Annotated in this window: 54 protein-coding genes and 1 pseudogene; 16 read left to right on the top strand and 39 right to left on the bottom strand. The window is 47.9% G+C overall.

Features of this window, described 5'->3' with window-relative positions; genetic code table 11:
- The first annotated feature begins 14 nt into the window (after positions 1 to 14).
- Positions 15 to 473, top strand: coding sequence for a LysR family transcriptional regulator substrate-binding protein (locus tag AC50X8_RS06385; protein WP_494879100.1), 459 nt, complete (start codon positions 15 to 17; stop codon positions 471 to 473).
- On the opposite strand, the gene nikE is transcribed toward AC50X8_RS06385, so the two are convergent.
- Genes nikE through nikA form a run of 4 tightly spaced genes read right to left on the bottom strand, consistent with a single transcriptional unit; the run spans position 430 to position 5,318 of the window.
- A complete protein-coding gene (gene nikE, locus AC50X8_RS06380) occupies positions 430 to 2,040 on the bottom strand; it encodes a nickel ABC transporter ATP-binding protein NikE (RefSeq protein WP_494879099.1) in 1,611 nt (536 codons plus the stop codon). The two genes, AC50X8_RS06385 and nikE, sit on opposite strands and share 44 nt — an antisense overlap.
- 13 nt (positions 2,041 to 2,053) lie before the next feature.
- Entirely contained in the window at positions 2,054 to 2,857 is an 804-nt protein-coding gene (nikC, locus tag AC50X8_RS06375) for a nickel transporter permease (RefSeq protein ID WP_494859830.1), read from the bottom strand.
- Complete coding sequence (nikB, locus tag AC50X8_RS06370; protein ID WP_494879098.1) at positions 2,854 to 3,792, bottom strand: nickel ABC transporter permease; 939 nt, start codon at positions 3,790 to 3,792, stop codon at positions 2,854 to 2,856. Before nikB ends, nikC begins: the two co-directional genes overlap by 4 nt.
- On the bottom strand, positions 3,789 to 5,318 hold the full coding sequence (gene nikA / locus AC50X8_RS06365) for a nickel ABC transporter substrate-binding protein (protein WP_494879313.1): 1,530 nt from the start codon (positions 5,316 to 5,318) through the stop codon (positions 3,789 to 3,791). The genes nikB and nikA overlap by 4 nt, the downstream gene beginning before the upstream one ends.
- Positions 5,319 to 5,537: 219 nt before the next feature.
- Here nikA and AC50X8_RS06360 point away from each other — a divergent pair, with 219 nt between their 5' ends.
- Entirely contained in the window at positions 5,538 to 5,999 is a 462-nt protein-coding gene (locus AC50X8_RS06360; RefSeq protein WP_494859826.1) for a 2-thiouracil desulfurase family protein, read from the top strand.
- A gap of 109 nt (positions 6,000 to 6,108) precedes the next feature.
- The gene (gene msrA / locus AC50X8_RS06355; protein WP_494879097.1) at positions 6,109 to 6,624 is read left to right on the top strand and encodes a peptide-methionine (S)-S-oxide reductase MsrA; all 516 of its coding nucleotides are present in this window, start codon (positions 6,109 to 6,111) and stop codon (positions 6,622 to 6,624) included.
- 119 nt (positions 6,625 to 6,743) lie between these two features.
- Here msrA and AC50X8_RS06350 read toward each other — a convergent pair whose 3' ends face one another.
- From AC50X8_RS06350 to AC50X8_RS06310, 9 genes are all read right to left on the bottom strand, one after another.
- Positions 6,744 to 7,235 (bottom strand): hypothetical protein, encoded by a 492-nt coding sequence (locus AC50X8_RS06350; RefSeq protein ID WP_494879096.1) that lies wholly within the window; start codon positions 7,233 to 7,235, stop codon positions 6,744 to 6,746.
- 72 nt (positions 7,236 to 7,307) lie between these two features.
- Complete coding sequence (locus tag AC50X8_RS06345; RefSeq protein ID WP_494879095.1) at positions 7,308 to 8,120, bottom strand: AAA family ATPase; 813 nt, start codon at positions 8,118 to 8,120, stop codon at positions 7,308 to 7,310.
- An 83-nt stretch (positions 8,121 to 8,203) separates the two neighbouring features.
- On the bottom strand, positions 8,204 to 8,536 hold the full coding sequence (locus AC50X8_RS06340) for a DUF3024 domain-containing protein (RefSeq protein WP_494879094.1): 333 nt from the start codon (positions 8,534 to 8,536) through the stop codon (positions 8,204 to 8,206).
- 54 nt (positions 8,537 to 8,590) lie between these two features.
- Positions 8,591 to 8,860, bottom strand: coding sequence for a 30S ribosomal protein S14 (rpsN, locus tag AC50X8_RS06335; protein ID WP_494859818.1), 270 nt, complete (start codon positions 8,858 to 8,860; stop codon positions 8,591 to 8,593).
- 85 nt (positions 8,861 to 8,945) lie between these two features.
- Positions 8,946 to 10,172, bottom strand: a complete 1,227-nt coding sequence (locus tag AC50X8_RS06330; protein WP_494859817.1) for a M20 metallopeptidase family protein — start codon at positions 10,170 to 10,172, stop codon at positions 8,946 to 8,948.
- A 156-nt stretch (positions 10,173 to 10,328) separates the two neighbouring features.
- The gene (locus AC50X8_RS06325; RefSeq protein ID WP_494879093.1) at positions 10,329 to 11,564 is read right to left on the bottom strand and encodes a beta-ketoacyl-[acyl-carrier-protein] synthase family protein; all 1,236 of its coding nucleotides are present in this window, start codon (positions 11,562 to 11,564) and stop codon (positions 10,329 to 10,331) included.
- Positions 11,557 to 12,174, bottom strand: a complete 618-nt coding sequence (locus AC50X8_RS06320; RefSeq protein WP_494879092.1) for an SRPBCC family protein — start codon at positions 12,172 to 12,174, stop codon at positions 11,557 to 11,559. Before AC50X8_RS06320 ends, AC50X8_RS06325 begins: the two co-directional genes overlap by 8 nt.
- 49 nt (positions 12,175 to 12,223) lie before the next feature.
- On the bottom strand, positions 12,224 to 13,543 hold the full coding sequence (locus AC50X8_RS06315; RefSeq protein WP_494879091.1) for an FAD-dependent monooxygenase: 1,320 nt from the start codon (positions 13,541 to 13,543) through the stop codon (positions 12,224 to 12,226).
- Positions 13,536 to 14,393 carry a methyltransferase domain-containing protein gene (locus AC50X8_RS06310; RefSeq protein WP_494879090.1) on the bottom strand — a complete coding sequence of 286 codons (858 nt, stop codon included), beginning with the start codon at positions 14,391 to 14,393 and terminating at the stop codon, positions 13,536 to 13,538. The genes AC50X8_RS06315 and AC50X8_RS06310 overlap by 8 nt, the downstream gene beginning before the upstream one ends.
- Positions 14,394 to 14,565: 172 nt before the next feature.
- On the opposite strand from AC50X8_RS06310, the gene AC50X8_RS06305 reads away from it, so the two are divergent.
- Entirely contained in the window at positions 14,566 to 16,482 is a 1,917-nt protein-coding gene (locus AC50X8_RS06305) for a glycosyl hydrolase family 18 protein (RefSeq protein ID WP_494879089.1), read from the top strand.
- Positions 16,483 to 16,777: 295 nt separating this feature from the next.
- Here AC50X8_RS06305 and AC50X8_RS06300 read toward each other — a convergent pair whose 3' ends face one another.
- The 3 genes from AC50X8_RS06300 to AC50X8_RS06290 form a co-directional block, all read right to left on the bottom strand.
- Positions 16,778 to 18,427, bottom strand: a complete 1,650-nt coding sequence (locus AC50X8_RS06300) for a GTP-binding protein (protein WP_494859807.1) — start codon at positions 18,425 to 18,427, stop codon at positions 16,778 to 16,780.
- A 1-nt stretch (position 18,428) separates the two neighbouring features.
- Positions 18,429 to 19,352, bottom strand: a complete 924-nt coding sequence (gene cysD, locus AC50X8_RS06295) for a sulfate adenylyltransferase subunit CysD (protein WP_268795390.1) — start codon at positions 19,350 to 19,352, stop codon at positions 18,429 to 18,431.
- 269 nt (positions 19,353 to 19,621) lie between these two features.
- Positions 19,622 to 20,764, bottom strand: a complete 1,143-nt coding sequence (locus tag AC50X8_RS06290) for a winged helix DNA-binding domain-containing protein (protein WP_056028192.1) — start codon at positions 20,762 to 20,764, stop codon at positions 19,622 to 19,624.
- 199 nt (positions 20,765 to 20,963) lie between these two features.
- Here AC50X8_RS06290 and AC50X8_RS06285 point away from each other — a divergent pair, with 199 nt between their 5' ends.
- On the top strand, positions 20,964 to 21,752 hold the full coding sequence (locus AC50X8_RS06285) for a M15 family metallopeptidase (RefSeq protein WP_494879088.1): 789 nt from the start codon (positions 20,964 to 20,966) through the stop codon (positions 21,750 to 21,752).
- Between the two features lie 62 nt (positions 21,753 to 21,814).
- Here AC50X8_RS06285 and AC50X8_RS06280 read toward each other — a convergent pair whose 3' ends face one another.
- Positions 21,815 to 22,129: an ArsR/SmtB family transcription factor gene (locus tag AC50X8_RS06280; RefSeq protein WP_056032582.1), complete on the bottom strand. Its 315-nt coding sequence runs from the start codon at positions 22,127 to 22,129 to the stop codon at positions 21,815 to 21,817.
- A 228-nt stretch (positions 22,130 to 22,357) separates the two neighbouring features.
- Here AC50X8_RS06280 and AC50X8_RS06275 point away from each other — a divergent pair, with 228 nt between their 5' ends.
- On the top strand, positions 22,358 to 22,729 hold the full coding sequence (locus AC50X8_RS06275; RefSeq protein ID WP_494879087.1) for a hypothetical protein: 372 nt from the start codon (positions 22,358 to 22,360) through the stop codon (positions 22,727 to 22,729).
- 103 nt (positions 22,730 to 22,832) lie between these two features.
- Here the strand turns inward: AC50X8_RS06275 and murI are convergent, their stop codons facing one another.
- Both murI and AC50X8_RS06265 read right to left on the bottom strand, forming a co-directional pair.
- The gene (murI, locus tag AC50X8_RS06270; protein WP_056028214.1) at positions 22,833 to 23,633 is read right to left on the bottom strand and encodes a glutamate racemase; all 801 of its coding nucleotides are present in this window, start codon (positions 23,631 to 23,633) and stop codon (positions 22,833 to 22,835) included.
- A gap of 195 nt (positions 23,634 to 23,828) precedes the next feature.
- A complete protein-coding gene (locus AC50X8_RS06265) occupies positions 23,829 to 25,424 on the bottom strand; it encodes a M4 family metallopeptidase (RefSeq protein ID WP_056028217.1) in 1,596 nt (531 codons plus the stop codon).
- Positions 25,425 to 25,907: 483 nt separating this feature from the next.
- Here AC50X8_RS06265 and AC50X8_RS06260 point away from each other — a divergent pair, with 483 nt between their 5' ends.
- Positions 25,908 to 26,441: an Asp23/Gls24 family envelope stress response protein gene (locus tag AC50X8_RS06260; protein WP_056028220.1), complete on the top strand. Its 534-nt coding sequence runs from the start codon at positions 25,908 to 25,910 to the stop codon at positions 26,439 to 26,441.
- A gap of 260 nt (positions 26,442 to 26,701) precedes the next feature.
- On the opposite strand, the gene AC50X8_RS06255 is transcribed toward AC50X8_RS06260, so the two are convergent.
- Together AC50X8_RS06255 and AC50X8_RS06250 are read right to left on the bottom strand one after the other, a co-directional pair.
- Positions 26,702 to 28,219, bottom strand: a complete 1,518-nt coding sequence (locus AC50X8_RS06255; protein WP_494879086.1) for a DHA2 family efflux MFS transporter permease subunit — start codon at positions 28,217 to 28,219, stop codon at positions 26,702 to 26,704.
- Positions 28,220 to 28,234: 15 nt separating this feature from the next.
- Positions 28,235 to 28,756 carry a PadR family transcriptional regulator gene (locus AC50X8_RS06250; protein WP_081418542.1) on the bottom strand — a complete coding sequence of 174 codons (522 nt, stop codon included), beginning with the start codon at positions 28,754 to 28,756 and terminating at the stop codon, positions 28,235 to 28,237.
- A gap of 282 nt (positions 28,757 to 29,038) precedes the next feature.
- On the opposite strand from AC50X8_RS06250, the gene AC50X8_RS06245 reads away from it, so the two are divergent.
- From AC50X8_RS06245 to AC50X8_RS06225, 5 genes are all read left to right on the top strand, one after another.
- Entirely contained in the window at positions 29,039 to 29,983 is a 945-nt protein-coding gene (locus tag AC50X8_RS06245; RefSeq protein ID WP_494879085.1) for a serine hydrolase domain-containing protein, read from the top strand.
- Between the two features lie 118 nt (positions 29,984 to 30,101).
- Positions 30,102 to 31,655: a spore germination protein gene (locus AC50X8_RS06240; RefSeq protein ID WP_235532996.1), complete on the top strand. Its 1,554-nt coding sequence runs from the start codon at positions 30,102 to 30,104 to the stop codon at positions 31,653 to 31,655.
- A gap of 32 nt (positions 31,656 to 31,687) precedes the next feature.
- Positions 31,688 to 32,842: a Ger(x)C family spore germination protein gene (locus tag AC50X8_RS06235; protein ID WP_494879084.1), complete on the top strand. Its 1,155-nt coding sequence runs from the start codon at positions 31,688 to 31,690 to the stop codon at positions 32,840 to 32,842.
- A gap of 13 nt (positions 32,843 to 32,855) precedes the next feature.
- The gene (locus tag AC50X8_RS06230) at positions 32,856 to 33,110 is read left to right on the top strand and encodes a hypothetical protein (protein ID WP_155972681.1); all 255 of its coding nucleotides are present in this window, start codon (positions 32,856 to 32,858) and stop codon (positions 33,108 to 33,110) included.
- Between the two features lie 28 nt (positions 33,111 to 33,138).
- Positions 33,139 to 34,233 (top strand): GerAB/ArcD/ProY family transporter, encoded by a 1,095-nt coding sequence (locus tag AC50X8_RS06225; RefSeq protein WP_494859792.1) that lies wholly within the window; start codon positions 33,139 to 33,141, stop codon positions 34,231 to 34,233.
- On the opposite strand, the gene AC50X8_RS06220 is transcribed toward AC50X8_RS06225, so the two are convergent.
- From AC50X8_RS06220 to AC50X8_RS06210, 3 genes and pseudogenes are all read right to left on the bottom strand, one after another.
- Positions 34,223 to 35,359 carry an SGNH/GDSL hydrolase family protein gene (locus AC50X8_RS06220; protein ID WP_494879312.1) on the bottom strand — a complete coding sequence of 379 codons (1,137 nt, stop codon included), beginning with the start codon at positions 35,357 to 35,359 and terminating at the stop codon, positions 34,223 to 34,225. The two genes, AC50X8_RS06225 and AC50X8_RS06220, sit on opposite strands and share 11 nt — an antisense overlap.
- A gap of 81 nt (positions 35,360 to 35,440) precedes the next feature.
- Positions 35,441 to 35,794, bottom strand: a pseudogene (locus AC50X8_RS06215) (GNAT family N-acetyltransferase); the annotation flags it as partial.
- A 103-nt stretch (positions 35,795 to 35,897) separates the two neighbouring features.
- On the bottom strand, positions 35,898 to 36,506 hold the full coding sequence (locus tag AC50X8_RS06210; RefSeq protein WP_494879083.1) for a DUF2087 domain-containing protein: 609 nt from the start codon (positions 36,504 to 36,506) through the stop codon (positions 35,898 to 35,900).
- Positions 36,507 to 36,736: 230 nt separating this feature from the next.
- Between AC50X8_RS06210 and AC50X8_RS06205 the strand changes: the two genes are divergently transcribed.
- A complete protein-coding gene (locus tag AC50X8_RS06205) occupies positions 36,737 to 37,510 on the top strand; it encodes a siderophore biosynthesis protein (protein WP_494879082.1) in 774 nt (257 codons plus the stop codon).
- Here AC50X8_RS06205 and AC50X8_RS06200 read toward each other — a convergent pair.
- From AC50X8_RS06200 to AC50X8_RS06130, 15 genes are all read right to left on the bottom strand, one after another.
- On the bottom strand, positions 37,507 to 38,298 hold the full coding sequence (locus tag AC50X8_RS06200) for a uracil-DNA glycosylase family protein (protein WP_494879081.1): 792 nt from the start codon (positions 38,296 to 38,298) through the stop codon (positions 37,507 to 37,509). The two genes, AC50X8_RS06205 and AC50X8_RS06200, sit on opposite strands and share 4 nt — an antisense overlap.
- Before the next feature lie 19 nt (positions 38,299 to 38,317).
- Complete coding sequence (locus tag AC50X8_RS06195; protein ID WP_494879080.1) at positions 38,318 to 41,446, bottom strand: hybrid sensor histidine kinase/response regulator; 3,129 nt, start codon at positions 41,444 to 41,446, stop codon at positions 38,318 to 38,320.
- Positions 41,447 to 41,540: 94 nt separating this feature from the next.
- A complete protein-coding gene (locus AC50X8_RS06190) occupies positions 41,541 to 42,101 on the bottom strand; it encodes a GNAT family N-acetyltransferase (protein ID WP_056028247.1) in 561 nt (186 codons plus the stop codon).
- 88 nt (positions 42,102 to 42,189) lie between these two features.
- Entirely contained in the window at positions 42,190 to 42,531 is a 342-nt protein-coding gene (locus AC50X8_RS06185; RefSeq protein ID WP_155972687.1) for a hypothetical protein, read from the bottom strand.
- Positions 42,532 to 42,699: 168 nt separating this feature from the next.
- A complete protein-coding gene (locus AC50X8_RS06180) occupies positions 42,700 to 43,668 on the bottom strand; it encodes an ETX/MTX2 family pore-forming toxin (protein ID WP_494859782.1) in 969 nt (322 codons plus the stop codon).
- A 193-nt stretch (positions 43,669 to 43,861) separates the two neighbouring features.
- Positions 43,862 to 44,551 carry a response regulator transcription factor gene (locus AC50X8_RS06175; RefSeq protein ID WP_056028255.1) on the bottom strand — a complete coding sequence of 230 codons (690 nt, stop codon included), beginning with the start codon at positions 44,549 to 44,551 and terminating at the stop codon, positions 43,862 to 43,864.
- Between the two features lie 100 nt (positions 44,552 to 44,651).
- Positions 44,652 to 45,536: a GNAT family N-acetyltransferase gene (locus AC50X8_RS06170; protein ID WP_327204884.1), complete on the bottom strand. Its 885-nt coding sequence runs from the start codon at positions 45,534 to 45,536 to the stop codon at positions 44,652 to 44,654.
- A 117-nt stretch (positions 45,537 to 45,653) separates the two neighbouring features.
- The gene (locus AC50X8_RS06165) at positions 45,654 to 46,715 is read right to left on the bottom strand and encodes an HD-GYP domain-containing protein (RefSeq protein ID WP_494879079.1); all 1,062 of its coding nucleotides are present in this window, start codon (positions 46,713 to 46,715) and stop codon (positions 45,654 to 45,656) included.
- Positions 46,716 to 46,920: 205 nt separating this feature from the next.
- Positions 46,921 to 47,337 carry a GNAT family N-acetyltransferase gene (locus AC50X8_RS06160; protein WP_056028259.1) on the bottom strand — a complete coding sequence of 139 codons (417 nt, stop codon included), beginning with the start codon at positions 47,335 to 47,337 and terminating at the stop codon, positions 46,921 to 46,923.
- Between the two features lie 139 nt (positions 47,338 to 47,476).
- The gene (locus tag AC50X8_RS06155; protein WP_056028261.1) at positions 47,477 to 49,423 is read right to left on the bottom strand and encodes an AraC family transcriptional regulator; all 1,947 of its coding nucleotides are present in this window, start codon (positions 49,421 to 49,423) and stop codon (positions 47,477 to 47,479) included.
- A gap of 169 nt (positions 49,424 to 49,592) precedes the next feature.
- The gene (locus AC50X8_RS06150) at positions 49,593 to 50,462 is read right to left on the bottom strand and encodes an aldo/keto reductase (protein WP_494879078.1); all 870 of its coding nucleotides are present in this window, start codon (positions 50,460 to 50,462) and stop codon (positions 49,593 to 49,595) included.
- 102 nt (positions 50,463 to 50,564) lie between these two features.
- On the bottom strand, positions 50,565 to 50,981 hold the full coding sequence (locus AC50X8_RS06145; RefSeq protein ID WP_056028266.1) for an RrF2 family transcriptional regulator: 417 nt from the start codon (positions 50,979 to 50,981) through the stop codon (positions 50,565 to 50,567).
- A gap of 167 nt (positions 50,982 to 51,148) precedes the next feature.
- On the bottom strand, positions 51,149 to 51,607 hold the full coding sequence (locus AC50X8_RS06140) for an OsmC family protein (RefSeq protein WP_056032597.1): 459 nt from the start codon (positions 51,605 to 51,607) through the stop codon (positions 51,149 to 51,151).
- A gap of 167 nt (positions 51,608 to 51,774) precedes the next feature.
- A complete protein-coding gene (locus AC50X8_RS06135) occupies positions 51,775 to 53,331 on the bottom strand; it encodes an ABC-F family ATP-binding cassette domain-containing protein (RefSeq protein ID WP_056028269.1) in 1,557 nt (518 codons plus the stop codon).
- Between the two features lie 253 nt (positions 53,332 to 53,584).
- Complete coding sequence (locus AC50X8_RS06130) at positions 53,585 to 55,567, bottom strand: ABC transporter substrate-binding protein (protein WP_494879077.1); 1,983 nt, start codon at positions 55,565 to 55,567, stop codon at positions 53,585 to 53,587.
- 230 nt (positions 55,568 to 55,797) lie between these two features.
- Between AC50X8_RS06130 and AC50X8_RS06125 the strand changes: the two genes are divergently transcribed.
- Genes AC50X8_RS06125 through AC50X8_RS06115 form a run of 3 tightly spaced genes read left to right on the top strand, consistent with a single transcriptional unit; the run spans position 55,798 to position 57,413 of the window.
- The gene (locus AC50X8_RS06125; RefSeq protein WP_494879076.1) at positions 55,798 to 56,469 is read left to right on the top strand and encodes a bifunctional transcriptional activator/DNA repair enzyme AdaA; all 672 of its coding nucleotides are present in this window, start codon (positions 55,798 to 55,800) and stop codon (positions 56,467 to 56,469) included.
- Entirely contained in the window at positions 56,453 to 57,013 is a 561-nt protein-coding gene (locus AC50X8_RS06120) for a methylated-DNA--[protein]-cysteine S-methyltransferase (RefSeq protein ID WP_494859770.1), read from the top strand. Before AC50X8_RS06125 ends, AC50X8_RS06120 begins: the two co-directional genes overlap by 17 nt.
- Positions 56,994 to 57,413 (top strand): HIT family protein, encoded by a 420-nt coding sequence (locus AC50X8_RS06115; protein WP_494879075.1) that lies wholly within the window; start codon positions 56,994 to 56,996, stop codon positions 57,411 to 57,413. Before AC50X8_RS06120 ends, AC50X8_RS06115 begins: the two co-directional genes overlap by 20 nt.
- Positions 57,414 to 57,671: the final 258 nt, after the last annotated feature.

Genomic DNA, 57,671 nt, shown 5'->3' with positions numbered 1-57,671 from the left:
ATTGAGCTTGGAATATGCGGCTGCCGCTGGAGCTAGGTAATTTCGAAGTGCTGGAGCTTCCTTCGGAGCCCTTTTATTTCCTGACCGCGAGCAATGTCCTGCATCCCGCAGACAAATGCTCCTACCGTGATATTCAGCGTTATCCACTTATTTTACCTAGTGCGGAAGGGCTTGGACTATATAAAAGCATTATTCAGCAATTTACCGAACGCGGCTTGCAAGCCAATGTGATCGGAGAATGCTCTGATATTTCCCTATTGTTGAAGTGGGTAGCCTACGGGGATGGAGCAACCATTGTTCCGCAGTCCGTTCTTGAGCTGCATCAAGGCTATGACATTCAATCGTTTGCCATTTCAGACAGTGAACTGCATTTTGCCACTGGGCTCATCTGGCTAAAAGACCGTTATTTGACCAAAGCAGCACAACGCTTTATCGAATTAATGAAGCAGGAAATCGTTCATCTTCGATTGTGATTTTCCCATGCTCCAGCACCATAATACGGCTGCACATAAGCTGTACGGCTGCCAAATCATGCGAAATAAACAAGCAGGCAAAACCAAGCTGCTGCTGCAACCTCTGCAGTAGCTTTAAAATCTGGGCTTGGATAATCATATCCAGGCTGGCGGTCGGCTCATCCAAAATAATAAAGTCAGGCGCAATGCTGATCGCCCTGGCTATGCATACCCGCTGCTTCTGGCCTCCGCTCAGCTCATGGGGATATTGCCGCATGACGCTAGCTGGAAGTCCAACCCTATCAAGCAACAGAGCAGCCGCTTCATCCCGTTTATATCGGCTATCACCTAAAAATGCAGGTGCTTTGTCCTTGAATATATCGAGCGGCTCCATTAACGAATCCACAATCATCTGCCTCGGATTTAAACTGGCTGCCGGATTTTGAAATACCGCTTGAATACGTCCGCTTATGAACGACCTCGCAGCAGCTTTCCGGTTATGCAGCGGCATTTGCTGGAATAGGAGCAGGCCTTGGTCAAGCGGCTCCATAAGCATCAAGCATCTAGCCAATGTGCTTTTACCACTGCCGCTCTCACCGACCAGCCCTAAACATTCCCCTGCTTTCAGCGTAAAAGATACTTGATCCAGCACCTTCATGCCTTTGCCTTTCGGGTATGTTTTGACTAGATTTTGGGCGACGAGCAAGCTATTCGCTCTGCTGGCCTCTAGACTCCCCCCCTGCTCCCGCATCGTTTGCTGGGCGTCTACTGGCTGTAACTGTAGCATCAGTTCTCGTTCAGACTTTACGGTTGGTGATGACCATGAGCTGGGCTCAGCCGCAAGAAGCTGCTTCGTATAGGGATGGGTTGGCGCTTCCAGCACTGCCCGCACATTACCCGATTCCAGCATACAGCCCTCGCGCATAACAGCCACTTCATCCGCATAACGCCTGACATGCTTTAAGTCATGTGTAATAAACAGAATAGCGCAGCCGATTCGTTCCTTCATCTCCATGAGCAAACGGAGTATTTCCTCTCCCGTTGCATAATCCAGCGCAGTCGTTGGTTCATCGGCAATAAGCAGCTTTGGCTTAAGCAGCAGCGCGGCTGCGATGGAGACCCGCTGCAATTGTCCGCCACTCAGCTCAAAGGGATAGCTGTTATATACGCGCTCTGCCGGCAGACGCACCTCGCCTAAGCTGGACAATATTTGCACTTTCCGCTCCTTGCGGCCTAAGCGGCTATGCGCTTGCAGCGTCTCATCCAGCTGCTTCCCGAGTCGAATAAAGGGACTGAACATGCCCGCATAGTCTTGAAAAATATAAGCAATCTCCTTGCCCCGCAAGCTGCTTAGTTGTTGGGCTGGAAGCTCTGAAAGAGATTGCCCCTCGAACAAAATCTGCCCTTTCGTCACGCGCACAGCATGAGGCAGCAAGCCGCCAATCGCGAGGCCGGTCAGCGTTTTTCCGCTGCCGCTTTCACCAATTAAAGCAAGCCATTGCTGCTTTTCAATAGATAGATGAAGGTCATGAACTAGCTGCTGCTGCCCTGCGTATAAGCTAAGTCCTGTTATTTTCAATATGCTCATTGCTTGTTCTCCTTTACTCTCTGCTACGTTTCACATCCAGCCGATCACGTATCCGGTCACCCCACGCATTGGACAATAGGACAACGAGCATAATGGCAAGTCCCGGTGCTAGCATTAAATAAGGGGCCTGGTGAAAATAGGCGCGGCCTTCATTCAGCATCGCTCCCCATTCTGGTGATGGCGGCTGAACGCCAAGTCCAATGTAGGAAAAAGACGCAATCATCAAAATGACTTTGCCCACATCCAGCGAAGCAATGACGATGACGTTACTGAACGTTTGCGGCAGCAAATGCTTGATCACGATATGGAGCGGGCTTAGTCCGTTCAAGCGGGCAATCGCTATATAATCCTTATGTTTTTCAGACCTAACACTATTGCGCACGATGCGCGAGTAAGCGATCCATTTGACCGCCGCAATGGCAATGATTAGATTGAATATATCCGGCCCTAGCAGGCCGCTTAACACAATGGCAATCATGAAATCAGGGAAGGCGAGGAAGGAATCCGACACCCGCATAAATAGGCGATCCACGAAGCCGCCCGCATATCCCGACAGCAGACCAACAGGAATACCGATACTCAGCGCTGCCACAAGCACGATCAGACTCGCGCCGATCGTATTCCGCCCTCCAATGAGCAGGCGCGAAAACAGATCTCTGCCCAGTCCATCTGTTCCGAGCCAATACTGTGCGCTCGGCGGCAGCAAGCGGTCATGAAGATTCACTGCATACGGATCATGCGGAACGAGGAACACCGAGAAAACAAGCACAGCAAAAAACAGCAGGGCCATATATCCTGCAAGGCTTACCTTTTTCATCGGCTCTCCCCTTTCAAACGCATTTCCGGGTTTAGAGCATGATTCACCAAATCTACCAGCAAATGAATAAGCGTCACGGCAATTCCCATCACGACCATATAACCTTGAATGACCGGATAATCTCTGCTCTGAATGGCATCCACAATGAATTTGCCCATGCCCGGATAAGCAAACAGCACCTCAATGACAACCGTGCCGCCAAGCAAGCTGCCTATGCTGACACCGAACATCGTCACAACGGGCGTAAGCGCATGGCGAAAAGCATGGCGGAGCAAAATTTTTCTGCTGCCAATGCCGCGCGACCGTGCTCCCCTTATAAAATCCTGCGTTAAGCTGTCCATAAGACTGGAACGAATCAAGCGGACATAAACGGCTGACATCGTCAGACCGAGCGTCAGCGAAGGCAGCACAAGATGCCAGGGCGTCCCCGTTCCCATGGACGGCAATAAGCCCGACCTTACGGATAGCCCTTCTATTAAAAGAAGCCCTAGCCAAAAGCTAGGGATAGAAGTACCCATTACAGCAAGGAGACGGCTTGCGCGGTCAATGAATCGATTGGGATAAAGGGCCGACAAAGCGCCCAGCGGCACCGCAATGAGCAATAAAATGAGCAGCGAGCTCCCGGCAAGCAGCAGCGTTGCTGGCATTTTACGAAGCAGTTCCTCGCTTACGGGCCGATTCGTCATGTACGACTTTCCCAAATCGAGTTGTGCCAGCCCGGCAAGCCAGTTGCCATACTGAACCAATACTGGCTCGTTGAGTCCCAGCTCTTCCCTCTGTTGCTTGATTTCTGAGCTTGTGATGGCAACGTCATCTGAGCGAAGCATTTGCTTAACGGCATCTCCCGGAGCAAGCTTGACGAACACGAAGCTGACGAAGGAGAGCAGCAAAATAAACAGGACAAGCTCTACACCCCTTTTCCAAACGATGCTCATTTCCCTTCCACATCCAATTGGTTCGTCAGCATATAATATTCGCTTTTACTCGTTACCCAGTTTTTCACCTTATCCCGGTACACAACGAGCGTATTCGGATGTACAAGGTAGGAATAGTACGTTTCTTCATCAATACGGGTAAGCGCCTGTTTAATTAAAGCATTGCGCTCATTCGTGTCCACCGTCTGATCCAGCTCACCAATCCAAGCGCTCAGATCTTGGTCGTTGATTTTACCGAAATTCAGAGAGCCCTCCGGCTTAAAGGCTACATTTAGAAAATAACTCGCATCCCCGCGCGGCGCAATTAACGGGCTGTAGGTGCCCAAATCCCAATCGTCCTTCTCGAGCAAATAATCCTCATATTTATCGACTTGTGCGATCGTAATGGTAATGCCAAGCTCTCTCGCTTGCGATTGCAGCACTTGGGCCAACAAGGGAAATTCCGCACGGGAAGCGTACGTTACCAGCTTTAGGGAAAGCGGCTGGCCCCCCTTGGTCACCTTGCCCTGCTCGACCTCATAGCCTGCTTGCTTAAACCATTTGCGAGCAGCGTCCACTCCGCTTTCCTTCGGGTCATAGGCGGGCACGAACGGAAATTGTGGCAAAAAAGGACCGCTGGCGACCGTCGCTTGGCCGCCCATAATGGCGTCCTTGAGTTCATCGCGATTGACGAGCGCATCGAAAGCTTTGCGAACGTAGCTGTTTTGAAAATCCGCATGGTTCGTATTGAAAATAAGCTCATGCGTCCGCAAACTGACGACTGAATCCAAATGCAGGCTGGCGTCGCTTTTCATCGTTTCGATGCTTTCTACTGGCGGCCGGTACACAATATCTACATCCCCAGCCATAAGCGCTGACAAGCGGGCATTGGCATCTTCATTAAAGCTGAAGGTCGCATGGCTGAGCTTTGCTGCACCGTCCCAATATTCCTCGTAGCGATCCAGCTTTAGCGAGCTGCCCGAAGTGAACGCGGCGACTTGAAACGGACCGGTTCCAATTGGCTTTTTATCCGGCTCCGGTGCAGATACGTCAATAATCGCTGTATTCGGATGTACTAGCTCTGACGGAAACTGGGGAAACGGCTGCTCCGTCGTAATTTGCAGGCTTTGTCCGCTCGCCTCCATTTGCTTGATTTTCAAAACCTGCTTCACGCCCGGATTTTGCTCCATCGCCCGTTCTAGTGATAGCTTGACGGCATCCGCATCGAGCGCCTTGCCATTTTGGAACGTAACCTGCTCCCGGATTTTAAACGTCCAACGCTGCCCATCCGAGGTGCTCCACTCCTCCGCCAGCCAAGGCTGGATTTGAAGGTCTTCGCCCAGCTTGACCAGCGTTTCCACGACACCTGCTCGGAGCGGGGTATAATCCAGATGGGGGTCTATCGTTTGGCTCGCAAAGTTAAAAAGGAAGGTCAGCTCCTTCTCGGGCGGCTTGGCTTGTTCTCCGTTCGTGCTTGACCCGTTCGAACAGGCTGCCGCGAGCAGCAGCAAGCTAATGAGAAGAAATAAGGGAATGATTTTTCGCATAGGCAATGTAAGCTTACCTCCATATTTTCAAATGATACAAGATTACCTGCCTCATCGTACCTTAAGAAGCTATGAATGGTAATAGCCCGATCGAGCTATTGAAGCGCGGAAAATGTGACAATAATAAGCCAAGCCATCGTTCATTTACAGCACAAACATGCTGTGCTATGCTCAAATTTAGAGATTTTAAACTATGCAAAACAGAAAGGCGGCGTTCCCATGATCCTCGTAAGCTCCTGCCTCGCAGGCATGAAGGTGAGATATAACGGGACGGATTGTTTAGACGAAACCGTTCGCAAGCTGCTGGATGATGAGCAAGCGATAGCGGTATGTCCAGAGCTGCTTGGGGGCTTCTCCACCCCTCGGGAATCAGCAGAAATTGTAGGCGGGAATGGGGAGGATGTGTTAGCTGGCACAGCCTCTGTCATCGACAAATCAGGTACGGACGTGACGGACCTCTATATAAAAGGTGCATATGAAACGCTTCACCAAGCGCTTGAATTAGAAGCCACAGTAGTTGTGCTTAAAGAGAACAGTCCCTCCTGCGGCAGTACAATGATTTACAATGGACAATTTTCGGGTGAAAAGAAAGCTGGAAATGGCGTGACATCAGCGCTGCTCCGCCAGCATGGCATCAAGGTCGTTTCTGAAGATGGGCTGCAGGCTCTGACGCTCCCTTGAACATGAACGCCATTGCCTTTTGCAAAGGCTGATCACAATTGAATTTTTAATGCAGACAGGCTAAAGTTTAGCCTATCAAGTTTTTATAAGCGTCAAGGAGGAGTATGTTATGCAATATGCAACATTCGCGGGCGGCTGTTTTTGGTGTATGGTTACCCCTTTCGAGGAGCTGCCAGGCATTCATAGTATTATTTCTGGCTATATGGGCGGTCATCAGGAGAATCCGACTTATGAGCAGGTGAAAACAGGCGAAACAGGACATGCCGAGGTTGTGCAAATTGCCTTCGATCCGCAGCTGTTTCCTTATGAGCGTCTGCTTGAGCTATATTGGCCGCAAATTGATCCGACAGATGAAGGCGGACAATTTCAAGATCGCGGCAGCCAGTATCGCACGGCGATTTTTTATCATAATGAAGAGCAGCAGGCTTTGGCGCTCGCTTCCAAGCAGGAACTGGAGAGCAGCGGACGCTTCGACAAACCGATCGTAACGGAAATTCGGGCGGCAGATACGTTTTATGTGGCGGAGGAGTATCATCAAAATTTCCACAAGAAAAATCCGAAGCATTACAAAGAGGATCGCTCACAATCAGGCCGCGACGAGTTTATTGAGCAAAAGTGGAAATAAAGCTTGTAATAGTGCCATGAACATCAAACACCTCGTCAGGAAATTGCTGGCGGGGTGTTTGGCTTTACAGGCTTGCTTTCGTAGACCATACGTTAGACTGCAATGGAGTTCTCTCCTTGCTAGCCATTTGCCCGCTGCTGCTTATTAGCTACAGCGACAGCTTGGGCACAGCGCAGCATCAGCAGGCAAAAAGACCGGTTATGTCCAATATAAAAAGAGGACAGGTCATAGCGGTTCCGAGCCGGTTCGAACGTTACGAGCAGACGATGCTTCATCCGCTGCATCGCCAGCTGAATGAAACACTCCGTCTGCTCACAAGCCGGAAATGTAATATATGCGTACAAAGAATGATCCTCCGGCTCATCCAGCGCACTAACGCCAGCGCATGAAAACTCCGTCGGTATGCCCTGCTCCTTAAGCAGCGTGAGCGCAGGAAGCAGCTCCGCATCGATCGCGACATGCCCCAGCAGCAGCGTTTGCTTTGGCCGCTTCGTTATTTTTTCACGCTCCAGCCAGCTGTGCAGCTCCCGCTCACGCTGCTGCCAGCGCAGCGCAGTATGCATGCTTATTATCTTTTCCGCTTCGCAATCCATACTTATCTTCTGCGACATGCTTTCTCACCTACCTTCTCTTCGTATGGCATACGCCGAGTCTGCCCTTATCATTACTCAAAAAAGCTTACGTTACACCTCGATGATTTTCGGCTTATATTCGGTCAAGGCCTCTTGTATATGAGACTGGAGCAGCGAGCTGCCCTCAATAATCGCTTTACGCTTTGCCTTAAGCACGATTTGCTCCATATCCGCAAAGCTGCACCCAGCAAGCAGACTGGCGGCCGTATCATAAATAGGCTCCTGCTGCTCAAAGTCTCCAATTAACAACGATATATATTCGTACCTACTGCGATCATCCGGCATGCCGTAATGCATTTTCGTATCGAAGCGCCGCCATATCGCATTGTCCAGCTCCTCCTCCAAATTGGTTGCCGCAATAAAAACACTTTCGCAATCAAATTCGTCCAAGCATTGCAGCAGCGTATTAACGACGCGCGCCATTTCCTTCACTTCATCATTGTTTTCACGCGTCCTCGCTATCGCATCGAACTCATCGAGAAATAAGACGCAGGGCGTCGCTTTGGCGTAATCGAATATTTTGCGGACATTGCTCGCCGTCTCTCCTAGATGGCTGTGGATAATCGCATCGAGCCTGACCAAAATAAGCGGAACATCCAGCCGCTGCGCGATGTAGAAAGCAGTCAAAGTTTTGCCCGTGCCTGGCGGCCCGTACATGACAACTTTGTTCGGAATCGGCACATCATGCTCCTCAAACTTCTCCTTCATGCCCATAATCGTGAAAAACTCTTCTACGATTTGCCGATTCATCGGCGGCAGCACGATGCGTTTCACCTTTTTCGCACAATCCTTCGGGCTGTAAAAGCTAGCCATATCCGTTCCCTTGGCTCTTGGCAGGCGGTGATTGCCCTGATTTTTGCTCATATTGGGAAGCTCTTTCGTTTCATGTTACACGCGAAAAGCCCGACATAGCGGTCGGGCCATTGCGCTAAATGGTGGCCTTACGTTTAAGAAATCCAGAAGATGCCCTCCTGATCGATTTCAACCTGCTCCAGCAGCTGCTCGAAATGAGGATGCGGTGCAATCGCGGATGCTGGCCTCCAGCCGTCATTGCCGTCAGTGGCATACACATGCCACTGGCTTTGCTTCCATTGGAACTGGACGATAGGTGCTCCTGTCCATATCCGATTTTCAAAATCCGGTAGCTCCTCGGTCAAAGTAAGCCGATTACCGTCCCACTCATAGGTTAAACGGACAGCTGAACGCACATTCGGGGGGATTTTGCGGCTAATGTAGCCGTCCAGTATTTTTTCCAACCTGCGGGTCGTAAATGGGTCCATGCCCTCCCCCCTTTCGAACAAATTTTCATTTCCTTTTATATTGGCTTACCTACGTTACCAGCTTGCTTTCTTGATGCCGGGAATTTGCCCTTTGTAGGCAAGCTCGCGAAATGCGATACGCGACACTTTAAATTTACGCAAGTAGCCATGCGGCCTGCCCGTCAGCTCGCAGCGGTGATGCAGCCGGGTTGGCGATGCGTCGCGCGGAAGCTTGCTCAGTCCGATATAATCCTTGTTGTCCTTGAGCTGCCTGCGAAGCTCGGCATAACGCGCAACCGTCTCCTGTCTTTTTCTTTCCCTAACTACTTTTGATTTTTTAGCCATTCTTGTCGTCTCCTTTTGTTTATTCGTAAACTTTACGATTTATTATAACGCATGGGCTAGGTTTTGGAAAGGGGGTATGAAAGCCTTATTGGCTCACATACTCCTCCCCCGCCTGCTGCACCCATTGCACGAACAGCTTTGCCCCTTCCGTCAGCACCTCTTCATCTATATCGAATAAGGGATGATGCACCGGATACACCGTTTTGGCTGTCGGGTTGGCTATGCCAATAAACGCGAATGCTCCCGGCACCTCGTGTACATACAGCGCAAAATCCTCCCCAGCAAGGCTTGGCTTGTCCAAAATAACAACCTTATCGTCACCCAAGGCGATTCGCCCAGCCCGAACAGTCAGTTGAACGGCTTCTGCATCATTAAGCAGCGGCGTTCCTAGCCGATATTGCGACGTATAGGTGCCGCCATATGTACTGGCTACGGCATCTGCTCTCTTTTCCAGCAACTGATGTATTTGTGCAGTCAGATCTGGGTGAAAAACGCGATACGTCCCGCTCAGCTTGCTTTCCCCCGCAATGGCATTAATCGCAGTACCAGCGTGCAACGTACCGAATGCGAACACCTTCGTCTCCCATGGGTCCGTTTCCACTGCAAGCGCAAATTTAACATCAGAAACGAATTGCACCGCCATCGACAGCGCATCTACAGCCAAATGCGGCGTACTATGATGACCGTTCAATCCTTGAAAAGCGATATGGAAATGCGAGGATGCCGCCATCGCCTCCTTGCGATGTATGCCAACAACGCCTGTAGGCAGCTCGGGCCACACATGCAGCGCAAAGCAAAGGTCAACGCCGTCCAGCACCCCAGCCTCGATCATATCTCGGCCTCCGCTTATCATCCGCCCATCTATTGGGCTAGGAAGCGCACTTTCCTCCGCAGGCTGAAACACAAACTTAATCGTTCCGGACCATATGTCTCTGTGCCGACTGAGCGTTTTAGCTGCTCCGAGCAGCATCGTCATATGGGCATCATGCCCACAGGCATGCATAGCCCCTTCGCTTGTTGAACGATAGGCAAACGTATTTTCCTCCGTGATCGCCAAGGCGTCCATATCTGCTCGCAGTACGATCGTCGGTCCCGGCTTATCGCTGGTGAGAATACCTACAACGCCTTTGCCAAAATGCTTTCCGACATGCCGTTGAACCTGCAAGCCCCATTCCGATAAATAATCCGCTACCTTTTCTGCTGTTCGGTCCACCTCGAATAATACCTCGGGATGCTTGTGAAAATCTCTGCGCAGTGCGATCAATTCCTCCCGCAACGTGTCTACATAGGCAAGAGCAGCTTGTGCATTCATAATAATGGCCTCCTTATATAGAAATCTTTTTTTATCCTAGATCGACATACGCAAAAAAGCGGAAACATCCCTTGTAAAAGGATGTTTCCGCTTGTACGGTCAACTCTATTTTCAATAATAGGTATGCCCTAGCCATAAGTCAATGCCCGGTACATTTTAATACTGGCGAAAAGCAAGCACGGCGTTGACTCCGCCAAAGCCGTAGGAGTTGGACACCGCAGCAGCGGACTTCACCGCACGAGGATTTTTGACGACCAAATCTAGCTGCGCCTCTGGGTCGGGCTCGTCCAAATTCGTAGTTGGCGGCAGCCAGCCATTGCGCAGTGCTAGCAGCGTAATGGCCGCCTCAATAGCGCCTGACGCTCCAAGCGGATGACCGTACAAGCCTTTCGTGCCGCTGACGGCTACCGGATGATTGCCAAACACTTGGCGTATGACCCGCGATTCCGTCACATCATTGAGCAGCGTCGAAGAGCCGTGGGCATTGACATAGTTAATGTCCTGCGGCGCCATATCCGCGCTCGTCAGCGCCTGGCGCAAGGCCCGTGCTGCCTGCGTGCCGCATGGCAGCGGTGCGCTCATATGATGAGCATCGTTAGTCAGTCCGAAGCCTGCCAGCTCGCCATATATTTTCGCCCCTCGCGCCCTTGCATGATGCTCCGCTTCAATAACGAGCACGGCGCTGCCCTCGCCCATGACGAAGCCGTCGCGATTGCGGTCGAATGGCCGGCTTGCCACATCCGGCGATTCATTGCGAGTAGACATCGCCCGCAGCATGTCGAAGGCGCCGAAGGAGAGCGGTGCAAGCGGGGCTTCCGAGCCGCCCGCCATAATGACGTCCGCTTCGCCGCGCCGGATCGCTTGCAGCGCCCGGCCAATGGCGACGGCACCGGACGCGCAGGACATCGCGTTCGTCTCATTTAAGCCTGTCATGCCAAATTCCATGGCAAGATTGCACGAGGCAGCGCCGCCGAAGACGGAAAATCCGAGCGTCGGCGATACGGCCCGGAAGCCGCCATTATGATAGCGGCTGCACTGCTCTTCCGCATAGGCAATGCCGCCCAGTGCGCTGCCCATAAATACGCCCGCCCGATCCGCATCGAAATCAGCGGGATTGAGACCGGCGTCGCGCAGCGCCAGCGCGCCGCTGGAAACGGCAAGCTGCGAATAGCGGTCCATACGATGCGCACGCTTTTTATCCATATAATGCTCCGCCTGAAAATCTGGAATTTGTGCAGCTATTCGGCTGCGCAGCCCTTCCGGTACAAAACGCTCAATTTCCCTCACTGCGCTTTTCCCCCGTACTAGACCTTCCCATAGCTGCTCCACGCCTGCGCCAATCGGCGTTACACAGCCTATTCCCGTTATGACCGCTTTAATCGCATTAGCCATTGCGCCCACCTGCCTCTCTTTGTTGAAAAATGGCTTGCTCTACTGCTTCGTTTGCAAACTGCTCAGCTACCTGCTCTCTTAGTGCCTCCCATTGCAGATCTGTCCATTGCTGGGAATCAGGGTGTTCTTCTTGTATGGCTTGTTTCTTGGCATCCAGCGCGGCTTCGAGCTCGGCCTGCTGCTTCAAGCCTTGCAGCGTTCTCTCCGCAATGGCATAAACGAACCAATTGCCGATAAAACTGGCGAAAAGCCTGCGGCTCCATGGAGGAGCATTCCAGCGATGCACGATCGATACGGAAACCTTCTCGCCAGCCGGTACAATGCGCCATTCCACCTCCATGCCTTTTGTCACACCGCGCACATGGCGGTAGCCAACCATCAGTTCCTCCTCGCTGATAACCATTTCACTTTCCCACCATACCGGCCACTGAAACCGTTTGAACGGCCGAACGGCAGCCATTTTGACGAGCCCACCCCGCTCGCTGCCGCCATAGCGGAACTGGATCTGGCGATAATGTGGAAGCAGTTGCGGCCAATTTTCGATTTTCCGTGCATAGTGGAACGCGGTCAACGGCTCACAGCGCATCGTTACCTCGTTGTAGGTATGCATGTATTTCAGTCCTCCTTGTATGTACATCAATTTACAAGCAACCCTATCTTTACAAGCAATCGCCAATCACTGCTACAAGGCGGCTGCGGGCGGCTGGCAGCGAGCCAAGTCCGCGCAAAGCGGAGTGCCACAGCAGCTCATGCCTGCTCGTCCATTCGATCAGCTTCTGCAGCCGAATAGCTGGAGCGAAGCGGCTTTGCTGAATCGCTGCATAATGAACGAGCGGCGCATCGCTGCCGCTCTCCAGCGCTTGCAGCAGCAGCGGCGCAGCAAGCTCAGCACTGCTAAGCGCGCGGTAAATGCCTTGGCCTGTCAGCGGATCGTAATAACCTGCGGCATCGCCTATGAGCAGCAGCCCTCCTTGCTGCGTTGCCCGCACCCGGCGGTCAAACGGCCCACAAGCGAGCACCTCGCCTGTGCAAGCCGCCCCCTGCAAGCGCTCGGCAAGCTCAGGCAGCTCTCCTGCTTTTCCCAGAAGCCAAGCGCTGCGCCTCTCCTTGCTCGCAACAGAAGCAGCCCTGTTACCCGCTTCAGCAGAATCAGGAGCTTTTCCCCTTGCATTGACTTTGAACGATGCGGCTTCAAGCATCGCAATTTCCGTATCTGTATCTCTATCCGTATCCATATGACCAGCTACTTCCTTAACTGCTCCGCTTTCTTTCAAATCTGCGGCTAAAGCTCCCGCACTCCCGCTCCCTGACAGCTGCGCCAGCGTCAAATTGGCTTCGCCGCCGCCAATCGGCGCCAGCCCAACAACGATGCCGCGCCCGGTGAACAGCTCGACGCGCGGCTGCAGCTCCCGCACACCGCTTACCCGCGCTGTGAACGCTGTTTTGCGCAGCGGGCCGAAGCTGCTCAGCCCCGCGCAGCGAGCCACTGCCGAGCGAATGCCATCCGCGCCAATGACGAGGCGCGCCCGAAATTCCGCTGCGGTCCCCGCTGAGGAATATGCGACGACGCCAGCCACTCGGCCCTTCTCCCAAATAAGGCGCTGCACCCGCATTTGTTCAATGACCTGCGCACCGGCCTCGCAAGCATGCAGCGCAAGCGCATAATCCAGCTTTTCGCGGGCGCAGGCCATTCCGAATTGGCCTGCGGGAAAAGCTGCCAGCAGCTCCGCCTTCCCGCTTGTCAGCCGCCAGCCATGAATGAGCGAATGCTCCATGCTGCTGCGGATCGCTGCAAATTTGCCAGCGGGCAGCACGCGCATAAGCGCGGCGACTGCGCCTGGATTCAGCGACTCGCCGCAGGGTTTGCGCCGCGGGAGCGATTCTCGCTCCAGCAGCAGCACCTTTACACCCGAAGCAGCTAGCAGTGCTGCCAGTACGCTGCCGGCTGGCCCCGCACCGACAATGATAACGTCATGCATGGCATACAAGCGCCAAGCGAAATGGAAAATGCCGATGCACAACAGCGGGAACACCGGCCTGTGCCAGCAGTTCCTTCGCTTCTTTCGCGGTATAGGAGCGCTGGACGGACATTGGCCCATCATGCTTCGTCACCGGGCTGCGCCAGATGAACTTCGCGAGCATCCGTGCGGACAGCAGCGCCAGCTGGTGCCGCTCCAAATCGGTTACGACCCAGCCGACCCGCGCTACCCGGTCGATTTCCCCCAGCATGCGGCTCGCTTCCCCGTCATCCAAATGATGCAGCGCCAAATTGCTAAACACGATGTCAAAGCTGTTATCCTCAAATGGCAGAGCCGTCCCATCCGCTTGCAGTACCTGAATGGCCTTTTGATGAGCGGTGCGTTTCGCCGCAAGCTCCACCATTTTAGGATGGATATCGACGCCGACAATTTCGACTGCCATACCGCGCTTGCTGCACCATTTCTCTAAAGCCATCGGAATATCCGCTAGCCCTGTCGCCACATCGAGCAGCTTTATTTTCACCCTATCGCCTTGCACAGAACCAGGCCCTGACCCGGTCCATCCCCTCTGTTTTCCTTGCGAATTCTGCGCTGCTCCTTGCTCTAGTCCTGTTCTTTGCTCCAGTACTGCTCTTTGCTCTAGCCCCGCCCCTTGCCCAAATTTCAACTCCAGCTCCTGTGCCCGCCGCGCGATAGCCGTCTGTCTGAGCAGCCGCTCCAGATGCTTGAACAGCACCGGATTGCCGCCCAAATAACGATTGACCTGCCATACCTCGGAGAGACTCCTCTCCAGCTCCTCCAACTCCACCTCTTCCTCGTCGAGCTTTTCTTTCGCATACAGCCGCTTCATAACTGCCACCTCCTGCTTTGCTGTCCTTATTGTTATTGTTTTCCACCTTTTTTATCCACCCATATTTATTTCATTTTTTTACCTGATGGAATAAGGCAGCTGTCTTCGCAACCTCCAGCCTCCCGTTGCGTCTAATAGAGTAGAGAAACTAGAGGAGAGTGATAGAACGATTATGAAATTCAAAATGAGAAAGCTGACCGCTTTGCTGGTGCTGCTTATGCTGAGCCAGGCTTTTGCTGCGGGAAGCAGCATGGCCGCGAGCTCCGCGACGAAGTACCGGGTGTATCAGAACGATGCGTCGCTCAAGGAGTTTGCAACCGAGAAGCAGGCGATTGCCTATGCCCAGAGCTTTGCCTACAGCCATGTCGAGCAAATAGCGAGCCGGGTGTGGGTATGGGACAATTTCCCGAGGTATAAGGTATATCAAGGCGGCGCCTCCAATCCTAAATGGGAGTATCGCACCTACGAGCAAGCACAGGCCGCAGCGAAGCAGCTAGGTCAAGTACATATTCGAGATTTGCAGCAGCCGGGCTGGGTGTACGAATCTTATGCCAAATTCCAGCTCTATCAGGGCGAAAATACGAAAAGCAGCTGGGGCTTTGCTACTCTTGCAGCCGCTAAGAAGGAAGCTGCCAATTGGGGCAATGCCCATATTATTAAACGTTCCACGAATGAGTGGGTATGGGACAATGTGACGGCGGCGCAAAAGAAAGAGCAGCGTGCAGGCAAAGCCGTGTACACGATCACGAAGGATGGCGGGCAAATTTCCGGCACCAAAACATACGCTTACCTCTATGACGCTGTTCAAGCAGCAGCTAAGCAAGAGGGCAGTGAAGTAACCAATACTGCGAAAGGCAAGGTCGTTTTCTCAAATGTACGCAGCTATGAAGTACAGCAAAGCGGCAAAACCGTAAAAGCTTTTATTAGTATGGAAGCCGCGATACCCTTTGCCAAAAAATATGCAGGCGCCGATGTCGTATACAATAACGTCGTCTGGTGGACCAACAAGCCTTATTTATCCGTTTATCAAAACGATAAAATCATTAAAAGCGTACACACCAAAGAATCCGCCGTCACACTCGCCAAAAGCTACGCGAACGCCACCGTTCGTAACGCGGATGGACGAGTATTATGGAGCAATGTCACAAAGCTGATTTATATGGGCTGGAATGGCTCTTCGAACAGCCAGACGATTTTGGGGCATGTTGCGGGGACACAAGGGCTCGATATTGATTCACCGACTTGGTTCGAGCTAGGCGATGCGAGTGGCAAGCTGAACGATATGTCCGATGCGGCGACGGCCAGTACCTTGAAGGCGCAGGGCATTCTCGTCATGCCGCTCCTGCACAACCAGTTTGATAAAAAGATGACGAGTGCCTTTCTTGCCAATTCGGCAGCTCAGTCTGCTTTCATTAACAGCCTTGTCACCAAGCTTGCGGCCCTTCGCGTCTATGGACTCAATATTGATTTTGAAGAGGTAGCTGGAGCAGACCGGGCAAGCTATACCGCTTTTGTTAAAGCACTCACGAAAGCTGTTCATGCCAAAGGCATAAAAGTATCGATCGACCTGCCGCGCGGCAGCGCCAGCTGGAATCAGGCAACGGCGTATGACCACACTGCACTGTCAGGCATTGTCGATACGATTATTATTATGGCTTATGACGAGCACTGGAGCACAGGCCCGGAAGCGGGCTCCGTATCCAGCTTGGCTTGGGCTGAAGAGGGAGTTAAACAGTTTCTGGATTACGGCATTCCCCGCAAAAAGCTGATGCTCGGCATTCCTTTCTACGTTCGCGAGTGGAAGCTGGACAACTCGGGTGCCCTCATCAGTAATCGTGCGATTTATATGAAGGAAGTGCCGCAGCTCATTAAAGATACGAACGCTGTAGCTACGCCGGATGTAGCATCCGGTCAAACGAAATACACATATGTAAAAGATGGTTTCACCTACGTATTCTGGGCAGAGACCGCTTCAACCGTGCAAGCCCGCATCAATATGGCGAAAAAATATGATCTCGCAGGTGTTGCAGCGTGGCGCCTTGGCTACGAAAGCGCCGATTTGTGGACGATGATGCTGCGTTTGAAATAATTTGTTTTTTTTACTTAATTATTGAGAAAGGTCAAGCTACGGGCTAATAGTCCCTTGGCTTGACCTTTTTTTATGAAAACTGTATTAGTTTGGCTACACTTAAATCCTTGAAGCTGCTGGCCTATCATACTATACTACTCATCACATACTACCTCTACATGAGAATCCTATAACATCTTATATACATAAGCAGGAGAAGCCGCCCTCCAATTAGTTGGAGGGCGGCTTCTCGAGTACGGTTTTATATTAACCGTTCTAGGCTTCTCTTGATATCCTGACCGAATTCAACAAGAAACTATACTTGAATGAGAGCCTTCACAACACGTTTTACGGCATCATTGGCCGCTTCCTCGATCGAAGAGCTGTTTACAGCAACATCGATTGGCAAAAAGGCTTGGCCGATTATTTCTTGCGCAATGGCTTGATCGTTGTCGTTCGCAGAACCGGCCAGTACCAATGCAATAAGTCCCGCATCATTTAGCAATGTCGCATAACCCGCGATTTGCCGCACAGATTCTCCTAAGCTGTTATCGATTAGCATCGTATGATAGCCTCTCGCTACCAACCGTTTCTCGATTCCCTTCGCAAGAGCCAAGTTGCCCGAAACTGATCCAGGAAGCCAAAGCGTTAATGGCTGCTGTCCTTTTTGCTGGGCACGAACATCTCTTGTGATTTCCGTATCGATCTGGCCCGCACTATCAGAGCTTTGAAGAGCTTCGTCAATGACGCCGCAAGCGGATGTCATATTCGTTACACGATCGATGAGAATAAATCCACCGATGCTTTTATTTTTTTCAAACGCATCAAAAACAATACCATCCGATAATGAAATTTCACATTTAGCCACTTCATTCTTAACCACATGATCGGCTGTAACTGTATTGCCTGTATTAATATCAATTTTGTAATTAATCGCCGTCACAGTACCAGGAAGAACCTTTGTACCTACCTTCACCAGAGCATTTTTTCCCGGCGTCAGGACAGAATCATCCATCCAAAGAATCGTGGCGCTAAAGCTGTCGGCCTCTTGGAGCTGATTGTCCTTCGTAAATACACAACCTCGTGAAACGTCGACTTCCCGATCTAATTGAATTGTGACAGGTTGTCCGGCATGAGCCGAATTTCTGTCTTGGTCTGTTACAAAGATTCGTTTAACCTTCGCCTTCTCACGGCTAGGCAGAGTTGTCAGTTCATCGCCAACTGCGATGCTGCCGGCTTCAATCTGACCTTGGAATCCGCGGAATGTGTGGTCTGGCCTGCATACCCGCTGAATGGGCATCATAAACGGCTTCACGTCATCATTCGAATGAACATCAACACCCTCCAAATAGGGTAGCAAAGGAAGACCCTTGTACCAAGGCGTATTCGGCGATTTCTTCGTAATGTTATCCCCTTCTGTTGCAGAAACAGGGATCACCTGAATGCTTTCAAACTGGAATTCAGCGGAGATGCGAGAGAAGTCTTCTTTGATTTCATCAAAAATCTTCGTATCAAAATCCACCAAATCCATTTTGTTTACCGCCAACACCAGATGCTTAATCCCCATGAGGGCGCAAATCCGGGTATGGCGCTTCGTTTGAGTAATAATCCCTTTCGTTGCGTCCACCAGAATAATGGCAAGATCCGCAAAAGATGCGCCTACGGCCATGTTGCGTGTATATTCTTCGTGCCCCGGCGTGTCCGCTACTATGAACGAACGGTGATCCGTCGTAAAATACCGATAAGCGACATCAATCGTAATCCCTTGCTCACGTTCGGCTATCAGCCCGTCAAGAAGCAAGGAGTAGTCAATTTTGCCGCCGCGGCTGCCCAGCCTGCTGTCCAGCTCCAATGCTCTCTCCTGGTCGGCGAACAAAAGCTTAGCCTCATAAAGCATATGTCCAATCAATGTGGATTTGCCGTCATCCACACTGCCACAAGTAATAAATTTAAGCAGACTCTTCATCTTAGAAATAGCCCTCCCGTTTACGTCTTTCCATGCTTCCCGCTTCTTCCTGGTCGATCACCCTTGTTGTCCGTTCGGATGATACCGCACCAAGTGTTTCTTCAATAATAGCATCCAGCGTGTCCGCATCTGACTGGGCGCCGCCAGTCAGCGGATAGCAGCCTAATGTGCGAAATCTCATCTTCATCATTTCAATCTTCTCACCCGGCTCGAGCTTCATCCGCTCATCATCCGCCATGATGATCTGTCCATCGCGATTAACGACAGGCCTTTCTTTCGCTAAATAGAGCGGAACAATATCAATGTTCTCTCTGCGAATGTATTGCCAAATATCTTTTTCTGTCCAGTTGGAAATCGGGAATACGCGGATGCTTTCACCCTTATTAATTCTTGTGTTGAAAAGCTTCCACATTTCCGGCCGCTGGTTTTTCGGATCCCAGGCATGATTTTTATTACGGAATGAGAAAATCCGCTCCTTCGCACGTGACTTTTCCTCATCACGTCTTCCACCGCCAAAAGCAGCTGTAAATCCGTATTTGTCTAGGCCCTGCTTCAGGGCTTGGGTTTTCATAATATCCGTATAGGCGGAGCCATGATCGAAGGGGTTGATCCCTTGCTCAATCCCTTCCTGATTGGAGTGAACAAGCATGTTGATTCCGAATTCTTTCGCCTTGCGGTCGCGGAATTCAATCATCTCTTTGAATTTCCACGTTGTATCAATATGCATGAAAGGAAACGGCGGCTTCTCCGGATAAAATGCTTTCAGCGCCAAATGCAGCATCACGGAGCTATCCTTACCGATCGAGTACAGCATCACGGGATTTTCACTTTCCGCCGCTACTTCTCGAATAATATAAATCGCCTCAGCCTCGAGTTGATCCAGATGTGTCATTGCATCTATGGAATCAAGCATCAATTTGTCCATGAAAAAAGTGCCTCCCTTTAATCCTTACTAAATCTATAGACTATAATATATATCGTATCAGATTTTCACTTTTATGCAAAGTGGAATAAAGTGAATTCTTTTATTTTTTTAATCCATCCGTTTTCATCAAAAAGCACAATGGAACTACACACAATTGGATTGGATAATTCCATTTTAGAAAAAATGTAGGGATGATGTGCATCAAGCTATGATTTGCCGCGAATTATTGAAAGCTCTCGCTCGCTTTGAAGACGTAATTTTTTTGCACCTTACTTAACCACCTGCTCAAACGCCAGCCTCCCCAGCGGCAGCTCCATGAATTTCGCATAAGCTTCTGCACGCTGTTCAATGCCCTCCTTAAATTCATCAAGAGGCTCGAAGGGATGAATGACGACATCGACTCCCTTCTTCTTAACGGTTCGTTTCCAAGTGCCTACGACTTGTCCATTAACCACAACCATCGGCAGAAAAACGCCATTATTGCCAGGAACAATCCGCTGAGCAATTTCAGGCTTCAACACGGCGCTGCGTTCCTTGTAACCTAAAATATATTCATCAAAGCCCGGCAGCAAATAAACGGCAGAAGCTTTGTCTTCCTGCTTCTCCTCCTTCGAAGGCCTCTTTTCCCCCTGCTCTGTCCAAGCACCATCTGTCTGCTTTACCATCCAATAGTCGCTGCCGTCGATTCGCTCCCTATCCAGCTGGCCTTTTATGGCTTCCAGTCCTTCCCTTGCATCGCCAAGCGTCATCCCTGACCACCAGGCAAAATCATGAACGGTAGCAGGGCCATGAGCGGTAAAATAGCGCAAAGCGAGCTTGGCAAGCGCATGTTCACGCGTCAATTGCTGCGCATCTGGTACCCATTCATCAAGCAAAACGAACGTTTGCTGCTTGCCGCTTATCGGTCCAAAGCAAATCAGCCCTTTATAGGCGCTATGCCATAAAATGTGATAACCCCGCTGGCTGTCCGTGCGTATGCCCGCCCGCTCCAATTGCTCTAGCAGTTCTCCGCGCGAAACCTGTACTCCCCCTTGCAGCCTGTTGCGAATCAAGCTTTCGCTGCGCGCAAGCGTAGCATCATCTAACTCCAGCTGCTCTCTCCGCCGTCTTGACTGCTGAAGCAAACGCGGGGCAGCAAGGGACAACCGCCATAATACATCCTCTGTTGGCACAAAATGAATCGTTCCGCGCTGCGTCCAGGTCAGTACCATCTCGCGGTCCTTAATGCTCTGCTCCACCTTGGACAATGTCGCCCCAGGCGAGCGCAGGCCAATCGCCCACATGGCCTGCATATAATCCTGGGCCTGCACTGCACCGAGCTGCCCTACTACCTGTTTAGGCGACCAATTGCTTTCAGCTGATGCGATTCCTTGATTTTGCAGCCGAAGCCCTGCTATCCTGTTTATATTCATCCGGCACCCCTCTTGCACAAAATGCGTGCATTTCTGCTTCCATTTTACCACAGGGTACGAACGGTGTTTCAGCTTGACTGAAACACGCTCATGCTTTTACGGATAAAAATGTTACAATTTTGATACATTTTCTACATATTTCGAAACAAGTACCCGTTATAATTCGTCATAGGGATCACATGAGGAGGCGTTTTTGAACATGAGGATGAAAAGGACAGGACAAGCTTTGACGGTTCTGCTGCTGCTGTTTGCCTTTGGCTGCACTGGCGCGCAGGAAACCGTATCGCCTATAGCGAGCCAATTGCCAGCGAATAATGCGAATACCGATGCTGCTGGGGAAGCGGGGGATACCGCCGTGCAGGAAACGTCAGGTACGGTTGACGATTTGCTTGTCGTAGCGAACCCTACGGCAGCCTTCGTGCTCGTAAATAAGCAATACAGCTTGCCAGAAGGCTACGAGCCGCAGGATTTGGTATATCCCGATGTAGCGTTCACCTTCACTGAGAAAATCGACAAGCGCATGCTGCGCAAGGAAGCGGCTGACGCTTTGGAGCAATTATTCGCCGGAGCATCTGGTGATGGCATTCAACTCGCTGGCGTTTCCGGCTACCGTTCTTATGATCGCCAGAAAACGCTGTTCGACAATTATGTGAAAAAAGATGGCGAAGAAGCCGCTCGCATGTACAGCGCTGTTCCAGGCACGAGTGAGCATCAGACCGGCCTTGCAATTGATGTTACGGGAGCGGATGGCAAATGTGCTGCGGAGGATTGTTTTGCGGGTACGCCTGAAGCAGGCTGGCTCGCTGATCATGCCTGGGAGTATGGCTACATTATTCGTTATCCCGAAGGGAAAGACAGCTTGACCGGCTACAAATATGAGCCTTGGCACATCCGCTACGTCGGCAAGGAGCTGGCTAAAGAGCTGAACGAGCGCGAAATTACGCTCGATGAATACTACAATGCGGTTCCGGTATCCGGGAAACGTTAATGAACATACAAAAAAAGCGGCCAAGCGGCCGCTTTTTTTGTATGCTCCCCCCTCAAATTCTCTCAAATATACTGCTCGTCCGTTGCCAGAATGGAATCCAGCAGCCCTGGAAAACATAAGTCCAGATTATCCCGACGAATCGAATAATAATGCTGCTTGCCTTCAATTCGCGGCTGAATGATTCCTCCTTCGCGCAGTATTTTGACATGATGCGACAACGTCGATTTGGACAGATGCTCGACCTCGAAAGAAGAACAGTTTTTCTCTCCTGTCCGAGCCAAACATAAAACAATTTTAAGCCGCACAGGGTCGCTCAGCGCGTGAAGCACCGTTGTGAGCTTCATTTCATTGGCTTCTGGTACTCTCATCGTTCTCATACTGCCCAACGTACCATATCCTGTGGGATGTTTCAATGCCCGATTTTCAAACTATTCCTTGCATTATTTCAGCGGGATGTGCTAAGCTGTCATCCGTTCGATAAAGCCCTGTCTCTTTCCTCTTGGGAAACGACAGGGCTGATTCGTTTAGGGCTGCTTTTGTGCTTTTTTTAATTGCCTCCTTTTAAAAATCTTTCCCTTGGGCAACATATAATCGCAACGGAATTAATGAATGAAAGGAGCCGCAAACGCATGCTGCTCGTTTATGCTGTCGCCCTACTGCTTGGAGGATTATTCGCGGTGAATGCCGTATTCGCTTATCAAAGCAAGCATATTGATCCCGTTTTCTGGGCCACGATTTGGTACCAGTTCAAGCTGCTGCCCGTCATTTTTGCTGCAAATGTCATGATTGGCTTCGGCGTCAAATTTATGTATAAAGGGTTTGGCAATTTGACCTTCGCCCTCACCTTGTCGAAAGGCATTGAAATTTTGGTCTGTGTCATCATTGGCATGATGTTTTTGCGGGAAATGCCCAATTGGAAAACGATCGTCGGGCTCGCCGTCGTCGTGCTTGGCTTCTGGATTACGAAGCTCAAATGAGTACTTTCTCTCCCAAGCATTACACGAGGAAAAAGCAAACAGCCTAAAGCCGCCCCCTTGCAGAAGGCATCAGCTTTAGACTGTTTCATTTATTATTCCATCATTATTCTTTCATAATTTCTTCATTCTGTACGCTGCTCTCGCTAATCAATTCGAATGCGGTACGGATTTTCTCAATGTAAGCAGCATCATTGCCGGTACACATAAAGCGAACGCTGCCGCTTCGTACGCCGCCTACCATGCCAACACGGCTTAGCAGCGCCATAAGACGTTTTACCGTTCCCACATTGCCATCTATAATTTGAATGTGCGGCGGCAATATTTCGCGGAGCAGCCCTTTGTAGAAAGGATAATGGGTACAACCCAGCACAATCATGCCATAACGGTCCAAATCATAGTCAGCAAGCTTGGAGCGGAAATAGTCGCTCATAATGCTTTTGTCAAACTGCAGCTCCTCACAATAATGGACGAGCTCTGGAAGGGGCAAGGAATCTACTATCCCCTCATCGTCCACACGTGAGACAAGGGCATAATATTTTGGCTGCTGAAGCGTCAACGGTGTCGCGAACACCAGCACCCTCTTCCCTGTCTTGCGGTTCATCTCAACGGCTGGTTTGACTGCCGGCTCCATACCGACAATAGGAAAAGAGTACATCGTTCGCAGCTCGGCAACAGCAATACTAGTGGCCGTATTGCAAGCTACAACCAGCGCATCCATCCCCTCGCCAACCATCGTCTCAACGGCCTCCAAAATATAGGCTCTGACTTCTTCCTTCGACTTCGTTCCATAGGGGACGTGCAAATTATCAGCCATAAAAAGATAATCCTGGGCAGGAAGCATTTGAATCGCCGTTGCCATGACGGTTAGACCTCCAATGCCCGAATCCAAAAATCCGATTTTCATTTTTATCGATCCTTAACTTATGTAATAAATACTAATACAAGCATAGCGCGATAGTTGGTTATAGGCAAGAGCAGCCAAGAAGATAATGCGCAGCTTTTCATGATGTAGCTTATAAATTTTTTCCATAAAAAGGACCAACCAGAAGTTTCTGATTGGCCTTTCTTTCCTATTCTATTTCATTGTACTTCTATTCTATTAATATACGCCTACCGCATTATAAGCTTGTTTAACCGATGCTACTTGCGTAGAAGTTGCGCCGTACAGCTCTGTTGCCGATTGGATGACTGCTGCACGCGTAGCGGAGAAATTAGAGAAGGTCGACAAATAGTACACCAGCGCATTGTAGTAAATTTGTACCGCTTGCTCCCTGCCGATACCCGTAACACTCACCCCACTGAACGTTCCGCCTTGTGCAAGCAAATAAAACGCCTTATTGTTAATGCCGCTATTGATATGCACGCCGGCATTGTCAGCGGAACCCGTATAGCGGTTGCTGTAATGTGCGGGCTGATTATACAAAGTCGGATCAGCAAGCGAGCGAATCGCATCGCCTGAAATGTTTGGCGTGTATACATCATCCCCGATCAGCCAGTTATCCCCTTCAATGGAATTGCCGATAATATCGGAGATCGATTCGTTAATAGCTCCCGACTCGCCGTAATACTCCAAATTAGCCGTATATTCGGTTACGCCATGCGTGAACTCATGACCAACTACATCCAAATCGCCAGACAACGGCTTAAAGGTTACGCCATCGCCATCGCCGTACACCATTTGTACGCCATTCCAGAAGGCATTGTTATAGTTCGTATAATAATGTACGGTGGAACGGAGCTGAAGACCATTGTTGTTCAAGCTGTTGCGGCCAAATTTCTGCCAATAATAATCATAGGTTTTTGCTGCATAAGCATGAGCGTCAACAGCAGCCCCATCCGTCCAAATGTTCGTTGATCGGGAGAAGAGCGTCCCCGGTAGCGAGATTCCATTATTTGCATTGTAGGTTGCAATGCCACCCCCGCGCGTTGCATCGTACAGCTGATAAGAGGAACCCACGAGCCTCGTTTCAAACGTTTTGCTATCGCCGTTCACACCTGTTCCCGAACCTGTTATTTCATGTAAAATATTATATTTAAACAATACGCTGCCTGTCTCTGCCGCGATAAAATATCTAACCCGCAGCGGCTCAGGCTCCAGCACGTTCACTTCTGTAATATAAGACAGCACCGGTTCGCCATCCTGCACAAAATAATATAATTCTGCTTTAGGAGTCGTTTGCGGCTCGCCAAGCGTTCCATACTCCTGCGATACATCAGCCTCGGCAGCGGCAATCGCATCTGCTTCGCTAATCGGAATGACCGGAGCGATCGTTTGCGGAAGCTTGTCCTGCACATTTTCAACAACGCTTCCAAGCAGTGAAGTCACTTGCCCCTCACTGTCAACATGAAGCGTTTGATCGGCACCATATACAGGAATGCCTGATGCATATTGGCTCAGCCTAAAATGGATCGTTCCCGTTGAACTATTGGTCTGCTGTTCTACAATACGGAAATGATCACGAATATTGCCCTCTTCGCCAACATTTAATTGGTCTCTTACACTTTCCAAATAGCCCCATACCTTTTCCTCAGGCGATACAGCTAAAGGAGCTACCCAATCAGGCGCCGTAATGAAAATTTGCGAGGAATCAGCGAAAAAATCACTTGAATCGTTATTTTCTTCCGCTGCGACAATCGAAGCGAATGAACCAAACACGAGCATACCTGCAACAATAGAAGCTACTTTCTTTTTCATAAAAATACACTCCTCCAATATGAATACTAGGTTATAAGCGCGAGCGAATTCCTGTTGATTGTTCATTCAGGCGGATGCCAAAGCTGTTATCTGGGATGAGAGACGATTGCGACGGACCGTTTACCTTTTTTTGCTGGCAGTCTAGTTAAAACCTATCACCCACCTAATAAGGAAATATTTGCAAACCCTTGGAGCTGATTTCATATTACTACGAGAGTCTATCATTTGTGAAGCTTTTTTTGAGATTTTTGGAAATTTCTTCTAACCTTCTATGTTAGATTACGCTAATTCATTTGCTCTTTGTCTCCCATAATCATGGCGTTTACTAAATCTATTCTTGTTTAATGGCAGTCTAGTTTAGTAGCAAGCTAATATAAAATAATATAAATAAAAAATAATTATCCCAAAAAAGGATTTTGGAAAACTTTGACGAATGTTGAAAGGTATAGAGAGACTATATAACTATAGATGGGAGTCCTATTCTTGCAAACACCGCCTAGAAGACCAGGAACGACGACCTATAGACCTGGGCAACCCTCGGCAGCGCGACCTACCAGTGCCCAAACAGGGCGGCCAGTTGCCAATCCGCGAGTTGCTGCCGGACAAGCAACTGCAGCAGCACGTCAAGCCGCTCCTCCAGCTGCTGGGCAACCCGCACCACAGGCTGCACCAGCAGCGAACAAGAATCAGCCAAAAAATAGGCTGGCCTTAGCGATTATATCGCTTATTTTTGGCATTATCAGCGTATTGCTGTGCGTTGGAGGCTTGTTTAGTTTTATCGGAACGGCACTAAATCCCTATGCCAGTGATACAGCTGGAATGGCAAGCGTCATAATTTCTGCTATTCTCATTTTCATTTTCAGCCTGCTCGGATTTATATTCGGTTTGGCCTCCAAACGTTCCTCCAGCGGCAAAGGCATGGCGATTGCAGGCATTATTTTATCCGCTCCTCCACTGTTTCTGACGGTGCTTGGCGTAGGTGGCTTTATTTTTGCTGCGATATTCGCAATGTACTAAGATAACACTTGGCAGTACTTCTCTTGAAATAAAACAAGCCTTCGCGTTCCATATGGAATGCAAAGGCTTGTTTTATTTATTGAGCTCGCTATAAATCCTTTAAGCTGCTATTGCTTCAAAATCCCCGGCAGCAATTCAATACCTCCAGGTGAACGGCGAGCCCAACGCTCGACGTTCTTTTGTTCACTTGCAATCCTATTGATCCTTAGCGCTTATGCCAGCATCTTACCTTTAGGCTCTATGCAGCTTAGTTAACCTGCTCATGAAGCCTGCTTGGCAGCGGATTGTGCATTAGGAATGCTTTGCCTGCCTGGGCCTGCAACGAAGGCCGCCACAATGCCAAGAACAGCGAAGACAATACTTAGCATAAATCCATGGTTTATCGCGGTTCCCAAAGAATCACGCACGAAAGCAACAATATCTTGCGGAACATTGCCGGCCCCTCGCACAAGTTGCTCTGGATTCGCCAGCGTCGCAATCTGATCCTGTGGAATATGGTGCTCAGCCGCTCCATCCGACAGCAGCGTCTTCAAGTTATTGTTGACTATGGTCGCCATGATTGATGCGCCGAGAACGCCGCCAATGCTGCGCCAGAAACCAACGATGGACGAGCTAATACCGATGTATTTGCGTTCCACGCTTGCCGCCATAGCTGTCTGTGACATGCTCATCAAAGGGCCGATAGCTCCGAGCCCAAGCAGTATCATAAGACCCATCATATACCACTTGGAAGCATCATGGCTAACCGTACTGAGCAAGTAGCTGACGATAACTCCCGCTGTCATTGTGAAAGCAATAAGCGTTCGATAAGCAAATTTGGATTGCAAAAAGCCAAACAAAACCGCTCCGGATATTAACGAAACCATCATCGGAGTCAACAAAGCGTTGGAGTTTTCCTGCCCTAATACGGCAGTTGAGAAAATCGGCAAATAAGCAATGGCCGAAAACATAATCGCTCCCTGACAGAGACAGGCGAGACATAGCCCGACGACCATCCGATTTTTGAACAAAACTAATGGCAATATCGGCTCCTCTGCACGCAGCTCAACGGATATAAACAGCATGCCCACGATAATTGACACCGCAAACAGCGATAAAATTTGCCAAGACGTCCAGGCGTAGTCCTTCCCACCCCACTCCAAAGCGAGCATCAAGGAGAAGGTGCAAATAATGAGGAAAGCCGTACCTAAATAATCGATTTTTGGCTTTCGCTCCGAACGGGATTCCTTGAGGGCAAAGAGCAATACAAGGAAGGACAAGATCCCAATCGGAACATTGACGTAAAAGCACCATCTCCAGCCCCACGCCTCTGATAACAGCGTCCCGATTTGCGGTCCTGCAACTGAAGACAAGCCGAAGATACCTGCAAAAACGCCGGCCATTTTGGAAGCTTGCTTCGGATCGGCAAATACCGTGTAAATGATCGTAAAGCTGATCGGCAGCAGCGCTCCCGCACCAATTCCTTGAATAGCACGGAACACGATTAGTTGGGTAATATCCTGCGCCATGCCGCATAAGGCTGAACCAAGGAGGAATATCGATATGCCAATGAGATAAAATAGTTTGCGGCCAAATAAATCGGACATTTTGCCAAAAACGAGCATCATGCTCGTTGAAGCGAGCATATAGGCGGTAAATACCCAGCTGACCTGCTCAAATCCGCCAATGTCTTTAATAATATGGCTCAGTGCCGCAGAGGTAATCGTGTTGTCGAGAGACGACATTAGCAGGCCGAGTGCCATTGCCAATACGATCAGCCCTGTTTTTTCCTTGTTCATGTTAACCCCTTCTCCTTATAATTGAGCTTTCAGCTTTTGCAATCCTTCTACTAAAATTCGATGGGAGCTCTCCTGATTGGCAATACCGATTGTGATACACAGCTCTTGGGTGGCATTCATGTTGGGTTTCCAATTTGCATAATCAGCCGTTAATTGTGCAATCTCTTCCTCCTGTTTGGCGATCGTTTTCTCCAGCCATTGAATCACTTGCTCCTGATCTGCCCATTTTCCAAAAACGAGCCTCACCATAAAATCGGATTTCGTTTCCACAGCCTGGATATCGCTTTTTAAATACAGCATAAACTGTTCCCGGCCCGCTTCCGTAATCGTATACACATTTTTATTTGGCTTGCCATCCTGCAATATGCTCTCCTTCGTAATTAATCCCTGCTTCTCCATCTTGCCGAGCGTCGGATAAATCGTCCCATAGCTGGCATTGTAAAAATACGAAAACAGCGTTTCAAATTTGTGCTTGATTTCGTAGCCCGAACAATTTTCATCCATTAAAATTCCTAAAATCACATCTTGGCTGTTCAAAAAATTCCCCACCTTCTTTGCAAATCTCTTTACGCAAGTTTATATTAACATAAAGTATATATCAGTTCAACATATGAATTTTAATCATATATCGATGAACAATATGAACAGTAGTCAAGCAGCTTCATGGCTAAATTCGTTATGCATTCAGCAGTCAGCCTTAAATTACAAAGCGGGAATCAGAGAGCCCGTACCTAATCGCTCATCCTTCCATTTGTTTCTTTTCCGCTAACCCCCTATAATCGAAAGAACGAGATGGATGAGGAAAGTAGGGAAATACAGATGAACCTGTCATCACTGCTCCCGGCTATTGAGCCGCTGGACTTAAGGAGCTGCCTGGTGTCTTATAATGGCAAGCTTATTATCGAGCATTACCGAAATGATCGTACGAGAGAAGAAATTGCAAAAGTTAATTCCTGTACAAAAAGCGTCGTTTCTGCCCTGATTTGTATCGCGATGGACAAGCAGCTGCTGCCAGAGGCATCGACGCCAGCCGCTTTATTTTTCCCCCAGCTTGCCGAAGATTCTGACCCGCGAAAACAAACGATTACGCTGGAGCATCTATTGACGATGTCTGCCGGCTTCAACTGGACGGAGTTCGGCGGACAAAACTCCTTCCCCCGCATGACGCAAACGTCAAACTGGATTCAATTTGCCTTGGAGCAGCCGTTATCGGATGAGCCTGGCTCGCGCATGGAATACAACTCCGGCATCTCACAAATGCTGTCTGCCATTCTCGTACAAGCAAGCGAGATGACCACTGCTGCATTTGCCGAACGCTACCTGTTCCAGCCGCTAGGCATTTCCCAATATGAATGGGAGCATGATCCGCAGGGCATTCATACAGGCGGCTTTGGACTGCGGCTGCTTCCAGCCGATATGCTGAAGCTGGGCCAGCTGTATTTGCAGCAAGGTACATGGAATGGGCAGCAGCTTATCCCCCAAACTTTAATAGAGCGCTCCGTCTATCCTGCAATAGCCGCTGAATCTCCTCGCCCTGGCCAGTACGGCTGGCATTGGTGGGTCGATTCTTTTGCTGCAAGTTCGGAATCCGCTTCGCCTTCTGCTTTCGATTTTTATTATGCTTTAGGCTTCGGCGGACAGACGATTACCGTCATCCCCCGCCTCAATATCGTCGCAGTCGTCACCAATGACAGGCTAAAAAGAGGCAAGCCTCCCGCAGATGTTTTCCGTCATCACATTGCCCCGCTGCTCGCGCAGCAATAATTTAAAAATCAAGACAACTCCCCTGCGGGCGTTGTCTTTTTATGTCGTATAGTTTTCCAGGCGGCAAGCCATACTGGTAAATGTAAGAAACCAGGACATGGAAACTAGGTGAACGCACATGACAACCGAGAATAGCCATACGGGGACAAGCACCCAGGAAACGATGCCAACCGTACCACAAAGTGGTCAATCAGGCAGTGGCGATGGGAAGCATCCGCTCACCTCCATACTGGAGGATAATCTTCGTTATCTGGAATCTGTCTTTGACCGCAGCTCCGACATCATCTTTATGCATTGGCATTACGGTCCCGATATGTTGCATAAAGCATGCTCGATCTATTACAGCTCGCTTATTCAAGACGATACCATTAACTATATGAAAATATCGCTGCAGGATCTTGTAACGCATGAGGTCGGACCTGGAATGGAAGCTGGCATTGAGGACGTCCGCTTTTTTTTCGAGAATCATGGCCCTTCCGGTAAAAAAGTACAGCTCGTAAACGATTTAGATGCTGTCGTAGACGGTATTTCCAGCGGACAGCTGCTGATTTTATTCGACGGCTGGAATCAGGCACTCAGCTTTAAAGCCCAGTCCGTTGAGACAAGACAGGTCAATGAGCCCGTCAATGAATCGGTCGTGCAAGGGCCGCGGGAAAGCACCGTTGAAAACTTGCAGAAAAATTTAGGACTGCTGCGGCTGCGGCTGAAGACGCCAAAATTCAAAATTGAGCTAATGAGCGGTGGCGGCGATACCAACACAACCGTCGCCTTCGGATATTTGGAAGGCAAAGTGGATACTGAGATGCTCGCCGAGTTTAAGAAGCGAATGGAGCTCATTAAGACGGTAGATGTTTTGGAAACGTCCTATATTGAGCAGCTTATTGAAGATTCCAGCTACTCCCCCTTTCCTCAGCATCGTTATACAGAAAGAACCGATATGGCTGTAGCCGGTTTGCTAAAGGGAAAAATCGTCGTGCTGGTGCAGGGAACAGGCGGCATGCTGCTTTGTCCCGGGTTGTTCACCGAGTTTTTCCAATCGAGCGAGGATTATTACCAACGGACGATCATCTCTACGATGATTCGCTGGCTGCGCATTCTCGCTTTTATTATCGCCTTATCGCTGCCAAGCATTTATATTGCGCTATCTACCTTTCATCCTGAGCTGATTCCTACCGTGCTTCTATTAGCAGTATTGAATGCACGCGAGGGTCTGCCGCTGCCAGCCTTTTTCGAAGCGCTGCTGATGGAGTTCTTTTTTGAGCTTATGCGTGAGGCAGGCGTTCGCTTGCCCCGGACTGTCGGCTCCGCTGTGAGCATCGTTGGAGCCCTTGTCATTGGAGATGCCGCGATTAGTGCAGGAATTGCATCACCGATTATGGTTATCGTGGTGGCGCTGACGGGTATCGCCTCCTTCTCTATTCCGCAATATGGCATCGCGATTGCGCTCCGTATTTTGCGGTTTCCGCTCATGCTTTGCGCTGCGCTGCTCGGGGGCTTCGGCATGATGATTTGCTTCTTGTTCATTTTGCTGCATCTGTGCAAGCTTAGGTCGCTTGGTCAGCCTTATATGGCTCCGCTCGCTCCTTTTCGGCTGGTCGAGCTTCGAGATGTCATTATGAGAATCTCGCTCAAAAAGCTGCTGCGCAAGCCGCAAAATTTGCATAAGCATTAAGAAGCTCAAAAAATCAAAGAGATGGGATCTGTATGAAAAAACAAACCGGCATTTTACTGATTGCCTCTCTATTCATGAGTTTCATGCTGCTAACGGGCTGCTGGAGCAAATACGAGCTGACCGAGCGCGGTTTTGTGATGGGCGTTGCCCTCGACGAAACGAAGGACGGAAAAATCGAAATGCTCACCCAAATTTATCGTCCCGCCTCCGTAGAAACCGGCAAATCCGCAACCACGCAAACGTCCAGCGTAAGCATTCATACGCAAGATGATACCGTAATGGAGGCGATACGCGATATTCCGATCCATTTGGGCCGTAAAGCCCAATGGAGCCATACGCGAGTCATTATCGTCGGTGAGAAGCTGGCGAGAAATCAGGATCTCGGAAAAACACTCGATATTTTTTATCGTGACCATGAACCGCGCAGCAGCGTCAAGCTGCTTATATCCAAAGGACCCGCTCACAAGCTGCTCGAGAAGCAGCCGCTCATTGAGCAGACGACAGCGCAGCAAATTCTTCGAACAGAAGAGTTCTCCTATCTCAATGCGGCGAAAACAATGGACACCTCCCTGCTCGATTTGCTTCTTCAACAGGAAAGCGCGCATCCAGACACGGTAATCTCCTATGTTTACAGAAATTCTAATCCGGAGCAGACGTTGTCCACAGCGGGGCTTGCCTTAATCAAGAACGGAAAAATGAAGAAGGTAATGCCTCCCGATAAGGTAGAGGGGCTGCTCGCTTTACGAAATGAATACCATTCCGGTGTGCTGGAGATTCCTTGCGAAGGCATGAAGGGCGAGAAAGAAACAGCGGAAGTGCTGGCTCTGCGTACAGCAAGCAAAGTAACAATGAAGGATGGAAATCCCTTAGTCAGCTACCGCATTAAAGGGGAGCTAGCCATTACAGAGCTAAAATGCACAGCTATTGTTACCAAAAAGGATGAGCAAGCCTTCCTCGAAAAATTTAGCGCTGCTCTATTGAGACAAACTTCAGCGACGTTAAAATTTTTGCAAAAAAATAAGCTGGAGGTTATCGGCATCGGCAACCAGATTTACCGCCAGAGCCCGGGGGCGTGGCACAAGCTTCAGCCAGACTGGGATGAGCGCTTTGCGGAGCTGCCGATTGATGTGAAGGTAGAGTTTAAACTCGTTACGGGCGGGACGATGAACAGCAAACCTGCATCGTAGCAAGGCGGGAAGGATGATGTTGATGTGGGAGCGGGCACTGATTGCTACGGTTTTATTCGGGGGCATGCTGCTGTATGACAGCCTCACTCTACGCGGGAAGATGAAAGGCCCCGCAGTTTGGCTCTATTCATTTATTACAGCGGCATGCCTGTATATGAGTATAGATTATGTCTTGAACAAAGACTGGTTCGATTATTTCGACGTCGTTGAGCAGCTATTGGGCGGGCCTGCCAAACAGATTAGCAGCATGCTGGGGGTGAAAGGCTAGGTTGGGCGAGGAAAGGAGCAGAATCAGCTTGAATAAACAAAAGGTCAGTTCTTTTCAAATGGGCGTGCTTTTATTCGTATTCTTGACCGGCTCCTCGATTATTTTTGTGCCTGGCCCGCTGATTGGAAAAGCAGGTGCCGCCGCTTGGCTTTCCCTGCTGCTGTCTGGAGCGATCGGGTTTGGCATCCTAATGATGCTGCTGTATTTAAATCGCCGATTTCCCGGCCAGGATTACATTGATTACAGCCGCAAGATGATTGGCAACGTACTGACGGTGCTGTTAGGGCTGCTGACTATCTCGTATTTATTGCAAATGCAGGCAGCTATTGTTGTAGGCGTAGGCCAGTTCATGATTGGGGCGATGATGAGGGAAACACCGATGTACGCCTTTACTTCCCTTATTTTTATCATTTCTGCTGTGACGGCCCGCGCAGGAATAGAAGTGATTGCACGAATGTTCACTCTGATTATGCTATTAACATCCTTTTTCATTTTCATCGTACTGCTGTTTGCGATCCCTGAATACCGTCCTGAGCAGCTGCTTCCGCTGCTGCCTAAAGGACTGACGCCTGTAGCGGCTGGAGCCTATTATACGTTCGGCTTCCCGTTCTCCGAAGTATTTTTATTCGGCATGCTGCTGCCCTTCGCCGCAGGGCACAAGCTGAACAAGAAGCTGATGACGACGATGTCCATCTCCTTCGCAGCCAGCTTGCTAGTACTCTGCGCTGTGACGGTGTGCGCATTAATGGTATTCGGTCCGGTTGCAGGGGCGGGGCCCTATATGCTGTTTTCCGTAGCCCGGCTTATTGAATTTCAGGAAATAATCCAACGCATTGAGTCCGTTATCGGCATGTCGCTCATTCTCGGCTCTTATATGAAAGCTACGCTTTCCCTCTATGTGCTCAGCCTCTTTATGGCCAAGCTTTGCGGCATAAAGGACAACAATGTCATCATTATGCCGCTGGCACTGGCGGGTTTTCTGATGGGGCTTGTCACTTATGACAGCAACACCCAGTGGGCTCGCATTGTCACAGAAATTCATCCGATATGGACGGGGCTGGTGCTGTTCGTTCCGCTGCTTGTGGTAATGGTTGTAGCAATGTTTCGCCCGACTAAGGCTTAGAGGAACGCAAAACTTCTTTGATATAACCCGCCAGCTCACTGGCTGCTTTCGCATGGGCTAATCTGCCGGGATGCTGTCTTGCGCCTAATGTGTCATCCGTCGTATTGGGAAGCTGAAAAATGGATACCTGCTTATCCCCTGTTTGCATCCGATAAGCATTTACAGCACGGTAGATAGCCGGCATCATCGGTTGACCCAGCATGCCGTAGGCCCATATGATAGGGGCATTTGGGTTATATTTTCTAATTTTGATTAGAAAGCTCACCGCTGCCTCCTCAATTGCCGCTAAATCCTCTTCGTCATACGTGCCATCAGCCTTTAACCGCTGTTTGTAAGCTTTTCCAGTAGCTGTATCTACCCATTCCGGAGAATGAAAAGCGCCGTCATCATTCGTTCCCAAATTCACGACGACGACATCCGGCTGCCAGGAGTCAAAATCATTTTTTTCGTGCGCGCCTAAAGCTTTATTGTTCTCCCCGGTAAGAAGACCGCAAACCTGTTCGTAATAATCAGGAAGATTGGCATGCGGGTTGTTATCCCAGCTCGTAAGTACGCCCCATCCGCTTTGTGAAAGGACACGGTAGTCAGCATTCAGCGCTTCCGCTGTCATCGCCGTATAATTGTCAATGGCGCTAAACCACATCGGAATCCAGTCCGTCTCCGCTTTCGCTCCGATGGTCCCTTCTCCAGAAGTAATGCTGTCGCCTATAAATTCGATGCGATAGGGTTTGGCTGCAATCGGTGTAAATTCACCGTCAAACTTCACAGCGTGAATCTGCAGGAGGCAGCCGGGATCTGCGCTCATCGCCTGTACATCCTTGACGATACGGACGTTTTTAATAGCCGCCTTATTCATGCCTCTAAAAATACAAACCCAGTACCTGCCCGCCGATAACATTTGCCTGCCGACCAGCACACCGTTGATCAGAATGCTGATCCAAGGCTCATACTGGTCGTAATTCACCTCGACTTCAACCCAAAGCTCAGACCCTTGCGCATTTAATTCCACCGAGCTTCCCGTCCAAAATAACGTTAACGGATCAAGTTGGCCAGTCGTCCGGCCATGAACCTTAAGATGAGCGATTTCGGATAACGGATGTACCATTAAGCGATCCTCTTGTTGCATCGCACACTCCTCCTCATTTTTATAAACTTTTTCGTAGATATCAATTTGATTATTGTGATTGTCCAACCCATCGCTGATTTTATGAAACCCATTCTTATTCCAAAATAATGCCCCGTTATGGTTGCCATGCTGAACACAAAGTCTGACTTTGTCTATACGCTGTGCTGCCCATTCTTCTTCTAACAATTTCAATGCAAGCGTTCCAATTCCTGCCCTTTCATGGTCCTTATGAATAATAAGCAGTCCAATCCACGGATGATGATCATTAGGATTTTGCGGAAGGTAAGTCATGATGCCAACGCATTCGTTATTTTCAGTTAAGTGAAACATTTTTTCGCCATGTTCGAGATTTTTCTTGTTTTCTTCCCTAATCTCTTCGTCCGTTTGGAGTCGTTTACCAAGGACTAAGAGATTAAACAGAGGCTGTGAATTCATAATCGCCTTTTGAATGTTTATACTTTCTGTCGAGAGCGGATCAGATACTAACTTTAAGTGAATCAGCTTCTACACCTTCTTTAGCTTAAAATAGAGCATATTCTCACGCTAGATTTTCCCATTTCGCCCACATCTCAGGCGGGTTCAATTCGTAAATTTCGTTTTCTCTGAACATAAATTGGTGCATGATAAATTCCCTGCGTATGGTGGCGAAATCTTCATGATAGCTTTTAATGAACGCATTGATTTCCTTTTCGCTGTACTTTCGTCCTGACTCTAGTTGAGATACCAAGTGCTCCAATACGATCAGCTTTTTCTTTAGCTGCGCGGGTACGTGCTTCAATTTATTGTCCATTGTGAAAAAGTTTTTAACAACAGACTGCTGAAGCCGCTTGTTTTTGTCATCCTCCAAAATATCCGTACCTCCTTTTACTTTTGTGTTTTTGTAAATTAACTCCGCAGCAGCAGTGGCACTACTTTTGATGAAGTAGTGATTTAAAGAAAAGAAGATCGTGTTTTTATCTCTTCGCTCATTAATCAAGCTTGCTTCCCGCAGCTTTGCAGCATGATGGGTTATCGTAGCTGGAGAGACACCTAGCTTTTCTGCTAAAACCTGGCCATTAAGCTCTCCTTCCGATAGCAAAATTAATAGTTTGATCCTGGTTGGATCTGCAAGCGCTTTATGGTAAGCGACTACTTTGTCCAATTGCATCTACTTCCACCTCCAGACCGAATGTCAGACGCGTCTTATTTAGCTCATATCTAATTTAATAATTATCTAATTAGATGATATCCTAATTAGATTCACAAAGTCAACAGACTAGGACATTTATGTGAATCTTTTAGGCGGCCTGTTTTGCTTTCAGCTCTGATCGTTTACTATAAGAGTAGAATCCATTTCATAACCACAAATTAACCAACAGGTCGGAGGTACACTGCCGGATGAACATTCCTGAAGCCTTTATTAAGCCGTTTCCCGCTTATGAGGATGTTTTCTATGACGATATTGAAAAGCATCGCCAGCACTTTTTGCCCCTTTGCTCGATTCATTTAAAATGCATTGATCCCGAGCTTGATGAGTGGCTGCATATTATATCAGCCAAGGAAATTTATGATGGCTGTGTGGGTGACAGCACGAAAAACTACCATACCCTTTTCACGAAAGAAGATATGCTAGGTTTTGATGTAATAGATGGGAAATACAAATTTGAGGCAGACTGGAATTACTTCACCTTGCATCAGCAGGAGCATTCAGCAGACAGTGAAATCGATGAGGATTTGAAGGCTGCCTATGCGCAAAATGATTTGGATTATCATATCCGCAAGCAATATTACCAAAACAATCAGAAGATTTACCCTTACTCCCGATTTAGCGAACAATTCGCCTCTGCTGAGGAACTGTTAGCGGATTTTAACAAGAAGCAAGCGGATGGGTGGGGACTAAGCTATCCCGAAATTAATGGCATATGGGACGATATCGCCTTTATGTCCGATGAAGCCCAAGCATTTATGCAAAAATATAATGAATCGATAGAAGAGCTCCGCAAGTTTGAAAACACCAATCTATTTCATGTCCCCAAAAAAGCAAACGGGGAAGTCTTTGATTATATCGGCTCCTTAACCGGGTATTATTTTCAGGCTTATGGCGCGGATAATATATTTTTGTTCTATGATAAAGAGCTGCGCAAGGCTGTCATTTGTTTTGAATACACCTAAGCCAGCCCACTTCGTTCAGCAGCAAAAGCGGCGACCTTCGCCTCCATCTGCTCTCTCGCATCAGCGAACTGCTTGTGTCGGTGGCCATTGGCTCCCGAAGGATGGGGAAATCCCCATAAGCAGCGCTTGTCCTCTAGCGTATCCCCCAGTTCCTTGCTGCCAACAAGCTCTTTAAGCATCGTTTCCACGGTTTTGCCCAAAGGAATAATAAGCGGCTTATGCAACAGCTTTAGCTCAGCCTTAATAAATTTCAGCGCAAAATTATGCAGAAAAGCATTGCCGGCAAGCGGGGGCTTATGCCCCGTGTAGTTTTTCCCAGCTACAAATACCGGATATTTGAGCAGCGAAGTCGTATGCAGGAGCGGATTATTTTCAGCAAACAAAGCCTCGCTGTCTGGAAGGCCAAAATACTCCGGCAGCTTCAGGCTGTCCAGCATTTGCATCAGGTTGCGGCGCATCGCACCGGAAAATCGGGCGGCGATTTTGGCAGCTTTGCACACCTCGTCCGCCGGTTTATTTTGCTCCAAAGCGAGCTTTGCCGTCCGGTAGGCCAGCTCCATCTGGGTCCAGCCGGGCGTGATGCCGACAATTAAAAGGCTCGCCGAGCTGTTCCGGTATTCGTTGTGAGGAGCATAGAACATTTCAACCTCCCCTTCTCGGTCGATCAACAAATCCGGAACGAGCAAATCAGCAGGCTCATATCGAGACTTCAGCGGCAGCGATTTAATAAACGGCTCATAGTGCAAATACTCAGTGGATAAAGACAATGGCAAACCTTTCCTCTCCATTCCGCTGTAACCCTCCTGCTTACTTCATCACCTTAAATGACACAGTTGTACCTTGGCCAGATACACTTTGAATAAACAAGCCTTGTCCATACATTTGCTTCAATCGCCGATCCACGTTTAGCAGCCCAATTCCCTGCTGCTCGCTGGAACTTCTATCCAATAGCTTATCCAATACCTCCGCATCCATGCCGACACCGTCGTCTATTATCGCAACCTCCACCTGATCATCGCGTTCGAACACTTGCACTGAAATACTTCCGCCCGCAGCACGCTTCATCACGCCATGCCTCACCGCATTTTCGACTAATGGCTGGATCGTCAACGGCGGAAGCATACTTTTCAGACTGGCCTCCACCTGCCAATGTAGCTGCAATTTATTGCCGAAGCGCTGCTGCTCAATATATAAATAGGAACGGACAAAATCCAGCTCCCGCTCCAGAGGAATCAGCTGCTCTGAATTTCTAAAATCAAAGCTCGACCGCAAGTAGTTGCTGAACTCCAAGAGCAGCACATGCATTTTGTCCAAATCAATTACACTCAGAGCCGCAATCGCATTCAACGAATTCAGTAAAAAATGGGGCTGGATTTGCGCCTGCAGCCAGGCCGCTTCCATACGAAGGCGTTCATTCATCGATCGATTCACATGGATTAAAGCCATTACCCGCGATTTCAGCTCCAGCGCATTAGACGGCTTCGTTACATAATCATTCGCTCCCGACTGGAAGCCTGCGGCAATATCCTCCGCCCGATTGCGTGCGGTCAACTGAAGAATCGGCAGCTCCGAGAGCGCATAACGCTCGCGAATGAGGCGCGTGAGCTCATATCCCGACATATGAGGCATCATAATATCGGTAATAACCAAATCCCACTTTCTCGAATCCAGCAGAGCTAGTGCTTCCTTGCCGCTTGTGAGCGACACAATGTCAAAATCTCGCACGCCAAGCATATTTTCGAGCACCTGCAAATTAACCGTATCGTCATCTACCACTAATATAGCTGGACGATCTTTCGCTTGGGTTGGTAGAGGCCTATCGCCAGTGTGCTCTAGCGATTGCTCCCCTAGATAGGCTGTGTTTGTGACATTGGCATCGGCATCGGCAGCGGCAGCGAGCATTTCCGCAGCTGGAACAGACGGCAGCAGCTCATGGTCATGGTCGCTACTCACTTCTACGGCAGCACCCATTTCTGCCAGCGGCAGCGTAAAAGTAAACATCGAGCCCTGCCCCGGCTGCGAACGGACCTCAAGCGTTCCGCCATGCAGCTCGACCAAATGCTTGCAAATGCTAAGTCCAAGCCCAATTCCGCCGCCAGGTGCAGCGGTCATGCCCGAATCTCCCTGCTCATACGGTTCAAAAATCGTGCGCTGCGTCTCCTCATCCATTCCCATGCCTGTATCGGCAATGCTTATGTACGCCATTCCCCCCTGCTGAACGGCATGAATCGCAATATGTCCTTCGCTCGTAAATTTAATCGCATTATGCAGCAGGTTAAACAAAATTTGAATGAGACGATTTTCATCCGCAAGGACATGGGGAAATACATCTGGAATCGTACTCGCGAGGCGAATAGGCTTGCCTTCCACCATATAATGGAGCATGTCGATTACGCCAGCAGCGACGCTCTGTACCTGCTGGCTGCCTCGATTCAGCCGAATACGCTGTTCTTTCAGTTGGGTCAAGTCTATCAGATCATTCAACATAAATGACATCCGGCGGCCGACCGTTAAAATAAGCTCCAATTGCTTCACGCTTTGATCACTGAGCGCCTGCTTGTCTCTATCCAGCACAATTTGCGTCATATTCAGCATGCCGTGCAGCGGATTTCGCAGCTCATGGGACGTGTTCGCCAGAAAATCATCCTTTTGCTTGTCCGCCTGCTGCAGCTCCTCGGATAACTGCTTCGACTGGGCGAAGGTATGAATGTATTGCTTAAACCAATACGCTACGAACCCGAGAAAAGAGACGACCAGATCGACTGGGTAGTAGGAGCTTTCTACGCCAATTGTATCCTTCGCAACGCTCCAAATGATATTGTTCGACATCGCAGCCACACCGAGCAGCAGCGCAATCGCATCCTTATCGCTTCTCATCGCGGTTCGCAAGGTGATGACCGGATTGACGAGGAAGGGAAGCAAAATATAAATACCGAGCAAGCCAGCTACCGCTAATACATAAGAGGCTGGCGCAAACAGCACATATACCGCAAACAACATGCCGAGCGATGTATACCAGCGAAAAATTCGCACATTCCGGTATTCGGTTAATAAGCGCTTCGTAAATTCCAGCATAAATATTGCAGCACCCATATAGGAAAGAAACTGGATCTTTAAGCTCCAATCATTGTTCATTGGCAGCCAGACCATCAGCAGCATATCATCCGATACTAGGAGCCAAAGTGCAGAGAAGAACATAGCGCCGGCGAAAAACAGCAAGCCCCGCTGCCGCAAGCCAATAAAATACAAAATAAAAGCATACACGGTATGCAGTAAATAAATAATAACGACTATTATTTGCAAATGGAGGCTAACTGCCGTTTCCTTGCTTACCACTTTCTCCGTGCCAAATGAAATGAAGCCAAGAATGCCTCCCGAGCTCGATGAATCATAGTTCGCGACTTGAATAGCAATATCGATCACTGGCTTGTCGGATATGAAGGACGCTGAATAAGGCACGTTGCGTGCTATGTAGCCTTCCTCCTCTGGTGCTGGCTGTCCTGCTTGAGCCACAAGCTCTCCGTCCACATACACGGCGGAAGCCGACGGAATGTTCTTCAAGCGGATGCCGTACGTTTGGCTTTTAACTGAATCGATGAATATACGCAGACGATACGTTCCGTAACCATACGCTGAATCCGCCTGCGGGGATAACACCGTATTCCAGTTTCCAGGCACCTGAATGAACGCCTGCCCTTTGGCTGCTTCCGCATTTTCTGGGCCGCGTATTCGTAATTGATGAGCATAAAATTCCCATTCGCCATCCAGCCTGATGGCCTCCGAGTCTGCCAGGTTATACCCCCGCAAATCCAATTGCCCTTGCACGATCGCAGGATGATCGGGAGGGAGGGTCATATAAATCCAAATTAAACGGATCGATATGAGCAGACAGAGGAACAGGCCGGTGACGAGAATTATTTTTCGTTTAGTTAGCATAATTTCACAGATATTCGACAGATTTTGCTGAATCCCTTCTCGTTAGCCTGCCTCCATTAGAATTACTTTTGACCTATTAATAAACAGCCGTTGTTCAATGAACCTTTACATCTGGAAGCAGCTTTTCATAAATGCTCCAGCCACTCGCTTCGCCTTTGTACGTATAACCACATTGCTTGTAGAAGCGGTTAAGCTTCTCATTGTTTGCGATACAATCCAGCTTGATCCGGTCTTTGCCGGAATACTGGATACCCCCTTCAACCCAAGCCATCATTTCGCTGCCAAGTCCCTTGCCGGAAAACTGACGATTAACGACTAACCGGTGCAAAAAGATCGCGCTTCCCTTGCCCACTTCCGTATCACCCCAAAGCTTACGATCCCATTCGCTAGGCTGCTGCTGTAAAATAACCGAGCCCGCGAGCCCCTCTTCCCCTGCTTTGCGAAACGCAAAAACCTCGCCACGCGCAATCGCTCCCGCAAGATTATGGCTATCCTCACCTTGAAGCAGGCCGCCCCACTGCGTGGAGCCCATGCTGCTAAGCCAGCGAGCCGTTTCCATAATCAGCTCACGTACCGCCTCCTCGTCCTCGGGACCCGCTTGAAAAGCATATATGTCGTCGTTAACGGACGGATTTAATATTTTTAAGCTTGCCATTGTGCACCTCGTTAGTAGAAATTTTTGTAGTTATAACTATGTACATGGAATAGGAGTTTACTATAACATAAGACGCTCAATGAATAAATTACTTATCCTTTTTGTCTGGCGTATCGTCTTTCTTCTCATCCTGTTTTTCAAGCTGCTCAGCAAATTGCTGTTCAATTTCCTCATTAATTTCTTTGATTTGCTGCTCGCTTAACTGATTGACTTTATTCAGTTCTGCCTCAATTTTAAAATCCTCTGCTTCTTCCTTGCCCATCAAACCTAAATGGCTTCTAATTTCCTGCAAATTTTTGTGGATGTGAAGGGTTTTGCGATAATTCAAAATCACTATAGCAAAAGTGATGCTCCAGATCAAAATCGCACCCATGGGCACCAAGCTTGAAAGGAGCAGTCCAATTAAGGTTAACACCACTATATAGAACATAAGCATTCACCTCAATTTCCTTTTGAATGTTAGTTTAACTTAATTTATATGCAGGAACTACCCCTTTCCTTACGGAGCAAAAAAAACGATAGCAGGCAAAAAGAGGCCACCGCCTCCTTCTGCCTGCTATCGTTCATCTTTATATTATGATGGCATGGAATACATAAACTATACGATCGTTTTATACTCGGTATTAACGGTAAACGTGTTCACGCCGGTATATTTGCCTGAAGCCGTTTCGGTTGTTTTCCCATTCGGGTACTCCACTTCAAACGTCACCGTATAGGGCACATCGATAACGCCCTGCAATAAAATAGCGGAAACCTCGATAGTTGCACCTGCTGGCAAAACGACTGGGACCTGCAGCGAAACCTCCTGGGACTCGTCTTGTGTCTTGGTTTCCGAATAGCTGCGCGAGCCCTCTACCGAGATTTTCACACCCGTATCGCCTACAAGCGGCAGCCCTGCTTTAAATTCAAGCGTTTCCGATACCTTGAGCCCTCTCTCCCATTTGAAATTATACGTATGGCTTTTGGAAAATTTCAATGTAACTTGCTGCGTTTGCTGAATATTCGAATGGTTGGTCACAAGCTGTTTGGCTGCTACGATCGGCACACTATTAATCACAATTGAGCTGTCCATTTGAAATTCCATTTTCTTGACCGTAATCTTCTTGCGATCGGGTACGAAAACCCATAATTCATTGATCTGACCGTGGCACCATTCCCACGTCACAAGCGAGTCGCCGCTTTTAAATGGGCCGTTGCCAGGAATATTGAGCTTCTGCTCCCAATCCACATAGCTGTTAATCGCATTGTGCGTTCCCGCAACATTGTCGTCACGCCATACCATGAGACCATTGACGTCCGCTTCTGTAACGGGCGCCTGATAAATCTTTGAGCCCTGCGTGGAGTCCTTTCTTCCAATGCACTTGCCCGTCGCTTTGTTAACGAGCGCATAGGCATTGTCATCTCCAGCGCGCACCTTTCTTTTTTCCCACAATTGATGTTCATTTCCGTACACCTGTGGCAATATCGTTATGCCTTCCCCACTCTCAGCCGCTGTAATAACAAGCAGCTTATTATCCGAAGTTCTCGCCTTAGAAACAATTACCTGATATTCAATTACATCCGCCATAACCTTCATCCACCTTCCACTCGATTTGATAAAGCTTCCCCATAGTCATCTATTCAACGTTTGCAATCGTGGATGCTCGCAGCTCTTTGACTTCTTATCATTAGCTACATCTTGGAGTAGATCACTTAGAGGATCTAGCTACTACAGAATAAAGGTAGAATGTGTCAGGCGTATGGCAAAAAAATAGAAGGGATTAATTTTCATGATTGGTATAAAACTGGTACCCCGTTCTCCGCAAGGTACGAATTTCTCCTTCTTCTGGAGGCAAATGCAGCAGCGCCTGTCGCAAGCGTTTAATCGCATGATCCACAGCCCGGTCACTCCCATCATAGCCAATTCCCCATACCTGCTCGATCATTTGCTCCCGATTAAAAATTTGATTAGGATGCTCCATTAAAAAATGCAGCAGTGCAAAGTCTTTCGGCGTTATCGATAGACATACTTCATTCAAATAAACGCTTCTGTCGTTTAAATTGATTTTCAGACTGCCGTACTGGATCTGATTTCCCGCAATTAATGCATGCGTACCTCTGCGCAATACAGCTTGAATCCGTGCTACCACCTCCTGTGGCTCGAACGGCTTGGTGATGTAATCATCTGCGCCGCTGTTCAGCCCAGCCAGGCGGTCACCAATCTCCCCTTTAGCTGTGAGCATAATGACCGGACAGACGCTGCGCCGCCGTACTTCCTGCAGCACCTCCCAGCCATCCATTTCCGGCAGCATGACATCAAGCAAAATAAGCGCGGGCTGAAGCACGGCCAGCTTCTCCACCGCCTCTTTCCCTCGGTCAAAAATAATGCTCGCAAAGCCTGCCTTTCGTATATACGCCGCCAAAACGCGGGAAATAGCCGGCTCGTCTTCGACGATCATAATCGTTTGCAAGGTTAGGCCTCCTTGGGGGAGTAGGATTTCTTTTGGCAGCAATGGCAGGGTTGGCGTATGGATGAAGTTAGTTTCTCCAATCGAAGCTTACTGGAATGTTTCAGCCTTTTGTGTTGTGCGAAAAATAGGCAGCCAATATACTAAGACTTTCCTCCCGTAATATCCCAGCTGTGATATCAGGCTTATGGTGAGAATTTTCAAATACAATTTGAGAGCAAGGACTTCCCTGCTCGCCCAATATACTGCACAACTCCATGTTGCTCGCGCTATAAACCAGTCGCCCCACATTTGTCCAAACCATCGCACCGCTGCACATATAACAAGGCTCACAGCTCGAATATAAGGTGTATTCATGCAAATCCGTAATGTGGGTTTCTTCGCAAAATCGCCGCAGCAGCCCAGCCTCTGCATGGAAAGTTGGGTCGGTTGCTGAATAAATTTGATTTTCATTTGTAAATACAATTTCCCCGTCTTTAACGAGTATCGCTCCAAAAGGTTCGTTTCCGTGCTCAACCGCAAGCTTAGAAAGCTTAATTGCTTCTCTCATAAAAAGCTCGTCTTGACTCATATTCATTTCTCCTTTTATGTGGCGTTCCATCACAATATAATCTTTGCCGCTTTTACTGAAGGTGGCGTCCGTTTTAGAAAGCCCGAATTTCTCATAAAACGTTGCTTTATCCATTCTTGCATTGCAATATATCCGTTTAACGCCTAGGCGCTCTGATTCACTGAGTGCGTAATTCAGAAGTTTGCTTCCATAGCCTTTATTTTGATGACGGGATAGAGTAGCAAATTTTCTAAACTGAGCCTGAACGCCATGAATAAAAATGGACACCACTGAGACCAGTTCTTCCTCTTCAAAAAGTCCATAGTGAGTGCCCTCGCCATCCTCTTTAAGCTTTATAAAATCAAAATCCTTATCCGGCCACATGACCTGATGACGCAATTGCCAAGCTTGCTCCTTCTCTATGATTCTAATTTCCAAGTTAAATCAAACCTTTCATTGAGCTCAAATACTATCTATTTTAACACATACAAACCATAAAAAAATAAGGAGCCTTCTTGGCCCCCCGCGTAATACTTAATTTATATGCCAATCCTCTTATCCGACAATTTCAATGATTTTAATATCATCAAACTTGCTAAGATCAATAAACTCGTGGTTTTCAAGCGCTATAAATGGTCGAGTCGGGTAGTTATAGTTGTTCAGCAAAATAGTTCCTCGTCTGTTGTCCGATAAAACAACCTCACAACCGATTTGGGTGGAGAGCAGCATATCCAGCAGCGTGAGCCCAATTACCGAATCAAAGCGATTTAAAATAATTTGTTGATGAATTTCTTCGATGGCTTCAAAAAATTGCAGCGCAGCCCTATAAGGTCTTTCTGAGATGATAGCCATATAGAAATCTGTCAAACCTACAATTTTGCTAAAACGATCCAGCTCATCCCCCTTCAGAGCACTTGGATAACCGCTGCCGTCCTCTCGTTCATGATGCTGAAGAGCGACCAGAGCAACCCGAGGTTCAACGCCCGATTGGAGTAGTAGCTCGTTTCCGAGAATGGTATGCTGCTTTAAAATCGCGTATTCATGAGTCTCTAACCTTGACTGTTTGGAAACGATTGCAGTTGGCAGCTTGACCAGTCCGATATCATAGAGACTCGCCGCAGTTGTAAGCATATCCAATTCGTTTTCTTTCAAACCAAGCCGCTTACCTAAGGAGGTCGCAATAACGGCCGTTCCTATACATTGCCTGTACCTGTAATCGTCCTGTTCCTTAAGCTCGGAAAATAACTGAAATAGATTATATCGCTTCGCTATTTCCTTTATAAAGGGAAGAACTTCCCGTTCAAGCTCCTCGACAGGAACAATTCCGTTTTGACGAACGAACTGATCCATATCGTTAAAATGCTGCTTAGCCCTTTCATATGAATCTCGGAAGGAGGGCTTTTGTTTCGGTGTATGATCAGAAATTTCCTGATTCAGCTCAGAAGCATTCGCATCGATAGTTGTGACTTCCCCGATTTGGATCTTAAATTTAGCAAGTCTCTCGGTGTGACTTTTTAGAAGAATAGTTCCCTTTCTGATTAAAAGCGTTCCCTTTGTATCGCGGATGCTTTTCGTTAGTATTTTACCGATTAATTGTTCATAATCTTTAACTAACAATGATAGTTCCTCCCTAAGTGGATTACCTATTCTCTAATATGGATTCCTGAATACAGGATAAAAAAATATTCGGAAATATATCTGGAATACATTAGAAAAATAATGAAAATGATCTTTAAGGATTATTTTTCTAAAATTAATCATTAGTTAGATCATGACTTTATAATCATACCCGTGTTTATCCTTCTAGGTATTAAGACCCGATTCATAAATTAGAAAGCCTCTTAGTAAGTATGATTTCCAGAGGCTCATCTTCAAGTATTAAGCACCCTGAATCTCGATAACCTAATTTTCTATAAAAATGCTGAGCCTCTTCATTTGCTAAAGTAGAGGTCATAACCAAGTTAAAACGGAGCTTCTTCATTTCATCCTCCCAAAAAAGAACGGCTTTCTTCCCTAATCCTTTACTTCGATAGGTATCATCGATCCAAATCATATTCAAAAAAGGCGTGTTGTCCCAAAAATAGCTGTGCCGCATCCACCCAACGATACGATATTCTTCATTCTGCAAAATGTATATCTCATTCCCTCTAATTTTCGGTAAGATTAAGTTTTCTGAGATGTGATGGTCATGTTTTCTAATATATTCGAAGTGCGAATCATTTGCAGCAATAATCCTCATTATAATTACTCCTCTAAACTATTTAATTACATTATTATACACCTGTTCACTTCCCTAGAGGACATCATATTAATTTTCTGCTCAAATAAAAAAGCTCCTGCTCAGACTACGGGCAGAAGCTTTAATACGATATTCTAGATCATTTGTTCTGTGGTGCATTCGTCAGCCAATCAGCCAATTCTTCTGTCTGCATTAATATCGACAGCGGGTCAATAAAATAAGAGCGAATGTTAGACCAGGCATAAAGTCTGCCATTTTTGACTGCTTCCAGCCGTCCCCAGATTGGATCCTCGCGAAGCTCCTCCAATGACCTCTCCGTAGTCAGGATGATATAGTCCCCGGCATATTGCTCCAATACTTCCATTGAAATATCCTTGTATTTATCTTCCTTAACTGCTTCATCATAGGCTGGGGGCGATACCCGTCCTAGATTCTCATAAATAACTTTTCCCCCACGGCCAAACTCACTGCCATAAATACTTAATGTTTTGTCTGTCTCCTGCATGATACTAAAGGTTGCATCTGCGGGTATCACTGCTTGGACCTTGGCACTCGCAGCCGCGATTCGCGCATTATAATCGGCTATCCATGAAGAGGCCTCCTCGTCCCGCCCAAGCAGATCTCCAAAGAACTTAACTTCCTCCTCAATGGATGTGAAGTTTCCATAGGGAATGGCAATCGTTGGAGCAATTTTACTGTACTTTTTATATTCTTCCTCCTCCGAGGTCATGACGACAATCAGATCAGGATTAAGCTCAATCAGCTTTTCAAAGGAAACATCACTGCCGGAAGAACCGACAATCTCAATATTGTCCGTTAAACCGTTGAAATACGGATTATCCATAATGCGTGTTGTAGAGGCGATTGGATTAGCCTTCACGGCTAGCAGACTGCTCAAATATTGAATCGCCACAATGCGTTCAGGCTTTTTGGAAACTTCCACTTCGCCGAAGGCGGTATTCACGATCTTGGTGTCTGTTATTGGCGTCGCTTTCTGAGTTAGTGCTGAAGAATTAGAGCCAGCAGCGGCGGTTTCCGATGGGGACTGCAGATTCGTATTTCCCCCTCCGCAAGCTGTAATCAATAAGGCCATACAGATAAGAAGTGCTGCCATCATATTTTTTCTGGATGTTCGGTACATGTAAGACTCTCCCTTTTCTTTATAGTGATAACAATTATCATTATCACTATAGCATGGAGCGATGGACTCTGACATGGATAATCCCCACTTTTTATATGGATTAAACCGAACACCCTCCTTATCCGACAGCTTTTTTTTGAAATGGCTGGGAGAAAGGCCAACGTTCTTTTTGAAAATGCGGTTGAAATAAAACACATCCTCATAACCTACACTCTGGGCAATGTCACCAATCGAAGCATCTGTGTTTTGCAGCATATGACATGCTTTTTCAATACGAAGCCCTATTAGATAATCAATCGGACTGTGCATCGTCAATTCCTTGAATCTGCGGGCCAAATATTGGGGATTGTAGCCAAACCTCTTCCCTAGCAGCTCCAGTGTCAATGGCTCATCCACATGCTCATGCATATACTGAGCTACTTGCTTAACAACCTCTGTAGGAAGCAGGTCCATTCCTAGCTGCTGCTTTTGCTGAAGCATTTCCAGAATAAATGGAAAGAAGAGTGTTTTCGCTAAAAATTTTTCTTTCTCCGTCGATCGATTCCATGCAGCCTCCATCCGCTGTAGAATCTGATAAAGCCCTATAGGCTGCGCGGGAGCAAAAGCAAATATTTGCTGAAACGGCGGGATTCCTCCCTTGTCCAGAAAATGCCTTCGGCGCAGCGGAAACTCGCCACGATAAAGCACCATATAATATTCCAAATATTCCGCTGCTTCAATATCCAGCCGCATTCCCTTGCAGCCATGCAGACAATGAAAATGTTCAACAGGATGAATAATTCCATCCATCCGTATCGTTGCTTTGCCTTTGTATAGAAATATAAAAGCACTTGCAGGCAAACGGTAGCCTATGCTGGACTCTCCCTCAGAAAGAGCATGCAGACGGATGTCAGCCAGTTCAATATGTAGGTGATTCCAAAGCTTGTACTCTTCTTGCTGCTTCATCCTATGACAAATACTCCTTCCGTAATCGCTTATTGATGCACGTTCTCTTTAGAAATAGACACTGGCTTCTATATTAACTTGGATGGCTGAGACTTGCATACCTGCCCTGAGTATAGCAGTTTCAGCAAGTCTCTTAAAGACTTCGCTCATATACTGTTATTCGACTACATTATTTAATAAAAATCTTCATTAATTTATTATAGATTGGATTAATCATATAACCGGTTGGATTAATCGAATACCTTTTGCCTCTATTCAGCTGGTTGATCTGTTCCAATTCATCGCTAGTAAGCTCAAAATCAAATATCTCGCTATTTTCTTTCATTCTTTTAGGGCTCGATGATTTTGGAATGACGATGATGCCTCGCTCCAAGTGCCAACGTAAAATGACTTGCGCCACTGTTTTATGATGATAAGCCGCAATTTTTTTTAACCCCGGATGCTCCAATAACGCTTTATTCCCTTGCCCTAGCGGCCCCCATGCCTCATGCAAAATCTGATGTTCATTAAGATATTGGTGCAGGTCATTTTGCGCAAACTCGGGATGCGTCTCAATCTGATTGATCATCGGCGGGATTGTGGCATGCTTCATTAATTGCTCCAGATGCTGAATCTCAAAATTTGCAACGCCAATCACTTTGATTTTCCCTTCGGAGTACAGATCTTCCATTGCTCGCCACGCTTCCAAATAATTTGGTGCAGCAAAATGAATCAAATACATATCCAGGTAAGCTACATTCAGCTTTTTGCAAGTTTGTTCAAAAGCCTTTATGGTCGCTTCATAACCAAGATCCGTATTCCACACTTTAGACGTGATAAAAAAAGCCTCGCGAGGCAGCCCGCTTTTCTGAATCTCTCTTCCTAAAGCTTGCTCATTGCCGTAAATTTTAGCGGTATCAAAATGCCGATATCCGATTCGAATAGCCTCGCTGATCGCCATCTCAAATTCTCGTTCTTTCGTTATTTTGTATACCCCAAACCCCAATTGCGGAATTTCAACGCCATTGCTCGCTTTTACTGCTCTATTTTCAAAAGTCATGTTATTGCCCCTTTCGGTTGTTTAAAATTAAAAGAGAGGAATGTAATATATTAAATATTCATTATATCTAGTTATCTCAAAAAAAGAGAAGGCAACCGTCGTTTAGTTCAAAAAGTCGGTTAACCTCACTTCTTTCAAATGATTGTGCATAGACATCTCAACGGTTTGTAGACTAAAGGCTATCTTTTGTTTGACTGCGTCGACTTCTTTTCCTTGCAGTGTGGTATCGGTATGGAGCTTGAACAGCGCTTTGCCAGGTTCGACTGCTAGAAAAACATCCAATAACGTAATTTCTGCTAGCGGCCGTGCCAGCAGTATGCCTCCCTTCGCTCCTTCTTTAGCAACCGTCAGCCTAGCATTGTTCAGATTCCTGATGACCTTAACCGTTGTCGGAACCGGAATATTTAATTGCTCTGAAATCACTTTGGTCGATAGAAAATTAGAGCAGTTCTCCTCCGCAATGCTGTGAATATAGAGCAATATGGCAATTCCTTGTGATAGAGCTGTTGAGTATGACATTTTTAACTCATCCTAACTATTCAGCGATCTGATCATACTATATATCATTTATATTTAGTTTTCAATAAAACTTTTTAAGAAATTGAAGTTAAAGATGCGGAAGCAGCGGGCTATCGAGAAAATATCCTTACACAGACCACAGCTAGGGCTGTCTAATATTCAGCCCATTACTCCTCATTAATCCCTGTTATCACAATAGTAGGCTGCGTCTCTATGGAGACATTGCCTGCCAAAGCTCTGGAGATCATACAGGACTCTTCTGCCCGATGTGCCAGACGCTCGGCTTTCGTCCGCTCAGCCTCTGATGCATCCGCTTTGAGCACAATTCGCGGTTTGTGTATTATCCGTTCGTACGTAAATACATTATTCGTTACATCGACAATTGCTTCAGACTCCAGAGCCAGCTCCTGCGGTGTAAGATCCGAACGCTCGAGCATCGCTGCTAAGGTAATCAGATAACAGGTCGCTGCTGCCCCCAAAAGCATTTCGTCAGGGTTGGTACCTGTTCCTGGCCCTCCCATCTCCTGTGGAATCGAAATAATCGTTTTTAATCCGCCGGCATCGATATGTCCTTCACTGTTACGCCCGCCATTCCATACCGCTTTCAGATAAAAAGGATGTTTCATCTCCCTCATTCCTTTCAATATCTTCAATTCAATCTCGGATACATGGGTTAGATTGTTATTTCCATTCCATCCTATCATAACGCTCCCTGAGGTATAATTTCAAAACAGCGCAAAAAAGGCCGCCTCTATGAAGGCAGCCCTGTATTCCTGTTTTTCTGTTTTACCATCTAAAACACTTTCGTCGTCCAATTTTCGCAGTTCCACGTATCCGTCACGATATCACGGTAAAATTCGGGTTCATGGGAAATTAGCAAAATGCTTCCCTTATACGCTTTAAGCGCACGCTGCAGCTCATCCTTGGCATCTACGTCGAGATGGTTGGTCGGCTCGTCGAGCACGAGCAAATTCGTCTCGTGGTTGATCAGCTTGCACAAGCGGACTTTCGCTTTCTCTCCGCCGCTTAGCACCACTATTTTGCTCTCGATATGCTTCGTTGTCAGACCGCATTTGGCAAGAGCCGCCCGAATTTCAAACTGCGTAAAGGATGGGAACTCGCTCCAAACCTCTTCAATACAGGTGTTATTGTTCGTTTCCTTCATTTCCTGCTCGAAATAGCCGATTTCCAGCAGATCCCCCAGCCTTGCCGAACCTGAAATAGCCGGTATTTGGCCGAGGATGCTGCGCAGCAGAGTTGTTTTACCGATCCCGTTCGAACCGACCAACGCTATTTTTTGTCCTCGCTCCATACTTAAATTCAAAGGCTTCGACAGCGGTGAATCGTAGCCGATGACGAGATCCTTCGTTTCAAAAATCACCTTGCCGGAAGTGCGCGCCGGCTTGAAGTTGAACTGCGGCTTCGGTTTTTCCCTGGCGAGTTCAATAACGTCCATCTTATCCAGCTTCTTCTGACGGGACATCGCCATATTACGCGTAGCCACGCTGGCCTTGTTGCGTGCAACAAAATCCTTCAATTCCGAAATTTCCTGCTGCTGCCGCTTAAAGGCGGATTCAAGCTGTTGCTTTTTCGCCTCGTACACCTGCTGGAAATACTCATAATCCCCCACATAGCGCGACAGCGACTGATTTTCCATATGGTAAATCAGGTTAATGACGCTGTTCAAGAACGGGATATCATGCGAGATTAAAATAAAGGCATTTTCGTATTCCTGTAAATATCGGGTAAGCCATACGATATGCTGCTCATCGAGATAGTTGGTAGGCTCGTCAAGCAATAGGATATCCGGTTTCTCAAGCAGCAATTTGGCGAGCAGTACCTTGGTACGCTGACCTCCGCTGAGATCATGAACATCCTTGTCTAAACCGATATCAGTAAGTCCAAGCCCGCGAGCCGTTTCATCGATTTTGGCGTCGATCATATAAAAATCCTGATTCGTTAGCGTGTCCTGAATCGTTCCGACATCCTCCAGCAGCTGCTCCAGCTCCTCCGGAGAGACATCACCCATTCTGCCGTACATGTCGTTCATTTCCTGCTCCATATCGAACAGATATTGGAACGCACCGCGCAGAACATCGCGCATTGACTGTCCCTTTGACAGCACAGCGTGCTGATCCAGATAGCCCGTCCGCACGCGTCTTGCCCACTCAACTTTACCATCGTCCGGCTGAAGCTTGCCTGTGATAATGTTCATGAAGGTAGACTTACCTTCACCGTTGGCACCTATTAGACCGATATGTTCGCCCTTTAGAAGGCGGAAGGATACATCGCTGAAAATCGCCCGGTCTCCGAAACCGTGACTCAGCCGCTCTACATTTAATATGCTCATGAATAACACCTATTCCTTTATTAAAGTATTCTCGTCAAATTATAAAGGTTATAGCGCCACAACTCCATACCGATTTTAAAAATAATATAGAATCTGGGCCAAGGTGAAACGGCTTTCGCCGTCCTCTGGCGGCGCGGCGCGTTTCATTCCGAGAAATATAGAGAAAGGATGGAAAAATCATATACTTTCCTATATTTTAAAAAAAACCAGAACCGCACACCCACGGTTCTGGCTTCCACCCGTCAAACACCCATTATTCCCCAATAAAACTATCCACAACAAACGCCAACTGAGCGTCCAAAGATACAGGGTCGCTGAACATAAAGCCTCTGCCTTTTTCGCGGAAAACGCGATTGTTTTTGACTGCGTCCAGTTGTTCCCACATGCTGCCTTCAAAAACAGCCTCTGGATTGTCCTTGCCTGTCCACTCGTTTATAAAAATATAATCTCCTGCATATTCGGGCAGCAGCTCCAGAGACAGCTTCGCCCAGCCTGTACCGCTGTCGATCGCTTCCTTCTGAATAATCGGCGGCGCCTTCAACTGGAATTCGCCATAAATAATTTCGCCGCCTCTTCCCAGCTTATTGCCGTATGCATAAAACTCTTTAGCGCTGCCAGAGTCAAAGATAGCAACGGTTTTGGCACCCACAGCCGCTTGCACCTTCGGTTTGTAATCGGCTATCTTTTTATCCCAAGCCGTAATCCAGGCATTAGCCTGATCCTCCCGGCCCGTCATTTTCCCGAATTCCAGCAGCTGCTGCCTTACAGGCACGCCATAATCGACAACTACCGTCGGAGCAATCTGGTTCAGCTGCTCGAGAACAGCCGGGTCATTCCATACGATAATGAGATCAGGCTGCAGCTCCAAAATCTTTTCATACGCGATCCCATCGCCTATACTTTCGACCCCATCCAGCTTTCCTTCCGTATAGCTGTTGAAAGCTTCTTCCCCCGCACCAACCGGCTTAATGCCGAGCGCCAGCAAATGGCCAACAAAGGCGCCCGCTATGATAACGATACGCTGCGGATTTTTGGGAATTTTAACTTCGCCATTCACTGCCGAATAAGTCACCATTTCCGCTGCGCTCGCTGCACCACCGTTTGATGCTGAGGCCTGCACTTGAGCGTTTCCATCTGCCGTTGCTGCTCGTGCAGGTGACGCAACTGATCCATTATTGGAGCTGCCTGCTCCTGAGCAAGCGCTAAGCAATAGCGTAAGACATAATAGTAAAGTGACCCCCATAGATGATTTGTTTCTGTACATCGATAAATCTCCCTCTCTTTTATATCGATAATGATTCTCATATCCTCTACCAATATAACGTTGTAGCCTGCGCGGGAATAGGGACGATCCAACCCTAATGATAGGATAATCGAACCCTGCTTTCTTTGCTTTATCCTGATCCTTGAATTGCTTGGGAGTCATTCCGGTATATTTTTTGAAAATCCTCGTGAAATAGGATACATCGTCATAACCGACACTGGCAGAAGCCTCTTGCACGGTCATATCTGTTTTGCGCAGGTATTCCATGGCTTTGTTAATACGCTCTTTTATCACATAATCAATCATGCTTATGCCCGTTTCCTGTCTAAATTGTCTGGATACATAGGGGACGCTGTAGTGAAAAATCTGCGCAATTGATTCCCGGGTTAAAGGCTCCCTGTAATGCTCCTGAATATAACGAATGACCTGGGCTGCGAGATTAGGTCTTTTCATGCCAATTTGCTGATGCTCCAGCTGCCATAGCAGTTCATAAACAAATTGATAAAACAACGTTTTAACATGAAATTTTTCTAACGTGCGCGAGCTCTGCCATTCTTTCAGCATATTATCCACCTTGTCAAATAAAACAGCAGACCGCAGTGGAGCCAAACTATATTGCAGTTGAAACGGATTATACCGCTCCATGAGATGCAGGATTTCCCGCCTGCCAGTCGATGGAATCGTTGCTCTGTAAAAGATCAAATAATATTCAAACTCCGCTTCCGTTGGGAAAATATCCAGACAGGTTCCTTTTCCACCATGCCATAGTTGGAATCGCTTCGCGGAATGTTCGATCCCATCCAGCAGCACCTGAGCCTCGCCGCGAATGGCATATAGGAAGACACTTGACGGAAATAGGTACGACCGCAATTCCTCGCCATGCATCATGGTGAAGTGCCTTACGTCAATAACCTTGATAGCAGCAGCATTCCATAGCTGGATATGCTCTTCCTCATTGATCGTGACAGTCAAGTGATAAGCCCCTTTTTATGTAGAATCTTATGCCGCATTTTTAATTATTGAGAACTATTATCAACAACGAAAATTATAATTCATTTATCCGCAAACCTCAATGGATTTGGCTGGGTGCAAACGAAAAAAGACCCCCTATCTCCTTGTCATTTCGTTATCTTGCTATTCCATTCCAAATTACACACAAATACCCCCGCTCACGGTTATACTAATCTTAGAGGTGAACGAGCATGTCCAATGAATGGAAAGCGAATCTGGATCAGATTCCTCGCAGTCTGCGCGATAAGGACGAGCCAATCCTTCCCGCACCTGTATCTGAAGAACAATGGCGAGCCATTGTAGGCAATGACCCTTCATATGACGGTCAATTTTATTACGCGGTCAAAACGACGGGCATCTTTTGCCGGCCATCCTGCAAATCTAGACCACCCAATAGAGAGAATATCGGATTTTTCCGAACCGCTGAACAAGCGCTGGCTGCCCAATTTCGTCCCTGCAAACGATGTAAACCGACTGGGCAACGATTGCCTGATGAAGAATGGATCGCGATGGTGACCGAATATATAGATCGAAACTACAAGGAAAAGCTAACGCTGGCTGCGCTTGCAGCCATTTGTCATGGCACGCCGTATCATTTGCACCGAACCTTCAAAAAAGTAACGGGCAAAACTCCCGTCGACTATATCCAGCAAATAAGAATCGAAAAGGCTAAGGCGATGCTTCTATCTTCTCCTGTATCCATTGCAGAAGTAGGCGAATGTGTTGGCTTGTCCAATACGCCATATTTTATTACCCTGTTCAAGCAGAAAACCGGATACACACCCGAAAGCTATCGACAGCAGCATAGTAAAGATGCCATAACAAAAATAAAGGAGATCCTCCAAAATGACGAATTCAATTAACAGGGCCATATACTGGTCGCTGTTTAGTTATGAAGATTGGAATATGCACGTCGCTGCTACCGACGAAGGGCTTTGCTTTGTCGGTTCACAAAACCAGCCATTTGAAGAGTTGGCGAAATGGGCTGCATCGCGGTTTTCACATAGCCCTTTGATCCATGATGATGAAAAGCTGCTTCCGTATAAGGCTGAGCTAGCCCAATATTTGCAAGGAGCGCTTGAAAACTTTACGGTTCCTACCGTATTTCAAGGAACGCCTTTTCAAGAGGCCGTATGGCAGGCTCTTTGCAGCATTCCATATGGGCATACCTGGTCCTATTCAGATATTGCCAACCATATTCAGAAGCCTGCAGCGGTTCGAGCAGTTGGTGCGGCCATTGGCGCAAATCCAGTGCTCATTACCGTTCCGTGCCATCGCGTAATCGGCAAAAATGGGACACTTACTGGCTATCGTGGTGGAATAGCGATGAAAACAAGATTACTGGAGCTGGAGGGTCTCCGCATCAATGGGAAAAAGAACATTCGACATGGCACAATATCGTTTTAGAAATGAGGTGTTAATTATGACAAAATGCCCATATTGCGATATCTCAAACAATGGAGATAAACACGAAATAATAATTAAAAATGATAGCTGTACCTACTCTCTTTTAGAAAATCAAGAAATAAGAGGTGCCGGAATCATTGTACCGCATATACACAGGGAGTCGGTATTTGATTTATCGGAAGAAGAATGGAATGCTACATATCACTTGCTTATCAAGGTAAAGCATTATGTGGACCAAAATTATTCACCTGATGGGTACAATATCGGATGGAATTGTGGAGATGTCGGTGGTCAACATATTTTTCATGCTCATCTACACGTTATTCCTCGTTATTCCAATGAGAAGATGGCTGGAAAAGGGATTAGGTACTTATTTAAAAATAATCAGATAATCGATTAAGCTAAAACCAGCTAATATCTTGTCAACATTTTTCTCTTAAATTTATTTGGCGTTGGCAGTATACTAAAAATAGGCGTGCTAAAGAACCTTCTCTGCAGTTGCTAGAAGGTTTTTCGTTTGAATGATAAATCTGCTAATTATGCTAAGTCAACAAAGCTCTCTTGCTTCACTAATAATGCATAAATCCAGTGCAGGAGCTTGTTAACACACGCAATCAGAGCGACGCGATAAGGCTTTCCTGATTCGCGCTTCTTGTCG

It is taken from the genome of Paenibacillus sp. JT22N15 (assembly GCF_059383755.1).
This window is presented reverse-complemented; position numbering and strand designations above follow the sequence as displayed.

Excerpts from the sequence above, each read along its gene's own strand:
- AC50X8_RS06275 (WP_494879087.1), top strand. The coding sequence starts at position 22,358 with ATGAATGAAAGGAGCCGCAAACGCATGCTGCTCGTTTATGCTGTCGCC.
- AC50X8_RS06235 (WP_494879084.1), top strand. The coding sequence starts at position 31,688 with ATGAAAAAACAAACCGGCATTTTACTGATTGCCTCTCTATTCATGAGT.
- AC50X8_RS06385 (WP_494879100.1), top strand. The coding sequence starts at position 15 with ATGCGGCTGCCGCTGGAGCTAGGTAATTTCGAAGTGCTGGAGCTTCCT.
- AC50X8_RS06340 (WP_494879094.1), bottom strand. The coding sequence starts at position 8,536 with ATGGACCCATTTACGACCCGCAGGTTGGAAAAAATACTGGACGGCTAC.
- rpsN (WP_494859818.1), bottom strand. The coding sequence starts at position 8,860 with ATGGCTAAAAAATCAAAAGTAGTTAGGGAAAGAAAAAGACAGGAGACG.
- AC50X8_RS06190 (WP_056028247.1), bottom strand. The coding sequence starts at position 42,101 with ATGGCAAGCTTAAAAATATTAAATCCGTCCGTTAACGACGACATATAT.
- AC50X8_RS06285 (WP_494879088.1), top strand. The coding sequence starts at position 20,964 with ATGAGGATGAAAAGGACAGGACAAGCTTTGACGGTTCTGCTGCTGCTG.
- AC50X8_RS06150 (WP_494879078.1), bottom strand. The coding sequence starts at position 50,462 with ATGACTTTTGAAAATAGAGCAGTAAAAGCGAGCAATGGCGTTGAAATT.
- AC50X8_RS06180 (WP_494859782.1), bottom strand. The coding sequence starts at position 43,668 with ATGGCGGATGTAATTGAATATCAGGTAATTGTTTCTAAGGCGAGAACT.
- AC50X8_RS06245 (WP_494879085.1), top strand. The coding sequence starts at position 29,039 with ATGAACCTGTCATCACTGCTCCCGGCTATTGAGCCGCTGGACTTAAGG.
- AC50X8_RS06325 (WP_494879093.1), bottom strand. The coding sequence starts at position 11,564 with ATGGCTAATGCGATTAAAGCGGTCATAACGGGAATAGGCTGTGTAACG.
- AC50X8_RS06230 (WP_155972681.1), top strand. The coding sequence starts at position 32,856 with ATGATGTTGATGTGGGAGCGGGCACTGATTGCTACGGTTTTATTCGGG.
- AC50X8_RS06155 (WP_056028261.1), bottom strand. The coding sequence starts at position 49,423 with ATGAAGCAGCAAGAAGAGTACAAGCTTTGGAATCACCTACATATTGAA.
- AC50X8_RS06345 (WP_494879095.1), bottom strand. The coding sequence starts at position 8,120 with ATGAGCAAAAATCAGGGCAATCACCGCCTGCCAAGAGCCAAGGGAACG.
- AC50X8_RS06160 (WP_056028259.1), bottom strand. The coding sequence starts at position 47,337 with ATGAGGATTATTGCTGCAAATGATTCGCACTTCGAATATATTAGAAAA.
- AC50X8_RS06255 (WP_494879086.1), bottom strand. The coding sequence starts at position 28,219 with ATGAACAAGGAAAAAACAGGGCTGATCGTATTGGCAATGGCACTCGGC.
- AC50X8_RS06280 (WP_056032582.1), bottom strand. The coding sequence starts at position 22,129 with ATGAGAACGATGAGAGTACCAGAAGCCAATGAAATGAAGCTCACAACG.
- AC50X8_RS06135 (WP_056028269.1), bottom strand. The coding sequence starts at position 53,331 with ATGAGCATATTAAATGTAGAGCGGCTGAGTCACGGTTTCGGAGACCGG.
- AC50X8_RS06195 (WP_494879080.1), bottom strand. The coding sequence starts at position 41,446 with ATGCTAACTAAACGAAAAATAATTCTCGTCACCGGCCTGTTCCTCTGT.
- AC50X8_RS06205 (WP_494879082.1), top strand. The coding sequence starts at position 36,737 with ATGAACATTCCTGAAGCCTTTATTAAGCCGTTTCCCGCTTATGAGGAT.
- AC50X8_RS06140 (WP_056032597.1), bottom strand. The coding sequence starts at position 51,607 with ATGAAACATCCTTTTTATCTGAAAGCGGTATGGAATGGCGGGCGTAAC.
- AC50X8_RS06210 (WP_494879083.1), bottom strand. The coding sequence starts at position 36,506 with ATGCAATTGGACAAAGTAGTCGCTTACCATAAAGCGCTTGCAGATCCA.
- AC50X8_RS06120 (WP_494859770.1), top strand. The coding sequence starts at position 56,453 with ATGACGAATTCAATTAACAGGGCCATATACTGGTCGCTGTTTAGTTAT.
- AC50X8_RS06145 (WP_056028266.1), bottom strand. The coding sequence starts at position 50,981 with ATGTCATACTCAACAGCTCTATCACAAGGAATTGCCATATTGCTCTAT.
- AC50X8_RS06310 (WP_494879090.1), bottom strand. The coding sequence starts at position 14,393 with ATGAAGCGGCTGTATGCGAAAGAAAAGCTCGACGAGGAAGAGGTGGAG.
- AC50X8_RS06330 (WP_494859817.1), bottom strand. The coding sequence starts at position 10,172 with ATGAATGCACAAGCTGCTCTTGCCTATGTAGACACGTTGCGGGAGGAA.
- AC50X8_RS06290 (WP_056028192.1), bottom strand. The coding sequence starts at position 20,764 with ATGAATATAAACAGGATAGCAGGGCTTCGGCTGCAAAATCAAGGAATC.
- AC50X8_RS06220 (WP_494879312.1), bottom strand. The coding sequence starts at position 35,359 with ATGCAACAAGAGGATCGCTTAATGGTACATCCGTTATCCGAAATCGCT.
- nikE (WP_494879099.1), bottom strand. The coding sequence starts at position 2,040 with ATGAGCATATTGAAAATAACAGGACTTAGCTTATACGCAGGGCAGCAG.
- nikB (WP_494879098.1), bottom strand. The coding sequence starts at position 3,792 with ATGAGCATCGTTTGGAAAAGGGGTGTAGAGCTTGTCCTGTTTATTTTG.
- msrA (WP_494879097.1), top strand. The coding sequence starts at position 6,109 with ATGCAATATGCAACATTCGCGGGCGGCTGTTTTTGGTGTATGGTTACC.
- AC50X8_RS06300 (WP_494859807.1), bottom strand. The coding sequence starts at position 18,427 with ATGAAGAGTCTGCTTAAATTTATTACTTGTGGCAGTGTGGATGACGGC.
- AC50X8_RS06240 (WP_235532996.1), top strand. The coding sequence starts at position 30,102 with ATGACAACCGAGAATAGCCATACGGGGACAAGCACCCAGGAAACGATG.
- AC50X8_RS06115 (WP_494879075.1), top strand. The coding sequence starts at position 56,994 with ATGGCACAATATCGTTTTAGAAATGAGGTGTTAATTATGACAAAATGC.
- AC50X8_RS06265 (WP_056028217.1), bottom strand. The coding sequence starts at position 25,424 with ATGAAAAAGAAAGTAGCTTCTATTGTTGCAGGTATGCTCGTGTTTGGT.
- cysD (WP_268795390.1), bottom strand. The coding sequence starts at position 19,352 with ATGGACAAATTGATGCTTGATTCCATAGATGCAATGACACATCTGGAT.
- AC50X8_RS06185 (WP_155972687.1), bottom strand. The coding sequence starts at position 42,531 with ATGTTCTATATAGTGGTGTTAACCTTAATTGGACTGCTCCTTTCAAGC.
- AC50X8_RS06305 (WP_494879089.1), top strand. The coding sequence starts at position 14,566 with ATGAAATTCAAAATGAGAAAGCTGACCGCTTTGCTGGTGCTGCTTATG.
- AC50X8_RS06360 (WP_494859826.1), top strand. The coding sequence starts at position 5,538 with ATGATCCTCGTAAGCTCCTGCCTCGCAGGCATGAAGGTGAGATATAAC.
- AC50X8_RS06320 (WP_494879092.1), bottom strand. The coding sequence starts at position 12,174 with ATGCATACCTACAACGAGGTAACGATGCGCTGTGAGCCGTTGACCGCG.
- nikA (WP_494879313.1), bottom strand. The coding sequence starts at position 5,318 with ATGCGAAAAATCATTCCCTTATTTCTTCTCATTAGCTTGCTGCTGCTC.
- AC50X8_RS06315 (WP_494879091.1), bottom strand. The coding sequence starts at position 13,543 with ATGCATGACGTTATCATTGTCGGTGCGGGGCCAGCCGGCAGCGTACTG.
- AC50X8_RS06200 (WP_494879081.1), bottom strand. The coding sequence starts at position 38,298 with ATGGAGAGGAAAGGTTTGCCATTGTCTTTATCCACTGAGTATTTGCAC.
- AC50X8_RS06350 (WP_494879096.1), bottom strand. The coding sequence starts at position 7,235 with ATGTCGCAGAAGATAAGTATGGATTGCGAAGCGGAAAAGATAATAAGC.
- AC50X8_RS06125 (WP_494879076.1), top strand. The coding sequence starts at position 55,798 with ATGTCCAATGAATGGAAAGCGAATCTGGATCAGATTCCTCGCAGTCTG.
- nikC (WP_494859830.1), bottom strand. The coding sequence starts at position 2,857 with ATGAAAAAGGTAAGCCTTGCAGGATATATGGCCCTGCTGTTTTTTGCT.
- murI (WP_056028214.1), bottom strand. The coding sequence starts at position 23,633 with ATGAAAATCGGATTTTTGGATTCGGGCATTGGAGGTCTAACCGTCATG.